Origin of the sequence: Microbacterium sp. CGR2 (genome assembly GCF_003626735.1) — a bacterium.
Classification (GTDB): Bacteria; Actinomycetota; Actinomycetes; order Actinomycetales; family Microbacteriaceae; genus Microbacterium.
In genome coordinates, this window is the sequence record NZ_RBHX01000001.1 from 3,624,276 (window position 1) to 3,676,265 (window position 51,990).

Annotated in this window: 56 protein-coding genes and 1 tRNA gene (1 of these 57 cut by a window edge); 31 read left to right on the forward strand and 26 right to left on the reverse strand. The window is 66.2% G+C overall.

Going from position 1 to position 51,990, the window contains the following annotated elements:
• The 19 genes from D7252_RS18125 to D7252_RS18220 all read left to right on the forward strand — a co-directional run.
• A protein-coding gene (locus tag D7252_RS18125; protein ID WP_120776657.1) for a bifunctional DNA primase/polymerase crosses the window boundary here: on the forward strand, positions 1–20 show its 3' portion. It extends 868 nt beyond the left edge of the window; 20 of the gene's 888 nt are visible here — the last part of the coding sequence; its start codon lies off the left edge, out of view; its stop codon occupies positions 18–20.
• Positions 21–22: 2 nt separating this feature from the next.
• A complete protein-coding gene (locus D7252_RS18130; protein ID WP_120776658.1) occupies positions 23–847 on the forward strand; it encodes a DUF2637 domain-containing protein in 825 nt (274 codons plus the stop codon).
• A 703-nt stretch (positions 848–1,550) separates the two neighbouring features.
• Positions 1,551–2,396: a hypothetical protein gene (locus tag D7252_RS18140; protein ID WP_120776660.1), complete on the forward strand. Its 846-nt coding sequence runs from the start codon at positions 1,551–1,553 to the stop codon at positions 2,394–2,396.
• Positions 2,397–2,410: 14 nt separating this feature from the next.
• Positions 2,411–3,526, forward strand: coding sequence for a ParB N-terminal domain-containing protein (locus D7252_RS18145; protein WP_183055355.1), 1,116 nt, complete (start codon positions 2,411–2,413; stop codon positions 3,524–3,526).
• Positions 3,513–3,989: a hypothetical protein gene (locus D7252_RS18150; RefSeq protein ID WP_120776662.1), complete on the forward strand. Its 477-nt coding sequence runs from the start codon at positions 3,513–3,515 to the stop codon at positions 3,987–3,989. The genes D7252_RS18145 and D7252_RS18150 overlap by 14 nt, the downstream gene beginning before the upstream one ends.
• Before the next feature lie 77 nt (positions 3,990–4,066).
• On the forward strand, positions 4,067–4,768 hold the full coding sequence (locus D7252_RS18155; RefSeq protein ID WP_120776663.1) for a hypothetical protein: 702 nt from the start codon (positions 4,067–4,069) through the stop codon (positions 4,766–4,768).
• Positions 4,769–4,781: 13 nt separating this feature from the next.
• Entirely contained in the window at positions 4,782–5,951 is a 1,170-nt protein-coding gene (locus D7252_RS18160) for a M23 family metallopeptidase (RefSeq protein WP_120776664.1), read from the forward strand.
• A gap of 70 nt (positions 5,952–6,021) precedes the next feature.
• Positions 6,022–6,321, forward strand: a complete 300-nt coding sequence (locus tag D7252_RS18165; RefSeq protein ID WP_120776665.1) for a DUF6112 family protein — start codon at positions 6,022–6,024, stop codon at positions 6,319–6,321.
• Positions 6,322–6,407: 86 nt separating this feature from the next.
• Positions 6,408–6,731, forward strand: a complete 324-nt coding sequence (locus D7252_RS18170; protein WP_120776666.1) for a DUF6112 family protein — start codon at positions 6,408–6,410, stop codon at positions 6,729–6,731.
• 37 nt (positions 6,732–6,768) lie between these two features.
• A complete protein-coding gene (locus D7252_RS18175; RefSeq protein WP_120776667.1) occupies positions 6,769–8,193 on the forward strand; it encodes a conjugal transfer protein TrbL in 1,425 nt (474 codons plus the stop codon).
• A 181-nt stretch (positions 8,194–8,374) separates the two neighbouring features.
• Positions 8,375–9,838, forward strand: a complete 1,464-nt coding sequence (locus tag D7252_RS18180) for an SCO6880 family protein (RefSeq protein WP_120776668.1) — start codon at positions 8,375–8,377, stop codon at positions 9,836–9,838.
• A 56-nt stretch (positions 9,839–9,894) separates the two neighbouring features.
• Positions 9,895–11,424 (forward strand): ATP-binding protein, encoded by a 1,530-nt coding sequence (locus tag D7252_RS18185; RefSeq protein ID WP_120776669.1) that lies wholly within the window; start codon positions 9,895–9,897, stop codon positions 11,422–11,424.
• Between the two features lie 62 nt (positions 11,425–11,486).
• Positions 11,487–11,927, forward strand: a complete 441-nt coding sequence (locus D7252_RS18190; protein ID WP_183055356.1) for a hypothetical protein — start codon at positions 11,487–11,489, stop codon at positions 11,925–11,927.
• Positions 11,924–12,469, forward strand: coding sequence for a hypothetical protein (locus D7252_RS18195; RefSeq protein ID WP_147406771.1), 546 nt, complete (start codon positions 11,924–11,926; stop codon positions 12,467–12,469). Before D7252_RS18190 ends, D7252_RS18195 begins: the two co-directional genes overlap by 4 nt.
• 81 nt (positions 12,470–12,550) lie before the next feature.
• Positions 12,551–14,317 carry a TraM recognition domain-containing protein gene (locus D7252_RS18200; protein ID WP_120776672.1) on the forward strand — a complete coding sequence of 589 codons (1,767 nt, stop codon included), beginning with the start codon at positions 12,551–12,553 and terminating at the stop codon, positions 14,315–14,317.
• 89 nt (positions 14,318–14,406) lie between these two features.
• Positions 14,407–14,898 (forward strand): single-stranded DNA-binding protein, encoded by a 492-nt coding sequence (locus D7252_RS18205; RefSeq protein WP_120777059.1) that lies wholly within the window; start codon positions 14,407–14,409, stop codon positions 14,896–14,898.
• Between the two features lie 124 nt (positions 14,899–15,022).
• Entirely contained in the window at positions 15,023–15,694 is a 672-nt protein-coding gene (locus D7252_RS18210; protein ID WP_120776673.1) for a hypothetical protein, read from the forward strand.
• On the forward strand, positions 15,691–15,900 hold the full coding sequence (locus D7252_RS18215; protein WP_120776674.1) for an AlpA family transcriptional regulator: 210 nt from the start codon (positions 15,691–15,693) through the stop codon (positions 15,898–15,900). The genes D7252_RS18210 and D7252_RS18215 overlap by 4 nt, the downstream gene beginning before the upstream one ends.
• Entirely contained in the window at positions 15,887–17,131 is a 1,245-nt protein-coding gene (locus D7252_RS18220) for a site-specific integrase (protein WP_120776675.1), read from the forward strand. Before D7252_RS18215 ends, D7252_RS18220 begins: the two co-directional genes overlap by 14 nt.
• Before the next feature lie 651 nt (positions 17,132–17,782).
• Here the strand turns inward: D7252_RS18220 and D7252_RS18230 are convergent.
• The 6 genes from D7252_RS18230 to D7252_RS18250 all read right to left on the reverse strand — a co-directional run bounded on the left by D7252_RS18230 (position 17,783) and on the right by D7252_RS18250 (position 24,206).
• A complete protein-coding gene (locus D7252_RS18230) occupies positions 17,783–20,482 on the reverse strand; it encodes a thiopeptide-type bacteriocin biosynthesis protein (RefSeq protein ID WP_308162541.1) in 2,700 nt (899 codons plus the stop codon).
• Positions 20,483–20,499: 17 nt separating this feature from the next.
• On the reverse strand, positions 20,500–21,111 hold the full coding sequence (locus D7252_RS18235) for a lanthionine synthetase LanC family protein (protein ID WP_147406772.1): 612 nt from the start codon (positions 21,109–21,111) through the stop codon (positions 20,500–20,502).
• A gap of 592 nt (positions 21,112–21,703) precedes the next feature.
• Positions 21,704–21,871, reverse strand: a complete 168-nt coding sequence (locus D7252_RS20160; RefSeq protein ID WP_183055357.1) for a hypothetical protein — start codon at positions 21,869–21,871, stop codon at positions 21,704–21,706.
• Between the two features lie 126 nt (positions 21,872–21,997).
• Complete coding sequence (locus tag D7252_RS18240) at positions 21,998–22,798, reverse strand: SDR family NAD(P)-dependent oxidoreductase (protein ID WP_183055358.1); 801 nt, start codon at positions 22,796–22,798, stop codon at positions 21,998–22,000.
• Complete coding sequence (locus D7252_RS18245) at positions 22,798–23,334, reverse strand: hypothetical protein (RefSeq protein ID WP_120776680.1); 537 nt, start codon at positions 23,332–23,334, stop codon at positions 22,798–22,800. The genes D7252_RS18240 and D7252_RS18245 overlap by 1 nt, the downstream gene beginning before the upstream one ends.
• Positions 23,331–24,206 carry an AvrD family protein gene (locus tag D7252_RS18250; protein WP_120776681.1) on the reverse strand — a complete coding sequence of 292 codons (876 nt, stop codon included), beginning with the start codon at positions 24,204–24,206 and terminating at the stop codon, positions 23,331–23,333. The genes D7252_RS18245 and D7252_RS18250 overlap by 4 nt, the downstream gene beginning before the upstream one ends.
• Before the next feature lie 87 nt (positions 24,207–24,293).
• Here D7252_RS18250 and D7252_RS18255 point away from each other — a divergent pair, with 87 nt between their 5' ends.
• On the forward strand, positions 24,294–24,896 hold the full coding sequence (locus tag D7252_RS18255; RefSeq protein ID WP_120776682.1) for a TetR/AcrR family transcriptional regulator: 603 nt from the start codon (positions 24,294–24,296) through the stop codon (positions 24,894–24,896).
• 42 nt (positions 24,897–24,938) lie between these two features.
• On the opposite strand, the gene D7252_RS18260 is transcribed toward D7252_RS18255, so the two are convergent.
• Together D7252_RS18260 and D7252_RS18265 are read right to left on the reverse strand one after the other, a co-directional pair.
• Positions 24,939–25,343: a Cpe/LpqF family protein gene (locus D7252_RS18260; RefSeq protein WP_120776683.1), complete on the reverse strand. Its 405-nt coding sequence runs from the start codon at positions 25,341–25,343 to the stop codon at positions 24,939–24,941.
• A complete protein-coding gene (locus D7252_RS18265) occupies positions 25,333–26,244 on the reverse strand; it encodes a CPBP family intramembrane glutamic endopeptidase (protein WP_215111011.1) in 912 nt (303 codons plus the stop codon). Before D7252_RS18265 ends, D7252_RS18260 begins: the two co-directional genes overlap by 11 nt.
• 118 nt (positions 26,245–26,362) lie before the next feature.
• On the opposite strand from D7252_RS18265, the gene D7252_RS18270 reads away from it, so the two are divergent.
• The 5 genes from D7252_RS18270 to D7252_RS18290 all read left to right on the forward strand — a co-directional run bounded on the left by D7252_RS18270 (position 26,363) and on the right by D7252_RS18290 (position 30,212).
• Positions 26,363–27,076 carry a hypothetical protein gene (locus D7252_RS18270; protein WP_120776685.1) on the forward strand — a complete coding sequence of 238 codons (714 nt, stop codon included), beginning with the start codon at positions 26,363–26,365 and terminating at the stop codon, positions 27,074–27,076.
• Positions 27,077–27,088: 12 nt separating this feature from the next.
• On the forward strand, positions 27,089–27,637 hold the full coding sequence (locus tag D7252_RS18275; RefSeq protein WP_120776686.1) for an SdpA family antimicrobial peptide system protein: 549 nt from the start codon (positions 27,089–27,091) through the stop codon (positions 27,635–27,637).
• Positions 27,631–28,575, forward strand: coding sequence for a hypothetical protein (locus D7252_RS18280; RefSeq protein WP_120776687.1), 945 nt, complete (start codon positions 27,631–27,633; stop codon positions 28,573–28,575). The genes D7252_RS18275 and D7252_RS18280 overlap by 7 nt, the downstream gene beginning before the upstream one ends.
• Positions 28,576–28,578: 3 nt before the next feature.
• Entirely contained in the window at positions 28,579–29,493 is a 915-nt protein-coding gene (locus D7252_RS18285) for a hypothetical protein (protein WP_120776688.1), read from the forward strand.
• A 353-nt stretch (positions 29,494–29,846) separates the two neighbouring features.
• Positions 29,847–30,212: a tyrosine-type recombinase/integrase gene (locus D7252_RS18290; protein ID WP_120776689.1), complete on the forward strand. Its 366-nt coding sequence runs from the start codon at positions 29,847–29,849 to the stop codon at positions 30,210–30,212.
• Positions 30,213–30,254: 42 nt separating this feature from the next.
• Here D7252_RS18290 and D7252_RS18295 read toward each other — a convergent pair.
• A tRNA-Pro gene (locus D7252_RS18295) sits at positions 30,255–30,328 on the reverse strand.
• A gap of 187 nt (positions 30,329–30,515) precedes the next feature.
• On the opposite strand from D7252_RS18295, the gene D7252_RS18300 reads away from it, so the two are divergent.
• From D7252_RS18300 to D7252_RS18325, 6 genes are read left to right on the forward strand one after another with little or no spacing between them, the layout of a single operon-like run.
• Positions 30,516–31,100, forward strand: coding sequence for a GNAT family N-acetyltransferase (locus D7252_RS18300; protein WP_120776690.1), 585 nt, complete (start codon positions 30,516–30,518; stop codon positions 31,098–31,100).
• On the forward strand, positions 31,097–31,294 hold the full coding sequence (locus D7252_RS18305) for a hypothetical protein (RefSeq protein ID WP_120776691.1): 198 nt from the start codon (positions 31,097–31,099) through the stop codon (positions 31,292–31,294). The genes D7252_RS18300 and D7252_RS18305 overlap by 4 nt, the downstream gene beginning before the upstream one ends.
• A 20-nt stretch (positions 31,295–31,314) precedes the next feature.
• Positions 31,315–31,770: a hypothetical protein gene (locus tag D7252_RS18310; protein WP_120776692.1), complete on the forward strand. Its 456-nt coding sequence runs from the start codon at positions 31,315–31,317 to the stop codon at positions 31,768–31,770.
• Positions 31,771–31,807: 37 nt separating this feature from the next.
• Entirely contained in the window at positions 31,808–32,476 is a 669-nt protein-coding gene (locus tag D7252_RS18315) for a lysoplasmalogenase family protein (protein ID WP_120776693.1), read from the forward strand.
• Positions 32,476–32,850 carry an RNA-binding S4 domain-containing protein gene (locus D7252_RS18320; protein ID WP_120776694.1) on the forward strand — a complete coding sequence of 125 codons (375 nt, stop codon included), beginning with the start codon at positions 32,476–32,478 and terminating at the stop codon, positions 32,848–32,850. Before D7252_RS18315 ends, D7252_RS18320 begins: the two co-directional genes overlap by 1 nt.
• 37 nt (positions 32,851–32,887) lie before the next feature.
• On the forward strand, positions 32,888–34,300 hold the full coding sequence (locus D7252_RS18325) for an HNH endonuclease signature motif containing protein (protein ID WP_120776695.1): 1,413 nt from the start codon (positions 32,888–32,890) through the stop codon (positions 34,298–34,300).
• A gap of 148 nt (positions 34,301–34,448) precedes the next feature.
• Here the strand turns inward: D7252_RS18325 and D7252_RS18330 are convergent, their stop codons facing one another.
• The 17 genes from D7252_RS18330 to D7252_RS20535 all read right to left on the reverse strand — a co-directional run bounded on the left by D7252_RS18330 (position 34,449) and on the right by D7252_RS20535 (position 51,951).
• Complete coding sequence (locus tag D7252_RS18330; RefSeq protein ID WP_120776696.1) at positions 34,449–35,360, reverse strand: NUDIX domain-containing protein; 912 nt, start codon at positions 35,358–35,360, stop codon at positions 34,449–34,451.
• Between the two features lie 62 nt (positions 35,361–35,422).
• Positions 35,423–36,895 carry a ribosome biogenesis GTPase Der gene (der, locus tag D7252_RS18335; protein WP_251051623.1) on the reverse strand — a complete coding sequence of 491 codons (1,473 nt, stop codon included), beginning with the start codon at positions 36,893–36,895 and terminating at the stop codon, positions 35,423–35,425.
• 40 nt (positions 36,896–36,935) lie between these two features.
• On the reverse strand, positions 36,936–37,628 hold the full coding sequence (cmk, locus tag D7252_RS18340; RefSeq protein ID WP_120776698.1) for a (d)CMP kinase: 693 nt from the start codon (positions 37,626–37,628) through the stop codon (positions 36,936–36,938).
• Positions 37,621–38,757, reverse strand: coding sequence for a prephenate dehydrogenase (locus D7252_RS18345; RefSeq protein ID WP_183055361.1), 1,137 nt, complete (start codon positions 38,755–38,757; stop codon positions 37,621–37,623). Before D7252_RS18345 ends, cmk begins: the two co-directional genes overlap by 8 nt.
• Entirely contained in the window at positions 38,754–39,551 is a 798-nt protein-coding gene (locus D7252_RS18350) for a pseudouridine synthase (RefSeq protein WP_120776699.1), read from the reverse strand. Before D7252_RS18350 ends, D7252_RS18345 begins: the two co-directional genes overlap by 4 nt.
• Positions 39,548–40,180 (reverse strand): SMC-Scp complex subunit ScpB, encoded by a 633-nt coding sequence (gene scpB / locus D7252_RS18355; protein WP_251050767.1) that lies wholly within the window; start codon positions 40,178–40,180, stop codon positions 39,548–39,550. Before scpB ends, D7252_RS18350 begins: the two co-directional genes overlap by 4 nt.
• A complete protein-coding gene (locus D7252_RS18360; protein ID WP_374225781.1) occupies positions 40,170–41,018 on the reverse strand; it encodes a ScpA family protein in 849 nt (282 codons plus the stop codon). Before D7252_RS18360 ends, scpB begins: the two co-directional genes overlap by 11 nt.
• On the reverse strand, positions 41,002–41,835 hold the full coding sequence (locus tag D7252_RS18365) for a ParA family protein (protein ID WP_183055407.1): 834 nt from the start codon (positions 41,833–41,835) through the stop codon (positions 41,002–41,004). The genes D7252_RS18360 and D7252_RS18365 overlap by 17 nt, the downstream gene beginning before the upstream one ends.
• 164 nt (positions 41,836–41,999) lie before the next feature.
• Positions 42,000–42,902 (reverse strand): site-specific tyrosine recombinase XerD, encoded by a 903-nt coding sequence (xerD, locus tag D7252_RS18370; protein ID WP_120776700.1) that lies wholly within the window; start codon positions 42,900–42,902, stop codon positions 42,000–42,002.
• 2 nt (positions 42,903–42,904) lie between these two features.
• The gene (locus tag D7252_RS18375) at positions 42,905–43,486 is read right to left on the reverse strand and encodes an NUDIX hydrolase (RefSeq protein WP_120776701.1); all 582 of its coding nucleotides are present in this window, start codon (positions 43,484–43,486) and stop codon (positions 42,905–42,907) included.
• Positions 43,479–45,182, reverse strand: a complete 1,704-nt coding sequence (locus D7252_RS18380) for a CTP synthase (RefSeq protein ID WP_120776702.1) — start codon at positions 45,180–45,182, stop codon at positions 43,479–43,481. Before D7252_RS18380 ends, D7252_RS18375 begins: the two co-directional genes overlap by 8 nt.
• A 17-nt stretch (positions 45,183–45,199) precedes the next feature.
• Positions 45,200–46,891 carry a DNA repair protein RecN gene (gene recN / locus D7252_RS18385; protein WP_120776703.1) on the reverse strand — a complete coding sequence of 564 codons (1,692 nt, stop codon included), beginning with the start codon at positions 46,889–46,891 and terminating at the stop codon, positions 45,200–45,202.
• The gene (locus tag D7252_RS18390; RefSeq protein ID WP_120776704.1) at positions 46,888–47,799 is read right to left on the reverse strand and encodes an NAD kinase; all 912 of its coding nucleotides are present in this window, start codon (positions 47,797–47,799) and stop codon (positions 46,888–46,890) included. The genes recN and D7252_RS18390 overlap by 4 nt, the downstream gene beginning before the upstream one ends.
• A complete protein-coding gene (locus tag D7252_RS18395; RefSeq protein WP_120776705.1) occupies positions 47,796–48,593 on the reverse strand; it encodes a TlyA family RNA methyltransferase in 798 nt (265 codons plus the stop codon). The genes D7252_RS18390 and D7252_RS18395 overlap by 4 nt, the downstream gene beginning before the upstream one ends.
• Positions 48,590–48,766 carry a hypothetical protein gene (locus D7252_RS20165; RefSeq protein ID WP_183055362.1) on the reverse strand — a complete coding sequence of 59 codons (177 nt, stop codon included), beginning with the start codon at positions 48,764–48,766 and terminating at the stop codon, positions 48,590–48,592. The genes D7252_RS18395 and D7252_RS20165 overlap by 4 nt, the downstream gene beginning before the upstream one ends.
• 54 nt (positions 48,767–48,820) lie before the next feature.
• Entirely contained in the window at positions 48,821–49,861 is a 1,041-nt protein-coding gene (locus D7252_RS18405; RefSeq protein WP_120776707.1) for an HAD-IIA family hydrolase, read from the reverse strand.
• On the reverse strand, positions 49,861–51,951 hold the full coding sequence (locus D7252_RS20535; protein WP_308162532.1) for a primosomal protein: 2,091 nt from the start codon (positions 51,949–51,951) through the stop codon (positions 49,861–49,863). Before D7252_RS20535 ends, D7252_RS18405 begins: the two co-directional genes overlap by 1 nt.
• Positions 51,952–51,990 lie beyond the last annotated feature (39 nt).

Genomic DNA, 51,990 nt, shown 5'->3' on the forward strand with positions numbered 1-51,990 from the left:
TCTCGGGGATCGGGAGGTAGCCATGACCCGCCCGGCAGTGACAGCTCGCACCCGATGTGATCCTGATCTGAGCCTGGGCGAACAGATACCCGACGTCCCGTCATCGGGAGGGGTGTCGCCGTTCGTCGTCGGACTCGCAGTCACCGGGACGATCCTGCTCGCGTTAGGAGCGTTCTGGCTGTCTTTCACCACTCTCCGTGACCTCGCCGTCCTCTCCGGGATCTCCGAGGGGCAGGCGTGGATGTGGCCGTTGATCGTGGACGGCGTGATCCTGGAAGCCACAATCAGTGTCGTCACGCTGCGGGATTCTGCCCGCAGCGCGCGGCAGTTCGCGTGGCTGCTGCTTGGTGCGGGCGCCGGAGTGAGCGTGGCGGCGAACAGCACCCACGCGGTAGTGGCCGCCGACACGCGAGTGCCCGCCGTGATCGCTGCGTTGGTCGCGTCGGTACCACCGCTGGTGCTCCTCGCGATGACGCATCTCACTGTCGAGCTCACCCGGAACAGCACAGCCGCCCCCACTGTCCGAGAATCGGCAACTCCCCCACCAACGGTCGACGAAAACACTACCTCCGTGGCAGCCAAGGAATCAGATCGTATCGAGCAAGTCATGATGTCTGAACCGTTCGAAGCGACGGTCCCGGCGCGACCAAATGAGCACCCCACTGTCCGGCCGATCACGATGCGTGCAGAGAAAGAGCGACGAGATGCCCGCGCTCAAGCGCTCGCGCTCAACACGGAGGGCGTGTCGAAGAGGGAGATCGCCGCGCAGCTTGGCGTGCATCCCACCACGGTCGGGCGGTGGGTGAACGCACCTGACCGGCAACAGGACGGAGACCCCAATGGCTGACCCCACCGACGACCCCAACCCTCGACACATCGATGTGCTGCCTCTCCAAGAGAGTCACGACCAGCAGGCGAATCAGGATCGACGCAGCGACACCGCAGCGACGCCAACGCCCGGTGAGGTCGAGGGTGCGCGGGCGTCGGAGTTCGCGACTCGCGGCGATTTCACTCTCATTCGAGGAGGCGGCGCCAGCCCGGTCTCGACTAGCCCGGGCGTGCAGTGGGTGGGACCCACAGATCTCGCCGCACGTGGAGGGGCCGTTGTCCTGGACCGTGGTGCCGAACTGAGCACGCACCTACGTGATGCGGTCCTCGACGGGGTCCGTGAAGGCCGAGCCCACTTGCAGGAGCATCTGGCCCGCAGGCAGGAATCTCTGAATCCGGATGTGAGCAGTCCGACCAGTGCGCGGGAGCGTGTGGTCGGGAGGACGGGGGTGAGCCGGTGACCGCTGCCTGTCCCGGCACCACCCGAGTGCCGCACGACACCCACACTTCCTAAACGACCGGCGTACTCGCCGCCCGGCTGCTCACTGGCGCACCGGACGGCACACACACAGACCCGCACCCGCCGGGCGGATCTGCCGGTCTCCTCATGCCTCCGCACGGCCCTTGTGCGCGTGGTGGACGGTCGGCGACCCCGGGCGGGGTTCGTCGGGATGGGTGTCGCACCTATCTGTTGACGGATCTCATCACAATCAGGAGTCGCTATGAACCATCACCCATCCACCCGCACGGCGGCGGCATCACCGCTGCCGGACTTCACTACCAGCGAGGGGCTGCGCGAGCTGCTCACGGAGTTGAACGAGCACAACGCCTGGGCGACCAGCCCCGTTGCCGCCGAGCTCATGGTCTACGCGACGCAGAAGTATGCGCCGATCGCGAAGGCCTGGCACCGCGACCCGGACGACGCCGCGTATGAGGCGTTCCTCGCCATGCGGCAACCCACGACCCTGCGGTCGGATGATCCGTGGGCGGTGATCACTCGTGCGGTCGCGCTCGGCATTGCCGCCGAAGTCCACGCCGACCGCAACATGACTTCGCAGGACAAGGCCCGCCGTCCGTCGAAGAGGCCGGCGGAGGAGCCAATGCGAGCCGGGCACTACGAGGAGTTCTTCTACGATGTCCACCCCCACGCCCACTCCCTCCACACCAGCGGAAACGGGGAGGACACGTCGGTGGATCGAGTGATCCGCGCAACCTGCGTGTTCCTCGTCCTCACCAACTGGCCCGCCCGCCCCGTCGAGCAAGCGGTGGACTACATCGCCCACCGCATCACCGGCCTGTCCTCCGGCAGCTCCGCACTTGAGATCGTTGCGAAGGAGCTGCACATCGCGATCCGCCTCGGTTACACCCCCGACGAATGGGCAAGCCTGGTGCGCCTGGTCGTCGGCACCAAGACAGGGAAACGGAAAGCCGGGGACTACGGGCTGTTCGCCCGGGTGCTGCTCGGTGACGATGTCGGCGACCTCCTCCGCGACGAGACCCTCGTGGAAACCTCCCGCCGGATGGCCTCCGTACCTGACAGGCAGGAAGGCAACGGGGGCGCGCTGTGAGTCGGGGTCATTTGGTGTTGGAGCATGCGACGGATCAGATCATCGATGGCCAGTCCTACCGGCGTGACCTCGGCGATCTGGAGGAGCTGACGGAGTCGATCCGCCGGTTCGGGTTGCTGTCGCCGATCGTGATCACCACCGGCAACGTCCTCATCTCCGGCAACCGCCGCCTCGCCGTCATGCGCGCCCTCGGACACCGCACCGTGCCCGTGTGGGTTGTGCAGGGCGTCTCCGACAAGCTCTCCACCGTCCTCGCAATCCAGGACGAGAACACCCTTCACAAGATGCTCACCCCCATGGAACAAGCACAGCTCTACGAGGAACTCAAACAGCTCTACGCCGATGAGAACGCCCGCAAGCAGGAGAGCACCCAGTTCGGCTCCCTCGCTCGCACCTCCGACGCCGATGGTGCTGAGGGTGGGGAGGAGGCGAGTGTTCGCGGGAGTGAACACGGTGGTGTAGATTCAACACCACCGCAACCGGCGGGTGCCGGGGCCGGTGGGAAGACGCGCATCCAAGCAGCGAAAGCGGTGACCGGGCGGGACTCGCATTCGATGCTCGACCAGGTCGTTGAACTCAAACAGATCGCCGCGTCCGACGCCGAGCACCCGGAGGTGCGGCAGGCTGCCGCCGAAGCCCTGCTCGAGTTGAACACGGACGGGAAGGTCAACGGCCGCTACCTACGGGTGATGCTCCTCCAAGCGCTCAACACCCTGCAGCGATGGGCACTCGACCCCGACGGGCCCGACGCAGTCCGAGAGGCGGCCGCAGCGGAGCTCGAGCTGGTGAAGGCGCAAGAGCATCCCAAGGAGGCGATGAAGGAAGCAACGCGCGCGCTGGGGCGGGTGGATCAGTTGCGGAAGGATGCCGCAGCTCTCGCGCCGCGGGAGGGGTGGAAGGACGCGGACCCGTTGCTGCGGCAGAAACACGCCATCCGCAAGCTCGTCGATCTGCTGCGCCGGGAACACGGCTGGTGGGACCGCTACAACCCCGAAGACTTCGGAAGGTACGCCGACGCCGAGCAGTGGGAACTCGTCGAGACCTACATCGCCGAAGCCAGCCGGTTCCTCGACCAGGCCCGCACCGCACGAATGACCACCAGTGAGGACAGCGCTGATGCCCACGTATGAGGACCCGTCCCGGGACGCGGACGAACTCGCTGAGGCTGCGCGCGGGCTCGCGTATGCAACCCGGCAGATCAAGACCCCAGAGGACACGTATGAGGTGCTCGGGTCGCTGCATCTGACATTGTCGCGGCTCCAACAAGGCCTGCAACAGCTTGCGGCCTGGCACCAACGTCACGGACAGTTCGCCTCCACCGACGATGGAGACCGAGCCGCGGGGCACGCTCACGCGGTCAGAGCATCCGCGTTATTGACGGCAGCGGCGTTGAGCGTGGAGAACGCGACCGGGCAGGTGATGGCCGCGCACTCCGAGAACGGGCGCATCGCCTGGCAACCCGACCGGCACATCGCTGCCGCCCCGAACCAGCTCACCGCCCTCGCCGACATCCCCGCCGAACGGGAAGAGACCCTCGACCCCGAACCCCCAGCAAACGGACACAGCAACCAGAGCAGGGGCCTCTCCCGCTGAGCGCGGAGCAGACGGCGGGCGGGCGGCGCACCTATCGGGTGACCCCGCCCGCCCCTCCTGTTGGAAGGCCCCACCCCATGTCCTCTCCTCACACCGACGACCAGCAACGCCATCGTCGCCGCCGTCTGATCATCACCCTCACCGCGACCGGTCTCGTCATCGCGGTGCTCGCCGGGATCGGCATCTACGGCCTCATCACCGGACCCCGCGGCAGCGACGATCCCGGGGAGCGCACACCCAGCTTGTCCACGACACCTCTCGACCCCACCGACCCGACTGGGCAGCCGGGCGAAGCCGAACTGCCGGAACTACCGCGCACGAATAACCCCGAGGCCTACGTGCGTGCGGTCGCGGAGGCGTTGTTCAACTGGGACACTTTCACCCTCCTGACCCCTTCGGATCACCGGGCAGTGTTGATCGAGGACGCCGACCCGTCCGGCACCGAGACCCCGGGGCTGATCGCGGACCTCGACGGGTACTTCCCATCGACATCCACGTGGCGGAACCTTGCCGAGTACCGCACCCGCCAACACATTGAGATCGACCGGGTATTCGTCCCCGCGCAGTGGGAGGAAGCCGTCGTCGCCTCCGGCGGACACATCACCGACGGCACCGTCGCGTACACGGTCGAAGGCATCAGGCACCGGGACGGCGTCTGGTACGACGACCCCGTCACTTCTGAGCATGCGGTTGCGTTCACGGTGTTCGTGTCCTGTCAGCCGGTGTTCGACCGGTGCCATCTGCTGCGCCTGTCCGAACTCGACAACCCCCTCCGATAGGCCGGAGGCGGTGATGAAGAAACTCCTTGCTGCCGCAGCCACCCTCGTTCTGCTCGCCCCGATGCTCGGGCTACTCAGCATCGGCGTGCTCGTAAACCCGGCCGTCCTCAACCAAGGGAACTGCATCGCCAGCGGTGTGATCCTCGGGCCAATACCGGACTCGCTGGAAGTGACGATGAAAGACGGATACACCTTCACGCTCAACAAGCAGCAGCTCACCCACGCCGGGACCATCATCACCGTCGGCAGCAGCATCCCCGGCGTAGGGCGGGACGGGATTTTGATCGCGTTGATGGCGGCGCTGACGGAGTCGACACTGCGGCAGCTCGCCAACACCGGCACCTACCCCGAGAGCGGCACCTACCCGAACGATGGGAACGGCTCCGACCACGACAGCTTGGGTCTGTTCCAGATGCGCCCGCAGTCCGGGTGGGGCACCGTCGCCGACCTCATGGACACGACCTATCAGGCGCGGGCGTTCTACGGCGGGCCCGACGGACCGAACTATCCCTCACCGCGTGGGCTGCTTGATATTCCGGGGTGGCAGCAGATGGACAAGGGCGAAGCCGCCCAAGCCGTCGAAGTGTCCGCCTACCCGGACCGGTACCAGAACTACGAACCCGTCGCCCGCACCATCCTCGACACCCTCACCCGCAACAACAGCGGCGGCGGGAGCGGGGTGCCCGGGGACACGAACATTCCCGAGACGAGCCGGCTGGTGTTCCCGCTGCCGACAGGCAGCTATGTGCACACGTCGTCGTTCGGTCCGCGGATCGACCCCATCACCGGTGAGGCACGCCTCCACGCGGGGACGGACTGGGCAGCCCCCGACGGCACCCCGATCTTTGCCCTCGCCGACGGCCTGGTCACCTATGCGGGGATGGTCGATGGGTATTCGGGGCAGATCACTATCGAGCACACCATCGGCGGCGAGAAGATCGCAACGAAGTACATCCACATGTGGGCACACGGCATCCACGTCACCACTGGCGACCGGGTCACCGCCGGTCAACACATCGGTGATGTCGGCAGCAGCGGCCACTCGACCGGCCCGCACCTGCACTTCCAGGTCCACCCCGGCGGCGCGAACGCCCTCGCCGTCGACGCGCAGCCGTGGCTCGCAGAGCGCGGCGTCGAGGGCATCGACGCACCCGTCGGTGGCGGGCCAGGCTGCACCGGCTGAGGGAGGCCTGGCGGGGTGGGCGGCGCACCTGACCGGTGCCCGCCCACCCCGTTGTCGTGAGGAGAACCGTATGCCTGCCATCACCTTGGCCCTGCTACAGGCTGAGAACGTCTACCCCGATCTCTCCGGTGTCGGAGGTCGCTCCACCCTCATCGAGATCGTCGGCGCGCTGCTCACGATCGTGTTGATCGTTTCGGTGCTCATGCTCGTCGTCTCTGGGATCGTGTGGGCAGTGTCGTCCACGACCGGGAACCCGCAGACCGCTGCGAAAGGAAAAGTCGGGGTGTTCGTCGCCCTCGGAACCGCTGTCCTCGCAGGTGCCGGTGTGGCATGGATGAACTTCCTCCTGAACCTCGGCGACACCCTCTGAGCCCGGTCGCACGTTCCGGCGTCGCACCTGTCCCAGTGACCCCGCACGACCGGATACGGGGCGATCGCTTGTGAAGGAGCCCACCCATGCTTGCCATTCTCGACACTCTCACCACCATCGTCGCGGTGCTGCCCGCGAATGTGAACATCACCCCGAACGACTCCGGACTCCCCGGCATCGCCGCGCTGCGCACGGTGGTGGGTGCGGTGATGACGATCGGGCTGATCCTGTCCGTCCTCGCCCTCACCATCTCCGCGATCGTGTGGGGCTTCGGCTCCAACAGCAGCAACCCGCATCTGGCGTCGCGGGGAAAGGTCGGGGTGCTGATCTCCTGCGGGGCGGCGATCATCACCGGCGCATCGGTGACGCTGATCAACTTCTTCTGGAACGTCGGCCAGACCGTCTCCTAACCCACCACCATCTCGACCCGTAGAAGGGAGGGGTGTTGTGGCTGGTATCTGTGACGTCCCCATCATCAGCAACGTCTGCGACGCCGTCGGCGAAGGCGCAGCCACCCTCGTCGCTGCACCATTCGACTGGCTCGCCCAAGCAATCGGAGCAGCTGCGTCCTGGATCTTCCAAGGCGTCTGGGCGCTATTCGACTCCACCACCCTGGTCGACATCACCGGGGCCGGGTATGTCGGCGTGTACAACGTGATCTTTGGGATCGCGATTTTCGTCATGTTGATCTTCTTCTGCCTGCAACTCATCACCGGCCTCATCCGCCGCGACCCCACCGCCCTCTCCCGCGCCGCCCTCGGCTTAGCGAAGTCGGTGCTCGGGTCGTTCCTGGTCATCACGTTGACGGCAACACTGCTCGAGATCGTCGATCAACTGTCGATTGGGATCATCCAGGCCACCGGAACGACGTTGGAGGAGATGGGCGGGAAGATCGGGGTCCTCGTCGCCGGGCTCACCGCGATCAACCTCACCGCCCCCGGAGCCGGCGCGATCATCACCATCTTCCTGTCCTTCCTCGCGATCTGCGCGGCAGCGATCGTCTGGTTCTCGCTACTCATCCGCAAGGCCCTAATCCTGGTCGCCGTCGTGATGGCACCCATCGCCCTATCGGGAGCGAGTTGGGATGCGACGAAGGGCTGGTTCGGGAAATGGGCGTCGTTCGTGCTCGCGCTGATCTTCTCCAAACTCGTCATCGTCGTGGTGTTCCTCGTAGCGATCAATCAGGTCAACGCGCCGATCGATATGGACCTCAGTTCGATTGCGGATCCGATCGCGGGGATCGTGCTGATGTTCATCGCCGCGTTCGCTCCCTACATGGTCTACAAGTTCATCTCCTTCGTCGGCTTCGACATGTACCACGTCATGAGTGCGGAGCAGGAGTCGAAGCAGGCCATGAACCGGCCCATGCCGCTCCCCGGGAAGCCCGACGGTGGCGGGCCGCAGAAGATCCTCGACGGCGGGGACGGCGGCAAGAACGATGGTGGTGGAGGGAATCCTCCGCCCCCTCCAGGGGGTGGGCCCAAAGCCCCACCGGGCGGTGGAGGTGGTGCCGGAGCGGCAGGGAGCAGCGCAGGCGGTAGTGCTGCCGGAGGTGGTGCAGGCGCGGGAGCCGGGGCGGGCGCTGCAGCGGCAGGTCCGGTCGGGATCGCCGCAGTCGCCGGAGCGAAGATCGCCAAGGGCGCAGCGGAGGCCGGCCCGAAGCTCGGCGACGCGATCGGACGCGCCGCCGACGGCCACGCCGGAGCCGCCAGTGAGGGGCATTCCGTGCCACCACCACCTGACCAGTCAGTCCCGCCCACCCAGCCCACCACACCGGCGCCGAGCGCGCCTGCGCCGAAGCCGCAAACCCCGCCCGCGAAGAACGGTGGCGGGCAGGTGCCACCGCCGCCGAAGCCCACACCAAAGACCTGACCGGAGAGATCCACCACTGAAAGGAGGCGACATTCCGTCGTCTGGGCGGCGGCCCGCGAACAACACACCCCGAGTGGTCAGAAGCGACCCGACCCCCGGGAGTGGTTCACGGGCCACCGCCCACTGTGGTGTCCGTACCTGACCGGCGACCCCGATCCGTTCGCCTGTTCAGGAGCACACTATGGCCAGCACTGCGTCCACCCGCACCGAGTTCGAGCTGTCAGTGGTGAAGTTCTCCCGCCTCACCCGGCGAGGCATCATCCTCGGACTCTCCCTCCCACAAGTCATCGCCCTCTCCGTCGCGGTCGCCGTGTTCATCGTCTCCCTCTACACCGGAGGCCCGGCCGCGTTGTACACGTCCCCGATATGGGGTACCGGCACTGCCCTCGCCTGGGTACCGGTCGGTGGGCGGAAGCTCGTCGATTGGATTCCCATCGCCCTCCACTGGGTGCTCCGGCAGGCGCTCCGCCAGACGAGGTATCGACGTCGGATTGTGAAGCCACGCCCTGCGGGGACTCTCGCGCTGCCTGGAGATGCGGCGCCGTTGCGTCAGTACGAGGACCCCGAGAGCGGGGCGGTGATGGTGCATGACCCGCACGGGCAGACCCTGACGGCGTTGGTGGAGGTGACCCATCCCTCGTTCATTCTGTTGGATCCGGGTGAGCAGGAGCGGCGCGTTCGCGCCTGGGGCCGTGTACTGTCTACCGCGTGCCGGTCCACCAGGATCGCCCGCCTCCAAGTCCTCGAGCGCACCGTCCCCGACTCCGGGTCGGGGCTCGCGCAGTGGTGGGCTGAGCACGGCAACGACGACGACTCCTGGGTCGCGAAGACGTACCGGGAGCTCATCGACCGGGCAGGCCCTGCCGGGGAACGCCACATCTCGACCATCTCCCTGAGCCTGGACATGCGGGCCGCGTCCCGCGCCATCCGCACTGCCGGCGGTGGCCCCAAAGGTGCCGCGGTGGTGCTCAAGCAGGAGATGGAGACCCTCACCACCGCGCTCCGCACCGCAGACCTGAAACCCTCCGATTGGTACACGCCAGGACAGCTCGCCATCATGCTCCGCTCCGCCTACGACCCCGCCATCGCCGCGACCCTGGAACGGTCCGGGGAGATCGGGCAGGACCTCGCCACCGCGGGCCCGGTCGCGGTCGAAGAGACCTGGGACCAGCTGCGGTCGGACTCCGCGCATCATGCGGTGTTGTGGATCAGTGAGTGGCCGCGCTCACTCGTCTACCCAGGCTTCCTCGCCCCCGTGCTCCTGAGCTCAGGGATCCGGCGGGCGTTCACGCTGTTGTGCGATCCGATCCGTTCTGATCAGGCGGCGCGGGATATCCGGAAGAAGAAGACCGAGTACATCAGTGATGCGGCGCAACGGCAAAAGGTCGGGCAGATCGAAGACGCCCAACAATCCGCCGAATACCAAGACGTGCTGCAACAGGAAGCCGACCTCACCAGCGGCCACGGAGTCCTGCGCTACACCGGACTCCTCGCCGTCTCCGCACCCACCACCGATGAGCTCGAAGCTGCGGTATCGGCGATCGAACAGGCGGCGATCCAGGCGTCGTGCGAAACCAGGCGGCTGGTCGGGCAGCAGGCACAGGCGTTCGTCGCGGCAGCGCTGCCGCTGTGCCGAGGCATCTGAGACATGAGGCGTACCTGACGGGTGTCACTGCACACTCCGTCGGAAGGCCACCCCTCATGGAACAGCACACCAGCCCGAAGAAGCTCTACTCCACCGTCCTCGTCGAAGACGGCACCGGCCGGAAAAACCGCAAGACCCGGGAACGTGCCGCCCGGCAAGTCATCGCCCGCGAGCACGCCGAGCAACGCGCCGCCGAGAAGGCGAAACTCGCCGCGGAACGGGCAGAAGCACGCTCGACGAACTACCTCCCCCGGAGCGGCGAGCCAGGTCCCGCGGGATTGCGGTCGTATCGGGGGTTTCGGGTACCCGCGCATCAGGACACCTCAGCCGCGCTGCAGGGCGCGTACCCGTTCCTCGCCGAAGGAGGCCTCGGCTCCCAAGGAGTGTTCGTCGGGCAGGACATGTACTCCGGCGGATCCTTCGTCTACGACCCGTGGGTGCTGTACCAACGAGGCATCATCACCGCCCCCAACCTCGTCCTCGCCGGCATCGTCGGCAGCGGGAAGTCGTCGCTGGCCAAGTCGCTCTACACCCGCAGCATCCCGTTCGGGCGTCGCGTGTACGTCCCCGGCGATCCAAAGGGTGAGCACACGGCGGTTGCGGAGGCAGTGGGTGGGAAAGCGATCGTCCTCGGGCATGGCCTCTCGAACCGTCTCAATCCGCTCGACGAGGGCTACCGGCCCGGCGGGCTCTCCGACGCCGAATGGGCGTCCACAGTTGCGTCGCGTCGCCGTGACCTGATCGGTGCCCTTGCCGAGACGGTGTTGGAGCGGTCGTTGTCGCCGCTGGAGCACACGGTCATCGATATCGCCCTCCAGGCCGTGGTCGCCAGTAACGATGTGCCGATCCTGCCGATGGTCGTTGACCGCATCCTCACTCCCGACCCCACAGATGACGACCGCCTTGCCGAGGACGGCCGCATGGTCGGGCACGCCCTGCGCCGTCTCGTCTCCGGCGACCTCCAAGGCCTGTTCGACGGACCATCGACCGTGACGTTCGACCCGACGTTGCCGATGATCACCCTCGACCTGTCCCGCGTCGTCGAAAACTCCACATTGATCTCGGTGCTGATGACGTGCTCGTCCGCGTGGATGGAATCCGCACTGCTGGACCCGAACGGTGGGCAACGCTGGGTTGTCTATGACGAGGCGTGGCGGCTCATGTCCCACCCGGCGTTGTTGAAGCGGATGGACGCGCACTGGCGGCTCGCCCGCCACTACGGGATCGCGAACCTGCTCATCTTCCACAAGCTCACCGACCTCGACAACGTCGGCGACCACGGCTCCGCCATGCGATCCCTCGCCAACAGCCTGCTGGCCAATGCGGAGTCGCGGATCATCTACCGACAAGAGTCCGATCAGATCGGCACCACAGGGAAGACCCTCGGCCTCACCGGCACCGAGCAGAAACTCCTCCCATCCTTGGGGACCGGACAGGGGCTGTGGCGGATCAAAGAATCGTCATACGTCGTCCAGCATCAGTTGCACCCTGATGAGCTGCGGGCCTTCGATACCACCCAAAGAATGACCCAGAATCCCCGCGAGTTCACGAATCCTGAGCGCTCCGGAAACCTGTCTGGAGCGTAGACGGACCCGTCCCAGAGCACCAGGGGTCGGGTGGTTCGAGCGGGGTGTCGGAGGAGGAGCTGGTGCGGAACATGATGACCCTCGATGACGGGTTGCATCGGATCGAGCAGCAATCCCAGGATCAGTTGATCCTGTTGTATGAGGATCCGGAGACGTTCGGAGCTGGGCATTTCGTGCTGTATCCCTTGCACGGGCCTTCGCCGCGGTTCGCGATCGAGGAGCAGTACCCGGCCGGAGTCGGCTGGGCCGATGAAGACCGTGTTCCGGTGTCTTGGACGTGGGCATCCGAAGCTCGGCTTCCACAGCCGGATGGGAGCTGGCCGTGGGTGACGCTTTCCGAGGGTGAAGTCGTCTCCGCCGACTACGAGACGCTGCTGCACATCACCGGTGGGTGGGCGGATGCGCTGTGCGAGCTCATTGCCCGGGAGGAAGCCCTCACCACCGACCCCGTCGCAGACGACGGGGTGGGGCGTTCGGGGCCGGGTCGCACCTTCCTGGCATGACCCTTCGACGCCGTCGCCAGAACAGCACCCAGACACACCCCGTGGCCCCGAAATCGAGGTTGGTGGTGCCTGCGGTGCTGCCGCAGATTCTCCTCGAAGCCGTGAACGCGGACACTCTCGTCGTGACCGTGAACGGTAACCGCCTTTCCGCTACCCCGATCCGCCGAGACGAGATCACAGCCACGGTGACGGAGCTCGTCGGGCGCTTCGGCTCACCAACCCGGGTGGAGGTGCGAGAGATGGACGGCAGCGTCCACGCAGACATCCTCACGCCACCTGCGTCTGAGCCGCGGTCGCTGTTCGCTCCACCAGAAGACGCCGCACTCGCACTGGTAGCACTGCCGAGCCTTCTGGAGTTCACCGCGGACGGGTTCGTCCCCGGTGAAGACGTCGCCCTCGCCCTGATCCTCCGCCACAGCTCGGCTGGCCCGACCGGTGCCGCCCGCGCGCTCGTCGACTGCGGCGAGATCCCTCGCGTGAGGGGTGAGGTGATCTTGCTGGGGCGAATCTCTGGCACCGCCTCGGTGCAGCGCATCGACTGACCGTCCGCTTGTCCGCTCGTCGTCGTACCTGTTGTCCTGACCCCGCGCATGTGCCTTGTGCGGGATCAGAAAGGTGCCGACATGTCTGGTCCTGTGCAGGCGAAACCCGCCAACGACCTCTTCATCAACCTCGCCCTCGGAGCCCTCATCACCGCCGCCGTGTTCACCGGGATACTAAGGGTCGCGGGCTCCGTGACCGCATTCCTCACCGGCCTGCCCGAACCGTCCGGCAGTTTCACCTCTGGGATGAGTGTCCTTGCCACTCCAACGGACCCCGGGGCGGCGCTTGGCGCGGAAGGCTTGAACCCGTTCGTCTACTGGGCAGTCGTCGCCGTGGTTCTTGGCGTGCTCGGAACATCGGGCCTCTTCGTGGTTCGGGCGGTTCACCGTTCCCGGTCGAAATCAGACCCGCACCGGCTCGCCGGGACCGCCACTGCCGCCGAGGTCGCCCGGGTCGTCTCACCGAAGACCCTGGTGAAGAAGGCTGCGACGTTGCGGCCCTCGCTCACCGGAACGCCCGCCCCGGAAGACGTGGGGTATCTGCTCGGTACCGGGAAAGGCGGGCAGATCTGGGCGACCGTCGAAGACTCGATCCTACTGATCGGCCCGCCCCGCTCGGGGAAAGGGCTGCATGTGGTGATCAACGCGATCCTCGACGCCCCCGGAGCCGTCATCACCACCAGCACCCGTCCGGACAACCTCACCGCGACCTTGAAAGCGCGCGCGAAGAAGGGGAAGGTCGCGGTGTTCGACCCGCAGCAGCTCGCCCCGGGGCTCCCGGCGGGGATGCGGTGGTCACCGGTGCGTGGCTGCCAGGACCCGCTCACGGCGATGATCCGCGCGAAAGGCCTCGCCACCGCCACAGGGTTCGGTGGCGTCCAGGACGCAGGGTTTTGGGAAGGGAAGACGACCGCCGCGATCCAAGCCCTTCTCCATGCCGCCGCTCTCGACGGTAGGGATGCGAAGACCCTGTACCAGTGGGCGCTGAACCCGACTCTGGCTGCCGACGCCGTCCGTATCCTCTCCTCGCATTCGGGAGCTGCAGAAGGGTGGGCGGACAGTTTGGATGCGATGGTGCAAGCCGACCCCCGCACGCGCGACTCGATCTGGCAGGGCGTGTCCCTCGCGTTCTCTGCCCTCGCCGACCCTCGCGTTCTGGACGCCGTCTCCCCAGGGCCGGGTGAGGAGTTCGATCCGGAGGAGTTTCTCCTCGGCAACGGCACCCTCTACTTCCTGGCGACCGGTGCCGGCGCCGGGGCGTCGTCGGCGTTGGTGGCGGCGTTCATTGAAGATCTCGTTGAAACTGCCCGGAAGATAGCTGCACGCTCGCCTGGCGCACGCATGGATCCGCCTTTGTTGCTGGCGTTGGATGAGATTGGGAACCTTGCCCCGCTGCCGTCGCTGCCGACGTTGATGGCGGAAGGTGGCGGCACCGGCATCACCCCACTCCCGGTGTTGCAGTCCCTTGCCCAGGCGCGGGAGAAGTGGGGTGAGAATCAGGCGAACGCGATCTGGGACGCCTCCATCGTGAAAATCATCCTCGGCGGAGCCTCCAACAGTCGAGACCTGCAAGACCTCTCCACGCTAATCGGCGACCGCGACGAAACCACCGACAGCATGACGACGGACGCGTATGGGGCGCACTCATCGCAACGGTCGATCCGACGGGTCCCGATCCTCCCACCCGACATGTTGCGCACGCTCCCCTTCGGGACGGGTGTGGTGATGCTCCGCACCGCCCGCCCCATCATCACGAACCTGCGCCCGTGGCCATCCCGGGCGGATGCGAAACAGCTCCGGACGGACCGGGGCGAGGTCGAGGAGCTGCTCCAGGGCGGTGCCCGGTAGCACCCGGCGTGTAGGTCGGGGGCGTGGTCGTACCTGTCTGGTGAGCCCGCGGCTGCGGGATTGACATGGACATGTTGGGAGATATCACGATGACTATTCGCACGAAGGAATCCCTGTCGGGGTTTGTCGCGTCCGACCCGGAGCTGACGTTCACCAGCAAGGGCGATGCCCGCCTCTATGCCCGGATCGGGCAGCCCCAGGCACGGGTCGAAGACGACGGGACGTTCACCCCGTTGGAGCCGACGTTCACGGACTTGGTGATGTTCCGGCGCTCCGCGGAGCTCGCGCATGAGCAGTTCCAGAAGGGTGACAACTTCCTCGCCGAGGGCGAGACCCGCACCTACACGGGCAGCGACGGCACCGAACGTGAGCAGTTCGTCGCGTCCCGGATCGGACACGACAACAACATCACCCGCTACGCCGTCGACCGCACCCCGCCTGAACGAGAAACCCCGCAGCAGGAGACCCCGGTGCGCGAACAGGTGCAGCAGGCCCTCGCCGACCGCGAAGCACAGCTCGACCCGGAACCACCCGCCGCGACCCGCGCTGCGTCCGTGCAGCGCGACGTGGTCGCCCGATAAGCCGCGGGTGCGGCGACCAGCCACCCCACCACCACCTCCGTCTGGTCGCCGCACCCGCCTCCTTCCTTCGCCGCATCCTTCGCGGCTCTCCTTCTTCGCCTCGCCAGGTTCCGGGAGTTTTCTGATGACCACCAACAGCCCCACCCCACCCGATCTGCCCGACGCGGGTTCGACCGTGTCGGAGCCTGACTTCGATGGGATTGATCTGTCCGGGCTCCCCGCAGACGTCGCTGAGAAAGCGAAGAAGTTCGCGAAGCAAACGTTCCAGGCGGACCTGGCGAAGTCGCTCACCGCGGTGGCACGCCCTATCAACTGGCGCACCCTCCCACCCACCGACCTCGAGCACGAGCTTCTCGAGCTGAACGGATGGGTCGACTGGCTCCGCCACACCTACGGCCTCCCCGCCCAAGTTGTCCCGCCGATGTGGCATCGCCACCCCGAGCTCCTCTGGGAGCTGTCCGCCCTGCGCCAGCACTGGCTGTTCTGCTTCGACCCGCAAGCCAAAGGCAACCAGGCACTCGCCTGGCACCACGATTTCAGCGTCGCCCGCGAACGATTGCGGGACTGGGTCACGATCTCCGGCACCCGCCTGGACCGCGACCGCCCCACCCGCATCACAGTGTGGCCAGGAGGCGAAGCCGAAGACTGGACAGAACCCGACACCACCGAACGCGCCGTCGCGAAGCGCACGGACGATTTCCTCGCGTTCGTCGAGGAGCAGGTCAAGGCCCGGATTGCGGAGCAGGACGCGACGATCCGGGAAATCGTGAAGATCGATTGGAGCGAGCAGTCATGACCGAACAGACCGGTGACGTCCTCGTTTCACCGTTGCGGGACAGCCGGGAGATCGCGGCGTTCCTGCGGGTGTCGGAATCGACGCTGTCGAGGTGGCGGGCCGAGAAGAAAGGGCCCCCGTTCATCCGGATCGGTGGGGTGACGAGGTACCGCATCGAACAGGTCGAGCACTGGCTCGCCTCCCTCGGCACCGATGAGCACGCCTGAACCGACCGCGCCTCTGCCGGTGCCGCCGATCGGGGTGAAGGTCACCACCGACCTTGAACACCGTGCCTCGGGGATCCGTGCTCGTGCCCGCTGGATCGACCCCCACACCCGCAAACGGGTCACCCGCGCCCTCGTCGTCCCCGACGAGGACGCCGCGGACGAGTTCTTTCAATACCTGCAGGCCTCCGCCGAACTGGGGATCGACAAACGCATCCTGTTCTCCGACTATGTCGAGATGATCGGCGACCGGTGGCAGCGGGGCCTGGACCCGACGTCCACCGTCGACGGCTACAAGCTCGGACTCCGCCTCCGCGTCCTCCCCGCCCTCGGGCACCTGCCACTGTCGCAGATCACGGCCGGGATGATCGATCGCACCATCGACCAGTGGGAAACCCAGCACTCGGCGTCGACCATCAAGAACACCATCGCGCCTCTCGTCCGCGTCCTCGACGAAGCCGTCCGCGACGACCTCCTGCTCAGCAACCCCGCCCGCAACCGGTCCCGACGCTCGCTCGGGAAATCGGCCCTCAACCTGAACGAGGATGACCAGTCACCGCGCCTGCACGCGCTCAAGGATCTCGCGGCCCTCACGACGTTGGCGGATCGGTGTGGGGCGGTGCATCAGAGCTATTCCGACTTCGTGATGCTCTGCGCGCTCCTCGCGGCCCGCGGCTCCGAGATCTCCGGCCTCCAAGTCGGCGACATCGACTGGGACCAACGGATCGTCACGATCCGCCGCCAAACCTACCCAGGCGCAGGCGGGCTCGTCACCAAACGAACCAAGGGACGAGACATCCGGCACGTCCCCATCCTGCAAGCGCTCGCCCCCGTGCTTGAGCGCCTCACCGCAGACCGTGAGCCTGACGAACGGCTACTGACCGGACCCCGCGGTGGCGTGCTCACTACCGCCTCCGTGCGGGACGCGACGAAATGGGATCAGCTCGTCACCGATCTTGAACTGACGAGCCTCACCCGGCACGGCCTCCGTCACACCGGAGCAACCTGGCTCGCCGACGCCGGCATCCCCCTCCACGTCCTCCAAGGCATCCTCGGCCACAAATCCATCGAGACCACCCGCGGCTACTTGCACCCGGACACCAGGCACCTCACCGACGCCGCCGCCCGCGCGAACGCGTTCCTCAACGAACAAGAAAATCCCCACTCCGCGACACCGCGCCTCTCTCCCCGAGCGGGATCAATGGCCCGCGCCGAGCACCGTAGATGGACGTAGCAACGCCATGAATGCAAACGCCCTGTCACCCGACGCGCCCTTCGTACAGCTGATGCGCGCCGTCTCTTCCGATGCGGACATGAACTCAACGTCGAACTCGTTCGGCTGGTAGGCAGTGTCGAAACGACCCATGTCGACGACAATGCATCATCCTCGTTGGTGCCCATGCGGCCCGCGTCGACCAGCCGGCGCGGAGGCCAACCGCGCGTTCCTGGGTGGACCCGGGCCCTATAGCGCGCGGGGTGAGCCGTCTCACAGGACGATTCCCCGGAGCAGCGTCACGCTCAATGCAATCACTCGCCCGGAGCGAGGCGCGGTTTCAGGATCGGTCCGTTAGACAAGTGGACTCGCCTGCTGACCCGTGCCGTCCGTCTCGCGATGGACGGGAGCGTCTCAGAGTTCGGAAATGTCCACCCCGCGGGGGATCTCATCGGAGCGGCTATGCGATCGGATGGAGTCATGCCCAGTCACGCAGAGAATGCTTGGTCCGAGAACGATGAGACGGTGCTCAGGATCGTCCAGACGCTCATTGAGGTCAAGGTCGCGGTTCATGCCCTCGGCGAGAACCTCCCGGCGTCCGAGCGTGCGTTACAGCGCTGCCTCACGATTGACTCCCTCGATCAGACGATCGAGTACGCGCGTCAGCACTATCTAATCCCCAGAGGCATCGACGTCAGCATGTAGGGCAGAGCAGTCGTCGCGTGAGAGGAAAGCGCGCCGACTCCGCCGCGCTGCGTCGATCGGATGGATGGCCCGATGCGCCGTCGTCTCGTGTTCCCCAATGCAACCTGCTCGGTTAAGCGAGAGGTGGCCCAGCGACTCGAGGACTTGGTCGGAGAGCGGTCCACGAGCGGCGGCAAACCTGGTGATCGCGCTCCGGAGGTCCGCGACGGGCTCCTGGAGTCTAGTGTCAAGCAGCTCGAGCAGCGAGCATTCGCCATCCCAGCGCTTAGCGAGGGTGCTGAGTCGAGAGCGGAACGTCTTGAGCCTGGCGCGCTCGCCGTCGCTCGGTTCACCGAGGTCCCGTCTTCGTTCACTCAACCGCTGGTATTCCCAGAGGAGAGCGGCATGGCAGAGCATGTCGCCTTCTGAGTCGTGGTGGAGGCCCGGCAGCGTGGCGGTTGCGAGGGCGAGACGAGCGTCCGCCCCGAAAACGCTGAAGAGTTCTTCCGCACCCCGGTCGGCCACCTCGTATCGCTGTAGTTCGGGGTAGTACGGCTCGATCACGAACCGGCGGACGATCGGAACTTCGTCTGCGATTTCCGCGCCCAGCTCGTAGAGTTCCTGTGCTGCGTCTGCTGACCGCTGCCTACGACACCTCACTCGCAGGTGGCTGTCCGGGTCTTTGTAGCGCAGGAAGAATGCCGGGCTGTCGGCAGCCCATTTCTCGCTGAACCACGTGCCCAGACGACCGCGGAGTAGGGAGTTGTGAGCAGTCGACGGTGCATAAAGCTTCAACGTGGCCCATCCAGGCGCTGCCTGCGTCTTCGCCGATGCAGGTGAACCTGGAGTGGATCGGACTGCGGGTTGGGCAGTGCTCTCCGCTCGGATGGCAGGTATGTGAGTGAGAACGATCTCGCTCACATACCGTCGCGAACCCGCGTCGCGCGCCAGCGGGTGAACGCCGTCAACGAAGGCCTCCGAAAGGGCCAGGCTCGAGCGCCGGGCAAGGCTCGCGAGATAGCTGCGCCCTGCAGATGATCTGGAGTCGACGACCACCTTGCGATCGCCATCTTGGACTGTGAGATAGCGCGGCAGTCCGTTCAGCCGTCCCCATTCAGTGAAGTCATCGGAGGTGCGAACTGACTTCGGAACTCGCCACTGCGCCGCGGCGACGATGTCCTCTCCGAAGCGAACACGCGGCATCGATGACTGGTTGGTGGCCGCTACGCCCCAATCGAAGGCGGAAACCTGTCGGACGTGTTGCTGATGCAGGGCGGCGAGAAATTCGTATGCCGGGTGGAGAAGCGCAGGATTGTAAGCAGAGAAGTGAAGAGGAAGCACGCGCTCTCCGCTTCGTCCATCGACCGCCCTCAAATGCACACCATCGAATTCGACGAGAAGGTCCGCGAGTTCGATCTGACGTGCGCCGCCCCCTGCCCCGACGACGATCTCGCGAGAGAGTTCTCGGGGGCGTGCGACGAGATCCAGGTGCTCGCCGAGCTGTGGAACCACCGAAAGGTCTGCGACCCTGTGACCCAGTCGCTTCCACCAACGTTCGATGGCCTGGCCAGCTGTGACTGTGCTTGAATCCTGCCCGAGCATGAGTCGAGCACTTGTGGTCCTCGCTTGGCGGAACGCGGTAGCCGGTAGGTACCAAAGGGGGCGCCCGTCGGAGTCCTCAAGCGGTTCGAGTACAACATCGAGCGGCATTGTCGCCTCGGTGCCATCCCATTCCGAAGCTGCACGAAACCGGTCGATCCATTCCCTGGTGAGGTGCGCTTCGCCATTGACCGCGGTCGCGGAGAACCTCGCTAGCTCCGCGACGAGTTCGCGTTCTGAGGTCTGGAGGTGGCGAGCACGGAAGGCCGCATCGTAGGCACCGATGCCGCGTGGGGCGACCACCTCACGTAGGGGTATCAGTTCGTCAGGGCCGAAACGCTCGACGAACCGGTCGGTGTAGGCGCCCAGTGCCTTCTGGTCGCCTGTCGCAGACCTGTAGTCGAGCGCCTCGATGAGCCCCGAAGCCCGGTCGGCCATCTGCCAGGAAAGCCGCAGCGGGACCGTATGAACCAAGGAAGGCACCGGGCTGGTGGGAACGATCTGCGTGGCGTTCCGTGCATCCACCAGGAACCCCTGGTCGCAGAGGTCGTCTACAGCGGCACGCACCCGCTCAGAGCTCGACGATGGAAACAAGCCGACAAGATGGGAGACCAGGTCTGCGACACTCCTCGGCGAAGAGGCGTGCCGTGCGACTTCTTCGATCACGCGTGTCCTCGGCACGCTCACGCTCTCCCTTGCCGATCGTCCCGCGGTAGACACCGTCTTCTCGACCCAGATCCGTTCCGCGCTTTCCAGAGCGAAAGGGGACCAGCGGAGCATAGGAACCAACTGCTCACCCACCACCGGTGCGCGTCGCAGCGGAGGCGCAGTGACAAGCTGAGTTGGCTCATCGGTGACCCTCCCTGCGTCGACGCCGGAGGCTTCCCCCAAAGGGGTCGCTCGCGAGATCGAACGTGCGAGCCACATTCGCACGGCGCGTATCTGAGCGGGATCTGGCTTCTCCGGCACTTCGACACCAACGCTGTCAGCCACGCGACTGAACCACGGCTCCTGGGCCAACGAAAGCATGGTCTCTTCGGAAGTCCAGACAGAAGGAAGATCAGCCACACTGCCGGCAGCCCTACGCATCAGGAAGACGTCATGGATCACGCGACACTCCTACCCGGGACACCAAGCAGCAGCTCCACGAGACGTTGCGCCTGAGCGCTGTTTGAAAGACACAGAGCTACCAGCGCGCCGGTGACACCTGAGGCCAGCTCGATGTTCGTGTCGGGCTTGACCTCGAATTGTTCGACCTCAACCATGAGCCTGGTCGTCAGCGACCGGAACATGGCGTCGGCATCGGCGTTATCCATGTGGTTGGCGAACGCACCTGCCATTGCCACGGAGCCACCGAGCCCGTGACAGAGCGAGAGTGGGTCCTTCTCAGGCGTACCCGCATCCATCCCGTACCGAAACAGATCCCAGGCCAATTTGAGCAGTTCGGTGTCATCCGTCTCGATCGCGGTGCGGAGAACTGCAATCGAAACACCTGCATGTCCGGCGCACCAACTCGAGGGCACCCATTTCAACGGACCACCGCTGGTCTGATAGCTCAACTCAACGATCCGTCGAGCCGCCTGCGGAAGCGCTGGGTCGGCTGGGGCCAGGGACGCCAGAGCGGAAAGGGTGCCGGCCAGACCGTGCGCGTAGCTAAGCGGCCGCATGTCCTGAGGCGGCTCAATCGTCAACCGCTCGAGACCGTTCGTCAAAGTCAATCGCAGTGTTTCAGCGACGGAAACAGAAGGTGGAAGCTCCTCAGTGATGCATGAGATGAGCGATACCCGGCAGGCCTGCAACCCAGTCGGCCGGGAGGCTCCTATCCCATCCTTCTAGCGACGTAGTGCGAGCACGAGCGACTGATTCAAGTCCGGCCGCACTTGGTGCGACAGCGCTCACGATTCGAGCGGCGATGAGGAGCCCCGAGGACCCAATGAAAAGACCCGGACCTCGCACGGGGATCTCCCTGCCCTTCTCGAGGCCAGCCCGCAACAGAGTTGAAGCGACATCCGCATCCGCCGTGACCACGGCATGCATGCACGCAAGGCCGGGGAGACCACGACCAAGCGTGACTGGTTCGTAAGACCCGCCTTCGCGAGAAGAAGTAGCCACCAGCATTTGCAAGGCGTCACCGGCATCGCTCAGATCCACCGTCTTCGCTCGCGCAACATCGGCTGCGCTCGAGTCAACGAGCCTCATGCGATCAACTTCCTCGTCGCTCCTTACGATCTGCGCTGGCCCATTCAGCGTGAAGAAGCGCCCAGCCGGTCGTGCCCCAGATGCGAGCGGCGACCGGCTGGGCGCTTGTGGTTACGCGCACGAAGGGCGCGTAACGCCGCAGAAGATCGTCGGCAACGTGATACCTGTGCTCGCCTGTGGGCGAAGGTCATCCTCGGTCATCGAGGCGACGTCGAAATCGAACGAGAATTCGTCGACGGCCACCTCTTCGTGCTCAAGAACAGCAGAACCGGTGTTCATTTTTCACCTCCTCTCCGAACAGGTTTGGCAGGGTATGCCCATAACATAACCGTTACGACCAGGCGTGTAAAGTAATGGACGGCGTCGTCTTAAACGGTGGGGCGCCTTCCGTTCGGGCGGTCGGCGTCAGTGTCCTCTCGCGATGTCGCGCAGGCTCAGCCCGCCCGCTGCGCGCGCGCCCAGCGCCCCTCCCCCACTCACGTCGAGTGTTGTGCCAGTCGTTCGTGCTGACGCCTCTGAGAGCAGGAAGGCCACGGCATCAGCAACTGCACGGGACTCTGCAACGCCACCGAGGACGGAGAACGAGGAAAGGTGTTGCTGCACCTCCGTCAACTGGAACGCGGGGTGGCCGTTGTCAGTAAAACCGGGAACGACGGTGTTGATGCGAATGCCACGCTCGGCGAGAGCGGGGGCAGCATGCCGCGCGAACGCCTCGATCGCGGTCTTGCTCATCGCATAGACGATGTCGCTGGGGCTGGCGAAGTGCGCGGCCACTGACGAGACATTCACGATGCTCGAACCCTCCCCCATCCTCTCTGACAGTCGCTGGCCGAGGAAGAACGGGGCACGCACGTTGACGGCGAAGTACTCGTCGAAGTCTTCCGGTCGGGCTTTTCGCAGGCTCGGGCCCAACATGAGCGCGGCATTGTTGACGAGTCCAGCCAGACGCACAGAGCGGTGCTCGGAAAGCGCCGTCGACACGGACGCGATGATCTCTTCGATACCTTCGACGCTCCGGAGATCGCTCCGCACCACATCGAGCACCGAAGGCCCGAGCTCACGCTGGACGCGAATCGCCCGAGAGACGTCGGCCACATGATGAAGGACAAGCTTGTAACCGTCGGTTGCAAGCCTGCGCGCGATCGCCGTCCCGATGCCTCCCGTGCCCCCGGTGACCACCGCTAGCCTGCCCATGGGGTCCGCCATCATGCAGCCTCGAGCAGTCCGAGAATGGACGCCGCGGTTCGATTGAGGGTCTCGGATGTCTCGGCCCAACGCTGCTCATGGACGATGATGGTCAGCTGCCCGAGGGCCGCCGACACGAGAACGTCTGACGCTTCGTCGACCCGTGTCCCCTCCCGCAAAAGGCCCTGCTCCGACGCCCGCGAGAGCTGCATCCGGACGAACCCGAGCCAGGTTCGGTATGGGCTGAGTCGGCGTTCGGGGAAGAACGTCCTCGACTCGAAGGTCATGCGCACCCCTGCTCGAACGCGGAGGTCCTGCTCGATGAGCCCTCCGACGGCAGAGAACGCTGCAACGATGGATTCTAGGGGTGGGACATCATCGATCAACAGCGCTTTCTGCATGTCGTGCATCTTCGAGCGCTCATATTCGAACAGGGCGGTGGCAACCGGGTGCATCTCTTTGAACTCAGGGCTGTTGCGGGCGGCGGGCACGAGATCGACCACGGCTAACATGGCCAGCTGCTCCTGCAGAGAATCATTCGCGGTCGGCACGCTCACCGTGCTTCCCTTTCGATGTATGCCGCTCTGGCATTGGCACTCGCGCCGGCCGTCGCATGCGCGGCGACGTGGACATCGTGGACGACGCCACGTGCAGTCCGATGCACGCGATCACGCGTCAGCTGGGCGAAGGCTCTCAGATGTGTCGGGCCGTGATCAGGAGCCGGTATGCCCGTCATTTGGATGCGTCGCATCCACAGCACCTCGGCGTCCTCCCGCCGAAGCCCAGCGTGGTGATAGGCGATCGCCTGAGTGAGCTGACCGAAGGTCGCTATGTAGTCGATCGCCGTCAACCCCGAATCGAAGTGCCACTCAGCGTCGACGCGCTGGTCGGAGAACTCGATCGCGCTCGGCACAGCGGTCGGGGACTCACGAAGAGAACGCTGAGGCACTGGTTCGGCCGCCTCTCCCCCGCGCGCGGGAACCGGCTCGTCAGCGGCGACGCCAAGGCGGACGTGCATCGTCCCGACGTCGGCCTCGATCGTGACCTGATGGGACGACGCCTGCAATCGTGCGGCGACACTCACGCGTTCGAGATCCGTGGTTGGCTGCCGGCCCGCGCGAAGGTCGAGGCTTCGAACCCATGAACGGCGCAACCAGCGAGTGAGATCGGGTGGCGACGTGTCCATGATCGCGAAACGAGCGAGGGCGACAGCGTCGATAGAGGTCAGGTGCCAATCCGTCGGCTGTTGGGGCAGATGAACGGAATAGGTGACATCGCCGGACGATGAGTCGGACAGAAAAGCGTACTCCGTCTCCCGGTATCTGCCGGCGAAGTATCGATCCCGGGCCGGGCCGAGCAGTTCCTCCCATCGACGCTCTCCGCCTCTGCGTGGCTCGTGTACGGACACTGAACTCGCTACCCCCGCCATGCTAGTTACGTTACATGCCGTTGTGTATTGCTGGGGTGGCGGTGTGCCCCACTAGGACGTGATGGGGTCCGCTGATATCGTCAGCGCATGAGTCAGAACCGTGTCGGACGGCCGCCCCAAGCGGGCATCAGCGTTGCGCTGATCAGCGCTGCGGAAAGCGTCATGACATCACTGGGTTACTCGGCACTCACCGTCGACGCACTGGTGACCGTGGTGGGCACCACGCGTCCGACGTTCTACCGCCGTTATCCCAGCGTTGCACACCTCGCCCTCGAAGTGATCATCAATCGTTTCGGCACCGGGCTGGAAGTCGATAACGGCAACCTGGTGGACGACTTGATCGAGTTGCAAAGGGCGGAATTGGAGATGTTCCGCAGCCACCTCATGCGGCGGAATCTTCCAGGGCTTCTGGAGAGCATCCGGCTCCACCCCGACGTCGCCGAGAGTTATTTCGCGCGCTTCATCGCACCGCGACGGGAGAACGTCCTTCGCGTTCTAGAACTGGCGCGTGCCCGTGGTGAGATCAGCGAGAGCCGCGACGACGATGAGCTCGCCTGCGATCTGCTCCTCGGGCCAATGCTTGCACGTGCGATCGTGCCGACCGGGGTGGGGCTCGATGATGCCCTCGCTGTCAACACCGCGCGAGCTGTCGTCCACCATTTGGCTGCTCAGCACTCACGCGTCGGATGAGCACGCGCACACATCACTCCCCGCGGAGCAGTTGAGAGTTCCTCAACTGGCGGGGCTGAAGAAGATGCCCTCGATATCGCCGTTGTCAGTAGTCGAGATGCTCAACGAAATCTCCTCCTCAGCGCCCTGGAGAGTGGTCACCGCGTCAGGGCCCGCCGCTTCGAAGCGGACAATCTCGAACGGCCCCTCGGGTCGCAGATCCTCGTTGATGAGCGCCGCCATTTCGTCCGCGGACATCTGCTCAAGGAAGCTCTCATCGAGCACCGATTCCCATTGACTGCCGGTGGTATCCGACTCGTCGTTCAGGATCTCCACGACCCAGCTCGTCCGTTCGCCAACGGCTGTGGACTCATCGATCTCGCCTTCGACGACAACCCCCGGTGCACAACCCACAAGGAGTGCGATCGGTGCCAGGAAGGCAAGGAAACGAATACGGCTAAACGACATGGTGTGTCCTTTCGTTGGTATCAATGTCGAATCGCGTCGCGGTTGCCGGAGACTGGAATGAGCCGCTGGCGATGAGCGCCACCACGAGGACGGCCGGCACGATCCAGCCTGACCAGCCGAGAATGGTCGCCTGCGTGGTGTCAACGGTCACCCCGTCAGCGGCGAACAAGTACAATGTTCCGCTCGCCGCGGCGTTCAATCCGCCGTGCGCGAGAGCCGGCGGCCACACCGACCCGGACCGTACCCTCAACCAGCCAAGGAGTGAACCCACGATCGTGCACATGCCGATCATCAGGAGGACGGCCATCCACCCGGGCGCCGCGGGGTAGTTGTAGCCGAGCAGGAGCAGCGGCGCGTGCCATGTGCCCCACAGCACACCAGACACCAGAACCGCGGGGACTATCCCCGACGGCAGGAGCTTCGGTAGCAGCCATCCTCGCCATCCGATCTCTTCCCCGAGAGCGGGCAGTAAGTTCACGAACGAGGCGAGGATGATTGCGCCGAATTGCGTCAGCACAAGCGGCCAGACGGACTCGGTGTCTCCTATGGCAGTGTTTGCTCGAAGTTCAGAAAGGCCCGCGAAGTCGCCGGGGTACGCCCCGATCAACGTGCCGACCACGAGAGCGACGACACACAGCAGAAGCATCCCCATCAGCCCGAGGAACGCGTATCCGAGAGTCCGCCGCCAGGGACGAATCGGGCGCAGCCCCAACGCCACCAACCTCTGGCGGGGGCGCTCGATAAACACGACGATGACGAGCGCTACCGCTGCAGGCGTCATCATCATCGCGAGAGCAGTGAGGCCGAACCAAGGGCTGAGCAGTCCCGAGCCGTTCCATAGCGGAAGAGCGACAGCCCAAGCGATCACCAGGACCGCGACGGCGTACAGCGCGATCAACATCCAGCGACTCCTGCGCGTCTCCATGATCACCTCCGGCAGTGGCTAACAATTACTTTACACACCCTGCCGTAACGGTTATGTTGTGGGCACAGTCACACCCACCTGGAAAGGACCAGACATGAAGAACCACCTCGGCCGCGCCTTACCGAAAACACTCCTCGGCGTCGTCCTCACCGGTGCGCTCACCGCGAGCACCGGACACATGGCCTCGGCGACGGAGAACGCGTCGGAAAGTGCGACGGTCTCCGTGGAGTCCAACTCTTCCCGTGCGACAGCGATCAGCGCCGATCAGATCAGCAAGTACTCCGATCGTGAGGTGCTTGAGCTCCTTCTCGCGGGCAAGGGTGCCATCGCTGAGGCGAACCCGAAGATCGTGGACGTGCTCGGTTTCGCACCCGATCGCGCTGAAATCTCCGACGAGGACCTCGCGCTGGTCGTCGACGCGTATCTCGCGTTCAACCCCAACTTCCGGGATCAGGTCCTGCCTGGCCTCACCTCAGGGGCGCCCAACGTGGTGAGCGAGTCCCTCGGCAACTTCTACAAGTCGGTCGTGGAATTCTGGGAGACCGACCCCATCTTCGCTGAGGCCCGAGAGGTCGTCGGCGACGAACCGCTGGTCACCACGAACGCCACCGGACAGGCGGTCCAGAACGTGAACTTCGTCGTGAACATCAACGTTCTCGCGAACATCAATGTCGCGGCTGTCGCGATCGGAGGCGCCGTCGTCCTCGCGTTCGCGTACGTCTACACGCGCTACCTCGATGACCCGAACACGCTGTACGAAGTCGACCAGGCGAACATGGTCCGAGACGTCACAGCCGCCCTCGCCTAAGAACGATCAAAAGTGACGAAGCAGACGATCATTGCGCTCGTCTCGTCCGTCGTCACAGCCGCCGTGCTGGGTATCGCGATCTTCGTATCGATGCCCAGCACGGTGCTGCATCCGAGGGATGGGTCGCCGTTGCGCGATGTAATGACAACGGTACTCCCAGAGAGCTGGCCGTTCTTCACCAAGCCGCCGTCCGACACGGAGATCACCGCCTACGTCCTGGACGACGGTACGCTCCGCTCAGCGTCGGCCTTTCCGAACGCGCATCCCGACAACTGGTTCGGCGTCTTGCGCACCCAACGAGCGCAAGGACCCGAGATGGCCAATCTCACCAGTCCGCTTCCGGCAGAGAACTGGGTCGAGTGTGCAGAAGACCGCTCCCGCGACTGTCTCGTGATCGCGGCGGAGACCGAGCCGGTCTCCATCGTCAACGACTATCCGACTCAGACGCTGTGCGGGAACGTCATCATCGTGGAGACCGCACCAGTCGCCTTCTCGTATCGAGACATGTACGAAGGATGGCGCCTCGATGAAAACGCCGTGCACTTGGATATCGAATGCTGAGCCGGTTAGAACGCGCCTTTCTGGCGCAGATCGCAGCGTTCCCCGGGTGGCACCTGCCGCTCGCGGCGGGACGGACCATTATCGCGCTCGCGCAGATATCCATCTTGCTCTTCACGCCGGCGGCAGCTCTGTTTGTCCCCATCGCCAACGGCCAGGCGGAGTCCCCCTGCATACGCCCACTCCTCGCCATCTCCCCCTACTGCTGGTTCCCCGACGACCGCCAACTCGTGAGCACAGTGGTCATCGTCGTACTCCTGTGGGTGGCGAGCGGGTTCCTTCCTCAGGTCACAGGCTTCGTCCACGCATGGCTGTCGTTTTCGTTCGCTCAGACGATCTCACTCCCTGACGGCGGCGACTACGTCGCACAGGTCACCACCCTCTTCCTCGCGTTCGTCTCGATCGGTCACCGGCGCTGGTGGTACTGGCAACGCTCTCCCGCTGCCCCGCCCCGAGCCTTGAACGTCCCGATAGCGGTCGGTGCAATGTGGGCAGTTCGCGCGCAGGTCGCCTGGATCTACCTGAACAGCGGCCTCTCGAAGGTCTCCGTGTCCGAGTGGCAGGAAGGCTCCGCGATCTACTACGTAGCCCGGATGGAGTGGTTCGGCGCCAGTGGACCCATCGGCGATCTGTTCCTCTGGGCCACCTCTATCCCTGCCGTCGCTCTCGCCATATCTTGGGGAACCATTATCGGAGAATGCGCGATCGCGGTATTCATCTTGATGCCTGGGCGGTGGCCGACGGTCGCTTTCGCGATCAGCGCCGCACTCCATCTGGCGATCATCGTCGCCATCGGGCTGTTCTCCTTCGGTTGGATCATGATCGGTGCTGTCATGTCAGCTGCAGCCCCTGCGCTCTCGACATTCCTTCCTTCATCACCGCCGACAGAGGACACCCAGACAAGCGACGATGAGCTCGCCGAATCCAGAACTGGAGTATGAACGATGTCACTCGCACGCCGCACCCTTGCAGCCCTGGCCAGCCTCCTGCCCGCCATCGCCATCGCGGTGACATACCTCTTCTGGAAAGAGGGACTCGGCTCGCAGGTCGCGTTCCACTGGGACGCTCGAGGCAGAGTCGACGGTGTCATCGAGACAGGTGGAGCCTTCGGACTCGCCCTGGGCATCGCCGCGACCGCCGGCGCAGTTGCCGCCATCGTCGTCCTGCTGAAGTCTCCGAGCTTGCGCACGAAGCGGGATGTCCTCACCTGGACAGGGTTCTTCGCCGGAATCGGAATGGCACTGTGGCTCGTCCCCGCAGGACTCACGTACGCCGCGGGAAACGCCCAAGACGCCGAACTCAACGGATGGCTGGCCCTCCTCGCCGCACTGTTGCTCTATGGCGTGCTTCTGCGCACCTGCGTCCCGTGCACAGAACAGCGTGAGATCGACCAAGAGTCCTCCGCGCGGACGATCACTACGGGCTGGGCAGCGACGGTCTACTCCCCTCAGATCGGTATTGCGTTCGCTATCTTCCTCGGCGCCGGCGCCGGCGGGCTCGCTGCAGCCCAGGAGGCACCGGTCATCGTGCGCGTGCTCATCTGGGCTGTCCTCGCAGTCGCGGCTGTTGCGCTGGTCGCGTTCGTCGGCATCAACGTACGGGTCGATCAGCGAGGGCTCCGCATCCGCTCAGCCCTTCTCCGGTTCCCGTTCAAGCAGGTTCCCGCCGACAAGCTCGGCGACATCCGGACAACAACCGTGCACGCATCGGACTGGGGTGGCTGGGGCATACGCAAGCGCAGCGGTTCGACGGCATTCATCGTCAACGGCCACCACGCAGTGAGCGCATCCCTCCGGGACGGTGGCGAAGTGCTCGTGACGGTACCCGAGCAGAAACTCCCGCGCGAACTGTCGGCCTGACCTGATCGAGCACCGCCAGCGTGTATCGATCCATCGATCTCGGTCGGGCCGTGGTGGTGGCACGCGGACGGTTTTGCGGGCCACAGCAGGCCGTCGCCGACGCCGACGCATTCAGAGAATCGGTGATCGTAATCACACTCACCCAGACCCGAGAGCTGGACCACACATCCGTAGCGGAGCACAAACGACACGCATCGGCGACGCCAGGCGCAGACCTGCACGCAGGTGATGCCGCCCGCGCGCCTAGACGGGCCAAACGGGCACCTTCCTGTCGCGGAACCCACGTCGACAAGAACCCCTTACAGAACGTGCCCACGACTGCCTCTGCGCGAGACACCGCGAAGTGGAATCAGATGGTCACTGAATTCGGGCTGCCGACCCTCACCAGGCACGGTCTCCGTCAATCCGGAGCGACGCGACTCGCCAACCCCGGCATCCCACTCCACTTCCTCCAAGGCATTCTCGGTCACAGATCGATCGAGACCAACCGCGATACCTCTACCCTGAGCACCAGGCCCCTCGACGACGCACGCACCGCCGCGATCATCGACCTGCAAGAAACGATCGCAGATCGGAGCGAAAAGTGGGCTCCAGGTCCCGGCCAGGTCCCGGCCAGGTCCCGGCTCGCGACAGCAGCCACGGACGAGGCATCGAACGGGGCACCAGCAACGGCACGCAGCCGCTTCCACACACCACTTCGAAGAGGACCGCAAGAATAACGAAGCCCAGGCGAGGAACACTCACTCACCTGGGCTTTTCTGTCGGGATGACAGGATTTGAACCTGCGACCCCCTGACCCCCAGTCAGGTGCGCTACCAAGCTGCGCCACATCCCGTTGTTCACTTTTCAGGCTGAACCAGCCGCTACCGCACTTGACCCCCAGTCAAGTGCGCTACCAAGCTGCGCCACAGCCCGTTCTCCTGCACTCTCGCGCAGGCAACTCACCCATCTTAGCCTGAGCTGGCGGCGCTCCGCGAACCGGGGCGTTGCGGGTGTCGGATGCTCCGCGTAGCGTCACTTTCATGGCGACGATCACGACCGAGGTGGCGACGACCGCTCGATGGGACGACGTTCAGCACGCGCTCACGGGAGGAGGCGATGGGGCGAGCTGCCAGTGCATCTGGCCCGTCCTCGCCAACAAAGACTGGAACGAGACGACCACACCGCAGCGCACGGAGATGTTCCGGGCCGAGATCGATGCGGGCCCTCCCCCTGGGCTCATCGCGTACGTCGACGGCGAGGCGGCGGGATGGATCCGGATCGGCCCCCGCACCCGGCAGGCGCGCATTCCACGAACACGCATGATCGCCGCGGCGACGCCTGAGTCGTTCGAGGACGAGTCCGTGTGGGCCGTGACCTGCTTCGTGGTTCGCCGCGAGCATCGCGGCACGGGGCTCAACCTCGCGCTCCTGCGCGCCGGAATCGACTACGCCAAGAAGTCCGGCGCCCGCCTGATCGAGGGCTACCCCGTCGACACCGCCGGCGACAAGAAGCGCACCAACGACCTGTTCCACGGAACGCTCGGCACATTCCTCACCGCCGGCTTCACTCAGACGGCCGAGCTGAGGCCGGGGCGCACCCTCGTCACACTGGATCTTGCCCGATGACAGCCGACTCAGAGCTGCCCGCAGCGATGGGTAAAGTCGCCCTTCGCGAACTCGCCCTTCACGGACTCACACGCCTCGACCAATTCGACGGAGCATCCGCAAAGGAACTGCTCTCGATGCACGGGGTGGGACCGAAAGCGATCCGCATCGTCCGCGAACATGTCGAGGCAGAAGGCCTGCACCTTTCGCCATGACAGCGCACTAGCGTGAAGACATGAGCGACGAGCATCCGACCATCGAAGATCCAGAACTCGGCAGCCTCACGCGGGCGGCATCAGAACTGACCGATGGCACGGCCCTCACTCACGACTGGTACGTCGGCACGACCACCACCGACGGCGGCGAGATCGAGCTCATGATCGAAGGCGCCGACCCCGCGGAAGTCTCCACGCTCCTCCCCTCAGTACGCAAGACCATCGCTGATCTCACGGAACGACGAAGGACCGCCTCGGATGCCGTCGTCACCACCTTCAGCAACGGCGAACCCGAACAGCACGAACTCGACGATGCAGCGTCCGACCTGGTACTCGACACGATCGAAGCCGCTGCCGACGGCACCATCATCCTGCACTTCACCGACAGCTGCGGTGAACACTTCCCGGAGGGGTACTGGCCCGCGGTGCACTTCCGGGCCGACGGTGCCGTGGAGCAGGTCACTGTCGAATCCTGAGCCAGGCGATGCGCGCTCGCGACCATACGATGGGGAGATGCAGCGCCGCACCCTTCCCCCGCCGATCTTGTGGGCGTTCGTCCCCTATATCGTTGCGGCGGCCGTCCACATTACGCTGCTGGCGCTGGACAGCCCCGGAGCCGGACCGACCAAACTCCTGTTGATGCCGCTGCTGGCGTTGCCGGTACTGCTGTCCGCTCCTCGCCTTGTTTCGCGTACGACGCTCATCCTGCTACTGGGCGCTCTGCTGTTCTCCTGGCTGGGCGACGGTGCAGGAGCCTTCTTTCCCACCGCGCCGGAGCTGCCCCTGATGCTCCTCTTCTTCGGCATCGCGCATCTGGCATATATCCTGCTGTTCGCTCGGCACCTGGCACGACGACGGATGCCGTGGTGGGCGCTCGTGTATGCCGTCTGGTGGGTGGCGATGCTCGCTGTTCTCGGCCCACACACTGGCGGCCTGCTCATCGCTGTCGCTCTGTACGGCCTACTTCTCGGCGGGACTGCCGCGTTCGCGGCCCGTTGCAACCGGCTCGTCGCGGTCGGAGGCGCGTTCTTCCTTCTCAGCGACACGGTCCTTGCCGTGCGGCTGTTTCTTCCGGACGTCCTCCCGTCGTGGAGCAGCCCCGCGGTGATGCTCACCTACACGATCGGGCAGGGGCTGATCATCGCGGGCGCTCTCGCGACTCTACGAAAGAAGGACGGATGATGGCGGATGCTGCGCGAGTCGACAGCTGGCTCTGGGCGATTCGCGTCTACAAGACTCGCTCGGCCGCGACGACCGCATGCCGCGCGGGGCATGTCCGCGTCAACGGCGACAAGGTGAAGGCGGCGCAGTCGATCCGCATCGGCGACGAACTCCGCGTCCGGATCGCAGGATTCGACCGGATCCTCGTGGTCCGGCAGATCCTGGTCAAACGCGTGGGTGCGCCGGTCGCCGCCCTCGCATACGAGGACCGCACGCCGGAACGGGAGCCGCAAGCCGCTCTGGGTCTTCGCGATCGCGGGGCCGGTCGGCCGACGAAGCGGGAACGTCGCGACATCGACAAGCTGCGCGGACGGGATGAATTCTTCGCGGATTGACCTTCCCAGATTCGAACATATGTTCCATACTGGAGGCATGACCCAGCGAACCGATCTCGACTTCGAAATCGAGGAGCGGCGCCGCGTCCTCGACTCCTGGGTCGCGAAGCGTCGGCAGATCGCTGCGCTGGAATCCGAGGCGTCCGAGCTTCTTGTGGAGCAGATCGCCCTCCACGACGCCGACGTGGCCGAGAACTCGCACCACCGCGACGCGATCTACCGATCGATGGTCGCGGAGTTCTCCGCGGCGGGCCACATCCCGAAGGGCTCGATCGAGTTCGCATTCAGCGACGCCCGCTCGCTGAGCACGGAGTTGCCCGCTGTACGCGCGGCTTTCGCGGCCGGGAGGATCAGCGCGGGCCATGTTCGTGAGATTGTTCGCGCGAGTGCCATCGTGTCCGAGGCGATCCGCAACAAGAAGGTCGACGCCGGCGTGATGGATCTCTACGAGACCGCCGTTCTCGTCGTCGCCGAAGACGACACCGCCGCTCGCACAGGAGCCCATGCCAAGCAGGTCGCCGCGGCACTCGTCGGCGAAACCGTCGTAGAGCGGCACCGACGCGCGGCCGGCGAACGTTCCGTGAAGGTGCGCTCCGTCGGTGATGGCCTCGCCCTTCTCACCGCTGTGCTGCCGGAATGGGTCGCCACGGCGATCTTCGACCGCCTGACGCAGATGACTCGCCAGGTCGTCTCCGCTCGCGACGAGCGCGAACCGGTTCTCGACCCGTGGACGGCGGACGAAAGCGGAGACTCCCTCTTCCTTGAAGACTTCGCCCTCGACGACCCCTCCTTCGATCCCTACGAAGGTGTGATCTTCGGCGACGACACCTTCGCGACCGACCCAGAGCTCGAGCACGTCTCCACAGACACGCGCACGTGGGACCAGATCCACGCAGACCTGTTCGCCGATCTCCTGCTCACCGCCGACCCCAGCGCCGCACAGGGCGATGGGCTCGACAACATCAACGCTCGTATCCAGGTGACCGTGTCCGCGAGCACACTCAGCGGTGCGGACGACCGTCCCGCGGAGCTCGACGGACACGGACCACTGCACCCCGACGTCGCCCGCAAGCTGGCGGGGCGCAACACCGGATGGAGCCGCCTCTTCCTATCCCCGACCGGAATGGTGACGGAAACCGACACCTACACCCCGACAGAAGGCATGCGCCGGTTCCTCCGCTCCCGCGATCAGCACTGCCGGTTCCCAGGGTGCCGGATGCCAGTGCACCGCTGCGACGTCGACCACAACAGGGACTATGCCAAAGGCGGAAAGACCCGGCTCGACAACCTCGCCCACTTCTGTCGCTCACATCACGTGCTCAAGCATCCCGACAACCCGGCTCCGCATCGCTGGACGGCGCAGCAGCGCCAAGACGGGACGATCACGTGGTTCAGCCCGCTCGGACGCGCATACCCCGACCGTCCGTCACAGCGAGTGATGTTCGTCTGACGGATGCCGGGTCTGAGCGGGATGCTCGTCCGAGACGGATGCTGGTCTGAGCGGGATGCTCGTCTGAGCGGGAGGACCGCCTAAGCGGGGCGAGGACCGTCTGAGGGTGATATTCGCCTGTGACAGACACCGGCAGCGAGCAGAGAGGTCAGGCGTCGTTGCGCTCGAGCAGCGCCAAGAGCCAGCCCGCCGAGCGAACCTGCGTACGGTCCACGGCCTCAACGCGGTCTCGAAGCCCGCGGTCGCTGGTGACGGCGAGGACACTCTGGCCGGCATCGACGCGCCGCTGCACCTCGGCGACGATCGCGTCATCTCCCTCAGCGTCCGCTTTGACGACCCTCACCGAACCTGTCGTCCCCGCATCGGGCGCTTTCGCCTGGCCCTCGACGACCATCGACACTTCGGGAAACCAGAGATCCCCGTCGAGCCCGAACTCGTCCGCCGCGACCGCCAGTCCATCCAGCCGCGCCCGCAGCCGAGCGGCAGCGCCCGCGCGATCCTTCCACCAGCTATCCGGCACCGAACCGACGACATTCGCGGCATCCACCACCACCGCCGGGAACAGGTCCAGCTGCGCACGAAGCGCCGGCCATGCCGCCCCGAATCCCGGATGCAGCGGCCGAGACTCGACCTCGGCCACCGGGACCCATTCGAGTGCCACGCTCTCGGGGTCGCTGATCACCGGGTCGAACGGCACCTGCACATCGGCGACGACCGTCGTGTACGACCAGACGTCCAGATCGAGCACACTGATGAACCTCGGGCGAACAGCTCCATCCGGAACGCCCGCCTCTTCCTGCGACTCGCGGACCGCTCCGACGATCGCACTCTCACCCTGATGCAGAGCCCCACCGGGAAGGCCCCACGTACCCCCGAAGTGGCTCCAGGAGACGCGGTGCTGCAGCAGGATCCCCCGGTGCGGATCGACGGCGAGGAGACCGGCGGCGCCGAAGCGCCCCCAGTACTTCTCCCCCGATGCCGCGACAACCCAGGCATCACCCGGATCCCGCGGCCCCTCAGGGCGACGCGGCTCACCGGCGGGAGGAGGTACGACAGTCACCCCTTCAGCTTTTCACAGCATCCGGGCATCGGCACCATCGAGCCGTCACGAGCCGGAATGGATCAGCGCTGGCGCTTCTCGCGCACGCGCATGTTGATGACGATCGGCGTGCCCTCGAACGAATAGATCTCGCGCAGCCGGCGCTGAATGAACCGACGGTAACCCGGGTCGAGGAAGCCGGTCGTGAACAGCACGAACGTCGGCGGACGCGTCGACGCCTGAGTTCCGAACAGGATCCTCGGCTGCTTGCCACCACGCAACGGGTGCGGGTGCTCGGCGACGAGTTCCGCCAGGAAGGCGTTGAACTTGCCGGTCGGGATGCGGCGATCCCAGTTCTCCAGCGCCGTCTCCAGCGCGGGAACGAGCTTGTCCAGGTGCCGACCCGTCTTGGCCGAGATGTTCACGCGCGGTGCCCAGGCGACGTGCGCGAGGTCCTGCTCGATCTCCCGCTCGAGGTAGCGACGACGATCCTGATTCTCCAGATCGTCATCGTTGAGGCGATCCCACTTGTTGAAAGCGAGCACGAGCGCGCGGCCGGATTCGAGCACGAGGTCGATGATGCGCACGTCCTGCTCGCTGATCGTCTCCGACACATCGAGCACGACGACAGCGACCTCGGCCTTCTCCAACGCCGCCGATGTACGCAGCGAGGCATAGAAGTCGGCGCCCTGCGCCATGTGCACGCGGCGACGGATGCCGGCAGTGTCGACCAGGCGCCACATCTTCCCGCCGAGTTCCACCACCTCATCGACCGGGTCGCGAGTGGTCCCGGCGAGTTCGTTCACCACGACGCGCTCTTCGCCGGCGGCCTTGTTGAGCAGCGACGACTTGCCGACGTTCGGGCGACCGAGGATCGCGACTCGACGCGGCCCACCGATCTCCTGCTTCGCGACGGCCGAGATCTCCGGCAGCTTCTTCAGAACAGCATCCAGCAGGTCAGCGACACCGCGTCCGTGGATGGCGGAGACCGGGTGCGGCTCACCGAGACCCAGGTTCCACAACGCGGCGGCCTCCGGCTCCTGCCGGGCATCGTCGATCTTGTTCGCGACGAGGAACACGGGCTTGCCGCTCTTGCGAAGCAGCTTCACCACGTGCTCGTCGGTGGATGTCGCACCGACCATCGCGTCGACCACGAACAGCACCATGTCGGCGAGGTCGATCGCGACCTCCGCCTGGGCTGCCACCGAACGGTCGATCCCGCGGGCGTCGGGCTCCCAGCCGCCGGTGTCGACGAGGGAGAACCGTCGGTCCGCCCACTCCGCCTTGTACGTGACACGGTCACGGGTGACGCCGGGGGTGTCTTCGACGACGGCCTCACGGCGGCCGAGGATACGGTTCACCAGCGCGGACTTGCCCACATTCGGGCGACCGACGATCGCCACGACGGGCAGCGCCGGGGAGAAGAGGATACCGTCTTCGCCCACGGTGATACCGGCGAGCAGCGCGGCATCCTCGTCATCCAGGTCATAGTCGGCGAGCCCTGCCCGCAGGGTTTCGGCGCGCTGCTCGGCGAGCTGCTCGTCGATCTGTTCCATCTTCTCGGCGAGCTGGTCGGGGCCGCCTTCGTATTCTTCGTCAGCCACGGTGTGCTCCTCGGAGTCGTTCGATCACCGTGAGTACGGCGTCGATGGTCTGGGGGAAATCGAGTTCCGTCGAATCGACGACCTCGACGCCGTCAGCGGCGTTGAGAAAGTCGACGACGGCACTGTCGGAGGCATCGCGCTTGTGCAACGCCGCGGCGACAGCATCCGCGTTCTCGCCGGCGAGTTCGCCGGCACGTCGGGCCGCCCGCACCTCGGGGGCGGCGGTGAGCAGGATTCGTACAGGGGCGTCGGGCGCGACCACGGTCGTGATGTCGCGACCTTCCACGACCACGGCAGGGTACGACGCTTCGGACACGAGTGTGCGGAAGAGTTCGTTCACCTGAGCGCGCACCTCCGGCACACGAGCGACGCCGCTCACCGCCCCGGAGACCCGAGGGTCGCGGATCGCCTCGGTGACCTCGACGTCTCCGACGCGCACCGCGCGGTCATCCGGGTCGAGTCCCAGGCGCACCGGGAAGTCGGATGCCGCCGCGCGGACGGCAGCGGGATCGGAAGTGTCCGCGCCCTGGTCGAGCACGTACCATGCGAGCGCTCGATAGGCGGCGCCGGTGTCGAGGTAGCCGTAGCCGAGCGTGCGGGCCACGGCTTTCGACACGCTGGACTTGCCGGACCCGGCCGGCCCGTCGATGGCGATGAACTTGGTTGCGGTGGTGGTGTCAGTCATTCGTGTTCCCCGCGATCCGCCATCCACGTTCCTGAAGGCCGGAGATCGCGCCGTGGAGCGCGGCCGGATCGACACTGATCTCTGCGAGACCGAACTGGGCGCCCGGCGAGTGCTCGAGACGCAGATCTTCGACGTTGACGCCGAGTTCGCCCAGCTCGCCGAAGAGGCGGCCGAGCTGACCGGCGGTGTCGTCGATCATGACGACGAGAGACTCGAAACGCCGGTTCTGTCCGTGCTTGCCCGGCAGGCGGTCGACGCCCTCGTTGCCCTGGCGGATCGTCTCCGCGACCACGCGGCGGGCGCCGGGGGCGCTCGGGTCGCGCAGGGCGTCGGAGATCGCGTGAAGATCGGAGGCGAGGTCGTCGAGGATCGCCACGACCGGAGCAGCGTTCGCACCGAGGATCTGCACCCACAGCTCAGGAGCGGATGCCGCGATGCGCGTGGTGTCGCGGACGCCCTGCCCAGCCAGACGCAGAGCGCCCTCTTCCGCCTCGGACAGGCGGGCGGCGAGCAGACTCGCGACGACCTGGGGAACGTGCGAGGTCAGCGCGACCGAGCGATCGTGCTCCTCGGGGGTCATCTCCAGCGGCATCGCACCCACTTCGAGCGCGAGCCCCTCGACCATGGCGAGGTCGGCGGCTTTGGTGTCCTCGTCACGGCACACGACCCAGGGACGTCCGACGAAGAGGTCGGCGCGCGCCGAGATCGCGCCCCCACGCTCACGTCCGGCCAGAGGGTGCGAGCCGATGTAGCGCGCGAGATCGACCCCGCGAGCCTGCAGTGTCCGGAGAGGTTCGAGCTTCACGCTCGCGACGTCCGTCACCACGGCGTCGGGGAATCGCTCGAGTTCCATCTGGATGATGTCGGCGGTCACGTCGGGCGGCACGGCCACCACCACGAGCGAAGGCGCGTCATCGTCTGCCGAGAGGCGGCCGGCGCCGTAGTCGACGGCGAGGCGCAGCTGTGCAGGCGAGGCATCCGTCAGCACGACATCGATGCCCTTGGCGCGCAGAGCATGTCCGACGCTCGCACCGAGCAGACCGGCGCCGACGATGCGGACGGTCCCGGAGAGCCGGGGCGCGACGGCGCCGGCCTTCCGCACCGTGAGCGCACTCGTCGTATCGGTCACTCGTTCTCCTGCTGCTCGCCTGGCGCCTCGGCGACACCGGAATCACGGCGCGACAGAGTCAAGAGCGCGCCAAGTTCGATTTTAGTCAGTTCCCGGGTCTTCCCCGCCGGGAGGGTTCCCAGGTGCAGCGGTCCGAACTGCCGGCGCACGAGTTCCGTGACCGGGTGACCGACGGCGGCGAGCATCCGACGCACGATGCGGTTGCGCCCCGAATGCAGCGTCAGCTCCACGAGGCTCGACCCGCGCGAAGTGTCGAGCAGTCGCGCCTTGTCGGCGGCGATCACACCGTCTTCGAGCTCGATGCCCTTGGTGAGCTTCGAGATGGTCTGCGCGGTCACGGACCCCTCGACCTTGGCGATGTACACCTTGGTGACGCCGAACGACGGATGCGCGAGGATATGCGCCAACTCGCCGTCGTTGGTGAGGATCAGCAGGCCGCTCGTCTCGGCATCCAATCGTCCGACGTTGTAGAGGCGCTCCTCGTAGTCGGACGTGAACCGGCGCAGGTCCGGGCGGTCGTTCTCGTCGCGCATACTGCTGACGACGCCGGTGGGCTTGTTGAGCATGACGTAGCGCTTGGAGACGTCCAACTGCACAGCGGTGCCGTCGACGTCCACGAGGTCGTGCTCCGGATCGATCCGTCGACCGAGCTCGGTGACGACCTCACCGTTGACGCGGATGCGTCCTTCGACGATGTACTGCTCGACGACGCGACGAGAGGCCACCCCGGCCGCAGCGAGCACCTTCTGCAGGCGAACGCCCTCGGGCGCCTCGTCGTTGGTGAAGTCGGTCATCGGATGGTCCCTTCGTCGAAACCGTCTGCGCCGTCATCGAGCAACGGCGAGATCGGGGGCAGCTCGTCGAGCGAGTTGATGCCCAGGTGCTGCAGCAGCGCGTCAGACGTGCCGTAGTTGATGGCTCCGGTCTCGGAGTCGGCGAACAGCTCCGTGATCAATCCGCGCGCCAGCAGCGTCCGTACCACGGAGTCCACGTTCACCGCACGGATCGAGGCAACCTGGCTTCGGGTGACGGGCTGCTTGTACGCGATGACGGCCAGAGTCTCCAGCGCTGCCTGCGACAGCCGTGCCGGCGCCTGCCCGCCCACGAACTCGGCGACGAGGTCATCGTGGTCCTCGCGGACGTAGAGGCGCCAGCCACCTCCGACCTCGCGGAGTTCGAACCCCCGGCGCGGACCATGCCCGCGACCGTCGTAGTCGTCCACCAGAGTCTCCAGCGCCTGCCGTACGGCGGGCACCGGAGAACCGACCGCGGCGGCGAGTGCGACCAGGCCGATCGGCTCGTCCACGATGAGCAGGACCGCCTCGATCCGCTCGGTGACCGGAGTCGTCAGAGTCTCCGGTGCCTCAGCATCCGGCGCCTCGGCCTCCGGAGTCTCGGGCGTGGCGGAGGTATCACTTGTCATAGTCGGCTCCCAGTGTCGCCAAGGTCTCATCCGACCAGGAGTCGGCCGCCCAGCGGAGCGTCAGCTCGCCGAGCGGTTCCAATTGTTCGAAGGACAGCGCCGCGTGCCGGTAAAGCTCCAGTACGGAGATGAACCGCGCGACCACGATGCCGGGCTCGCTCACACCCGCGACGAGTTCACGGAAGCTGACCGACTCCGTCGCCCGGAGCAGCGTCACGACGATCGCCGCCTGCTCGCGGATGCTGATCAGCGGGGCGTGCAGGTGGTCGAGCCCGACGTGCGGCATCTCCTTGGGCGCGAAGGCGAGCAGGGCCAGGGCTGCGAAGTCGTCGACACTGAGCGACCAGACGAGCTCCGGCGTCTTCCTGCGGTGTTTCTCGTCGAGGCGCACGGCGCGGACGTGGCGTCGGTCCTCACGCTGCAGGCAGCGCGCGAACCAGGTCGACACCTCCTTGAAAGCCCGATACTGCAGCAGCCGGGCGAACAGCAGATCTCGTGCTTCGAGCAGGGCCACCGCCTCGGCGTCCACGAGCTCGCCCTGCGGAAGCAGACCCGCGACTTTCATATCGAGCAGCGTCGCCGCGACCACGAGGAACTCGGACGCCTGATCCAGCTCCTCATCGTTCTCCAACTGTCCGAGATACGCGATGAACTCGTTCGTGACGGCGCTCAGGGACACTTCCGTGATGTCCATCTCGTGCTTCGAGATGAGGTTCAGCAGGAGATCGAACGGTCCGTCGAAGTTCGACAGCGAGACCCGGAACCGCGAACCGTCCTCAGGCCCTCGGGGGATCTCGGGGACCGGTGTCGTGCTGAGGTCGTCAGGCGACGGCGCCACGGGCGACCAGCTCCCGCGCCAGCCGCAGGTATGCCTGCGCGGCAGCGTGCTCCGGTGCGAACTCGGTGATGGGCAGGCCGACGACCGATGCATCCGGGAACTTCACGGTGCGCCCGATGACGGTCTCCAGCACATCGTCTCCGAAGGCCTCCACGACGCGCTCCAGCACCTCGCGGGAATGCAGCGTGCGGGGGTCGTACATCGTCGCCAGCAGACCGTCCATGGTGATCGACGGGTTGAGCCGGTCGCGCACCTTGTCGATGGTCTCGATGAGCAGGGCCACACCTCGGAGAGCGAAGAACTCGCACTCCAGCGGGATGATCACGCCGTGCGCGGCGGTCAACGCGTTCACGGTGAGCAGACCGAGCGACGGCTGGCAGTCGATGAGGATGACGTCGTACTCCCCCGCGACCTGGCGAAGCACACGGGCGAGGATCGTCTCGCGGGCCACCTCGTTGACCAGGTGGACCTCCGCGGCGGAGAGATCGATGTTCGCCGGCATCACGTCGAGACCTTCGACACCCGAGTGCACGATGGCATCGTGCGCATCGCGCTTCGTGTCGAGCAGCAGGTCGTACACGGTCGGCACGTCGTGCGTCTGGATGCCGAGACCGGCGGACAGCGCACCCTGAGGGTCGAAGTCGACGGCGAGCACCTTGCGACCGTACTCGGCGAGAGCAGCCGCCAGGTTGATCGACGTCGTCGTCTTTCCGACGCCGCCCTTCTGGTTGCACAGTGCGATGATCCGAGCAGGCCCGTGGGACTTCAACGGCTTGGGGGTCGCGAACCCCTGATAGGGGCGACCAGTGGGTCCCATGGGGGTCTCGTCGGCCTTCTGTGCCTTCGCCCTGGACTTCGCCACTTTCTCAGTCACCGTTCTCCTGCTCCTTCGTGCTTGCTCGATTCTAGCGGCCGGCTCCTCGCTCAGCGTCTCGGCGCGCGGCGTGCTCCCGCATGCGGGCGGCATGTGGCGTTCATGGCTCAGCGGGCGCGCGGATGTGAAGTCGCGTAGATGTCGCGCAGCGTCTCGACGGACACGTGCGTGTAGATCTGCGTCGTCGCGACCGACGCGTGCCCGAGGAGCTCCTGCACCACACGGACGTCGGCGCCGCCCTGCAGGAGGTGGGTCGCGAACGAATGCCGCAGCGTGTGCGGCGAGATCTCCGCCGTGATCTGCGCACGTTCGCCGGCTGCTCGGATGATGAGCCAGGCGCTCTGGCGGGAGAGCGGCGCGCCTCGCGCGCCCAGGAACAACCGTGCCGACGCGCGCCCCTGGGCCGCAAGACCGGGTCGCACCCTGGTCAGATACGCATCCACCGCCGCCCGCGCGTAAGAGCCGATGGGCACGATGCGCTCCTTCGATCCCTTGCCTCGAAGACGGAGCACGTCGCCGTGGGCCAGGTCGTCGACATCGAGCCCGATCGCCTCCGAGACACGGGCACCGGTGGCATACAACAGTTCGAGCAGCGCACGGTCCCGAACCCCGAGCGGGTCATCGGGCGACGGCGCTGCCAGCAGCCGCTCGACCTGGTCGATGGTCAGGTCCTTCGGGAGACGCCGTGGCGCCTTGGGCGGCCGAAGTCTCCCGCTCGGGTCATCGGCCTCGATGCCCTCCCGCACGAGGAACCGATGCCAGCCCCGCACAGACGACTGCAACCGGGCGATGCTCGTGGATGCCGGAGGCGGGTCGGCGGATGACCGCTCGGTGATGAATCTCCCGATCACCGACGGAGTGACCTCGACCGTGTCGGCGATGCCGTCGGCGATCAGCCACTCCAGGTAGCCGTGCAGATCTCTCCGATACGCCGCGACGGTGTGCTCACTCAGCCCGCGCTCGACGGTGACGTGACGCAGATACGCGTCGAGCGCGCGCTGGAGCTGCATCCTCAGCGCCGATCGCGCAGTTTCTGCATTGCGGCCAGCACTCCGATCGACAGTATGCCGTTGCGCATGCGCCCCGAGAGGACGGCCTCCACCGCCTCGGCCAGCGGCACCCACTCGACGCGGATATCCGCTTCCTCGTCTTCCCGGTCGTGCGCCGTCTCCGCCGCACTGATTCCGGTCGCGAGGAAGACATGGATCAGCTCGTCATTCCCGCCGGGCGTCGTCCACGACGACACCAGAGGCTCCCACCGGTCGGCGACCAGGTCGGCCTCCTCCGCGAGCTCACGGCGAGCGGCTTCGAGCGGTTCCTCCCCCGCGACGTCGAGAAGGCCCGCCGGCAGTTCCCAGTCCCGGTGGCGGATCGGATGCCGATACTGCTGGATCAGCAGGACGCGGTCGTCGTCGTCGAGGGCGAGGATCGCGACAGCGCCGGTGTGTGCGACGTACTGTCGTCGGATCTCGCCGCTGCCGTAGCGAACCCGGTCGTCGCGGACATCCCAGACCGCGCCTTCGAAGGCGACGTCGCTCTGCAGGATCTCCGGTTCGAACGGCTCATCCCGGAGATCCGTGCTCACGTCACTCATCGACGCTGGCGTCGACGTCGAACAGCTCACTCGCGTGGTTGCGCTCGATCGCCGCACCGACGAGTCCGCGGAACAGCGGGTGCGGGTCGGTGGGGCGCGAACGCAGCTCGGGGTGCGCCTGCGTGGCGATGTAGTACGGGTGCACCTCGCGCGGCAGCTCGACATACTCGACCAGGTCGAGTTCCGGGTTGAGCCCGGAGAACACGAGGCCCGCCTCGGAGAGGCGCTCACGGTAGGTGTTGTTGACTTCGTACCGGTGACGGTGACGCTCCGAGACCTCCGAGGCGCCGTACACCTCGCGGGCGAGCGAGCCTTCGGCGAGAGCGGCCTGGTAGAGGCCGAGACGCATGGTGCCGCCCAGGTCTCCGCCGTCGAGGATCTCGATCTGCTCCGCCATGGTGGCGATCACGGGCTCGGAGGTGTCCGGATCGAACTCAGTCGACGAGGCGTCGGCGATGCCGGCGACATCGCGCGCGTACTCGATGACCATGCACTGGAGTCCGAGGCACAGGCCGAGCGTCGGGATGCCCTGCTCACGCGCGAACTTCAGCGCTCCGAGCTTGCCTTCGATGCCGCGGATGCCGAAGCCGCCGGGCACGCAGATTCCGTCGACTTCGGCGAGATGCTGCTGGGCACCCTCGGGGGTCTCGCACAGATCCGAGGGGATCCACCGGATGTTGACCTTGGTCTCCTGGGCGAACCCACCGGCCTTGAGTGCTTCGGTCACCGAGAGGTAGGCGTCAGGGAGATCGATGTACTTGCCGACCAGGCCGATCGTGACCTCGTGCTTGGGATTGTGCACCGCATGCAGCACCTTGCTCCATCGCGACCAGTCGACCTCGTCCGCTGCCTTCTCGTCGAGGCCGAGGCGCCGCACGATGTAGGAGTCGAGACCCTGATCGTTGAGCGTCGAGGGGATGTCGTAGATGCTCGGCAGGTCGACGGTGTTGATGACGCCCTCGACGTCGACGTCGCACATCAGAGCGATCTTGTTGCGGTTGCTCTCGCTGACGGGGCGGTCGCTGCGGAGAACCAGCGCATCCGGCTGGATGCCGACCTGGCGGAGGGCGGCGACGGAGTGCTGCGTCGGCTTGGTCTTCTGCTCGCCGGACGCACCCATGAACGGCACGAGCGAGACATGGACGAAGAACACGCTGTCGCGTCCGAGCTCGTGCCGCAGCTGGCGCGCGGCTTCCAGGAAGGGCTGCGACTCGATGTCGCCGACGGTGCCGCCGACCTCGGTGATGATGACGTCGGGGCGCGGCTCCTCGGTGGCCTGGAGACGCATGCGGCGCTTGATCTCGTCGGTGATGTGCGGGATGACCTGCACCGTGTCGCCGAGATATTCGCCGCGCCGCTCGCGCGCGATGACCTGGGAGTAGATCTGGCCGGTCGTGACGTTGGCCGCCTCGGAGAGGTTGATGTCGAGGAAGCGCTCGTAGTGGCCGATGTCGAGGTCGGTCTCCGAACCGTCGTCCGTGACGAAGACCTCACCGTGCTGGAACGGGTTCATCGTGCCCGGATCGACGTTGAGGTACGGGTCGAGCTTCTGCATCACGACCCGCAGTCCGCGTGCGGTGAGCAGGTTGCCCAGGCTGGCCGCCGTGAGGCCCTTACCCAAAGACGAAACGACACCACCTGTCACAAAGATGTGCTTGGTCGTGTCGTTCTTGGGTCCCGCAGAAAAAGAGTTCATCACGGGCTTTTATCCTATCAGTCAGCGGGAGCGCCGAGGCTGAGAAGTTCTCGGGCGTGGGTGAGCGCAGCATCCGAATCGGTGAGTCCCGAGAGCAGGCGAGCCATCTCCGCTTCCCGTTCCCGCCCCTCGAGTCGGCGCACGCTGGACGCCGTGACCGCGCCGTCGTTGGATTTCACGACCGACAGATGGTTGCTCGCGAAAGCGGCCACCTGAGCGAGATGAGTGACGGCGATGACCTGCGACTTCTCGGCCAGTCGGGCGAGTCGCCTGCCCACCTCGATCGCCGCGGCGCCCCCGATACCCGCGTCGACCTCGTCGAACACGAACGTCGGCACCGGATCGGTACCGGCGATGACGACCTCGATCGCCAGCATCACGCGAGAAAGCTCACCGCCGGAAGCCCCCTTGGTCACGGAGCGCGGTTCGGCTCCCGGGTGAGGGGCGAGCAGGATGGCGACATCGTCGCGCCCGTGAGCGGCCTCGGAGCCCGCTGTCACTGCCACCTCGAGTCGGGCGTCGGGCATGGCGAGAGCGTGCAGCTCTTCGGTCACCGCTGCGCCGAGGCGCGCGGCGGCGGATGTGCGTTCCGCCGTGAGCGCTGCGGCATGGTCGTCGAGTTCCGCCCGCACGGCATCGCGTTCCGCGATCAACCGCTCGATCCGGTCTCCGTCGTCTTCGAGCTCTGCGAGGCGAGCTGATCCGGTCTGCCACAGCGAGAGCGCTTCGTCGAGCGAGCCATGAGCACGGATGAGCGTTCCCAGCGCGGCGCGACGTTCCTCCACGGCGGCGAGTTCATGCGGCCCGGACTCGTCGAGGTCGGCGAGATAGGCCGAGAGGAGCCCGCGGATGTCAGCGATGCGGTAGCCGATGTCGGCGAGGCTCTCGGCGACCTCCGCCAGCTTCGCGTCGGAGGTGCGCTCCAGTACGCGTCGCGCCTCGGCGATCAGCGACGCGGCATCCGCTTCGCCTTCCTCGTTCGACAGTGAGCTGTGGGCGAGGGAGGCTGCCAGGCGCAGCTCCTCGGAGTTGGCGAGACGCTCTGCGCGCTCGCTGAGTTCCTGGTCTTCCCCGGCCTCCGGGGCTGTGGCCTCGATGAGCGCAAGTGCCTCGCGGAGGCGCGCGGCCTCCGCGGCCCTCCGGTCACGGTTCTCAGAGATCTCGGAGATCTCGGCGTCGAGCGTCCGCCAGCGAGTGAAAGACGTCGCGTACGCAGCGAGGGCGCGCGCCACGGGAGCACCGCCGAAGCGGTCGAGCGCGTCACGCTGGGCGGCCGAAGACCGCAGCCGCAGCTGCTCCGACTGCCCGTGCACGACCACCAGTTCCTCCGCGAGCGCCGAGAGCACGCCCGCAGGAGCCGCGCGTCCGCCGACGCTGGCGCGGCTGCGCCCTTCCGCGCTCAGCGTTCGCGACACGTACAGCTCGGCGCGGTCTGCTCCGGCGGGTTCCAGTTCGCCTCCGGCATCCGCGACGATGTCAGCGACGTCACCGCTCTGCGGAACGTTCCAGACGCCCGCGACTGACGCCTGTGGGGCGCCCGCACGCACGGCACCTGAGTCGGCACGCTGCCCGAGCAGCAGGCCGAGTCCCGTGACCACCATGGTCTTGCCGGCGCCGGTCTCGCCCGTGATGGCGGTGAACCCCGGGCCGAGTGGCAGCACGGCATCGGCGATGACGCCGAGGCCCTGCATCTGCATCTCCTCGATCATTGCGGACTCCCCGACCCCTGACCGCGCCATCCTTCGACCGGCAGCCGGAACTTGCGCACCAGGCGATCGGTGAACGCGGTGGGATGCAGGCGTGCAAGTCGCACCGGCCGCGACGACCGACGGACGACGACCCTGGCTCCGGGCGGAAGATCGTGGGAACGGCGTCCGTCGCACCACAGGATGCCCGAGCCGTCGGTGCGGTCGAGCATCTCGATGGCGACGGCGGCATCGGGGCTGACCACGAGAGGTTTGGCGAAGAGTGCGTGGGCGGACAGCGGGATCACGGCGATGGCCTCGACCGTGGGCCAGATGACCGGCCCGCCCGCGGAGAAGTTGTACGCCGTCGATCCGGTGGGAGTGGAGATGACCATCCCGTCGCAGCCGAAACTCGACAGCGGACGGCCATCGATCTCGAGGACGATCTCGATCATCCGCTCGCGACTCGCCTTCTCTACGGTGGCTTCGTTGAGAGCGAAGGTCTCGTAGACGACGGTGCCGGCGACATCCTTCACTCGCACGGACAGAGCGAGTCGCTCCTCGACCTCGTAGTCGCGCGCGATCACTCGCCGCACGGCATCGTCCATGTCGTCACGATCGATCTCCGCAAGGAATCCGACGTGTCCCATGTTGATTCCCAGCACGGGCGCTGCGCTCTCGCGAACGAGTTCAGCGGCGCGCAGGATCGTTCCGTCTCCGCCGAGGACGATCGCGAGTTCCAGCTCATCGGCGGGAACGAGAACGTCGACATCAGCGAAACCCGGGTCGACGGCGGTGAGTGCCGCGTGGTCGTCGGCCGTGAGGAGGGGTCGCGCCCCCGCACCCCGCAGAGCCTCGATCACACGGCGGGCGGCGTCGACGGTCTCGTCGCGGCCGGCGTGAGCGACGATCAGGATCCTGCGCTCGTTCATCGTCCTCCTGCCAGTCGGTTGATGCTGTCCAACCATTCTGTCGGATTGCTGCCGCGCCCCGGCGCGAGGTGCACGAGATACTCCGCGTTCCCGTGCGTCCCGAGGATCGGGGAGGGAAGAATGCCGAGCATGCCGAATCCGAGGTCCCACGCGCTCCAGACGGTACGCGCCACGGCATCCGCTCGCGTCGCCGGGTCGGTGACGAGCCCACCACGCACGGCGGTGCGGCCGACCTCGAACTGCGGCTTCACCAACAGGACGGTGTCGGATGCAGGTGCAGCGACGCCGGCGACTGCGGGCAGGACGAGTTCGAGCGAGATGAACGAAAGATCGCCCACGATCAGGTCGGGTGGCGTCTGCTCCCCCGTCGCGTCGGCGAGACTCTGCTGCGTCATGTGCCGCACATTGAAACCTTCGACGGAGACGACACCGGGATCGGCGGCGATCGTCGGGGCCAGCTGACCGTGCCCGACATCGACGGCGAGCACCCGCCTCGCACCGCGCTCGCGCAGCACCTGTGTGAAACCGCCGGTCGAAGCGCCCATGTCAAGCGCGAGCCGACCCTCGACGGGGATGCCGAAACCGTCGAGACCGGCGATCAGCTTGTGTGCCGCGCGACCGACATAGTGGTCTGCACCGGCGATGCTGAGCTGGTTGTCGTCGCCGACCGGAGTGGAGGCCTTCACGACCGGTCGGCCGTCGACGCTCACGAGCCCTTCGGCGATGAGGGTGGCAGCATGACTGCGTGAACGGGCGAGTCCTCGGGCGGCGAGGGCAGCGTCGAGTCGCGTCATCGGGGCCCTGAGGTCTCCCGCTGTTCGAGCCTCGCACCGCTTTCGAGTCGGCGGGAAAGCTCGTCGTGCAGTGCGGAATAGGCTTCTGCCCGTGCCGGAAGCGGCTGCCCTTCGATCAGGCGCAGGCGACTCCACAGACCATCGGTCGGCGTGTTCGTCGTCTCGTCACTCACGGGTTCCACTGTACGCGGCGGCTCCGACGGCGGAGGCAACCACGACGGCTCGGCTCAGGGCCGGTGGAAAGGATCGTCGTACAGACGTTCCGGCACCCGGAGCACGAAGACCGGCGTGCCCGAAGCCCAGATCGCGGCCGCGCCTGCGCGAAGCAGATCGATCTGCTCACCCGACTCGGCGACGACCTCGACATCCGCGCCGGAAACGCGCACCGCCGCACCGTTGACTCGGAAGACACCGTCTTTCTCGACAACGGCGGGATATGGCTGATGCAGCCCCCGCAGGTCCCCCAGGATGTAGGTGGGACGTGATCCCTCCGGCGCTGCCAGAACATGCTTGGGTCGGTCGATTCCCGTGAGCACGAGAACGGACTCGATCCCCACCCGATTCGCACCCATGATGTCGGTGTCGAGACGGTCACCGATGAACAGAGCCTTCTGCGCGCGGAAGCGGGCGAGCGCCTCTTCGAAGATCGGCGCTTCGGGCTTCCCGGCGACGGTCGCCAGCCGACCGATCGCGGTGTGCACGGCGGACACCAGCGTGCCGTTCCCCGGTGCCACCCCCCGCTCACGAGGGATGGTCCAATCGGTGTTGGTCGCGATCCAGGGGATCCCGCCTTCGTCCTCCGGAACTTTGAGCGCGAATGCCGCCTCGGCGAGATCGGTCCACGCCACCTCGGGTGCGAACCCTTGGACAACGGCCCGAGGAGAGTCCTCGGCGCTGCGAGTCACTGTATAGCCGGCCTTCTCGACTTCGTCGACGAGCCCCTCGCCACCGATGACGAGGATCGTCGCAGGAGCGGGAACGATCTGCGCCATCAGGCGCATGGCCGCCTGCGGGCTCGTGACGACATCGGATGCCGAGACCTGGAGCCCGAGGCTCGTCAGGTGCGCGGCGACCGAAGCGTCGGTGCGCGACGCGTTGTTCGTGATGTATCCGAGCCGGATCGACTCGCCGACGTGGTTCAGGCTCTCCACCGCATGCGGCAGGGCCCCGGGACCCGCGTAGACGACCCCGTCGAGGTCGGCCAGCACCGTGTCGACGCCGTCGAGGGGCGTCCGCGCGTCAGGGCGCCGCCGCGAGAACAGTGCCACTAGGCGTCTCGCTCCGGGTCCTCATCTTCCCCGAGCAGTTCGCGCACCTCGTCTTCGACGGTGGGTTCCGCCTCTGCAGGCTGGTCCCCCTCGGTCGCCGCTTCTGCGTCGCCGTCCACGTCGGTGTCCGCGTCGGCGTCTCGTTCTGGATCCACTTCGGCGTCTCCGTCTTCAGACGAGGGCTCGGTCCGATCCGTGTCCACGCCAGAATCTGCGGACTCCGAGGGAGTCTGCGGTTCGTCGACATTCTCATCATCCAGGAACTCGTCTTCGATCAGACCGTCCTCGACGAAGATCTCCTCGTCGCCGGCGTCGTCGACGCCGAGCGCCTCAGCGGCGACCTCTGCTCGGTGCGACCAGAAGGATGCTTCATCGTCGCGGCCCAGGTCCTCGAGAACAGCGGCTCGTGCCGCGAACAGCGACGGGCTCCACTCGAAAGCCCGGTCGGGGTCGAGCTCAGGAATCTCGAGTTCGCCGAGTGCCAGTTCCAGATCACCCTGATCGAGTCGTGCACCGGACATGGCGATCGCGAGAGCCACGCGGACGGGAGTGGTCAGTGCCGTCCGATCCACGGCGCGGCCGGTTTCCAGCGCGCGGTCCGGGCGTCCGATTCCACGCTCGCTGTCGACCATGAGCGCGATCTGGTCATCCTTGCCGGAGATCCGACGATACGTGCGCAGTTCCCGCAGCGCCAAAGCGAAATCCTCGGTCGCGTACGCGGTGATACCGAGAGTCTCCCGCACGATCGCGATACGGCCGGCACGGCGCGACGCCGCGAGGGCATGCTCGTGAGCAAGGGCCGGGTCTTCATCGATGAGACGCGAAGCCATGGCGAGGTGACGCGCGACAAGGTCCGCGTTCTCCTTGCTCAGAGTCTTGAGTTCGTTGCGCGCTGACGTGTGCAGGTCGCGGGCGGTGACGTCCTCGGGGATGTGCGGATCGTTGAACCGCGGACGCTCGTCCGCCGCCTGAACCGGACGCTCGCGACCCGCTCCCCCACGCTGCGGGTAGGAGCGCGACCGGTCACCGTCAGCTCCACTGTCGCGACGAGGCGCGCGGTCCCGATCGCCGGAGCGAGGGCCCTCGCTCCGTCGCGGCGCGGAATCGCGGCTGTATCCTCCACCTTCGCGACGCGGAGCGGAGTCGCGGTTGTATCCGCCACCCTCACGACGCGGAGCAGAGCCACCGGAACGGTTGTCGCCGTCGCGACGCGGAGCAGAGTCGCGGTTGTATCCGCCGCCATCGCGACGCGGAGCAGAGCCGCCGGAACGGTTGTCGCCGTCGCGGCGCGGAGCAGAGTCGCGGTTGTATCCGCCGCCATCGCGACGCGGAGCAGAGCCGCCGGAACGGTTGTCGCCGTCGCGGCGCGGAGCGGAGTCGCGGTTGTATCCTCCACCTTCGCGGCGCGGAGCGGAGTCGCGGTTGTATCCGCCACCCTCGCGACGCGGAGCAGAATCACGGTTGTACCCGCCATCGCGACGCGGAGCAGAGCCGCCGGAACGGTTGTCGCCATCCCGGCGCGGAGCGGAATCACGGTTGTATCCTCCACCTTCGCGGCGCGGAGCGGAGTCGCGGTTGTATCCGCCACCCTCACGACGCGGAGCAGAGCCACCGGAACGGTTGTCGCCATCCCGGCGCGGAGCGGAGTCACGGTTGTATCCGCCGCCCTCGCGACGCGGACTCGAGTCACGGTTGTAGCCGCCACCCTCACGGCGCGGCGCGGAGCCACCGGAACGGTTGTCGCCGTCGCGACGCGGAGCAGAATCGCGGTTGTAACCTCCCTCATGACGCGGAGCGGAATCGCGGTTGTAGCCGCCGCCTTCGCGACGCGGAGCTGAGCCGCCGGAGCGGTTGTCGCCGTCGCGACGCGGAGCAGAGTCGCGGTTGTACCCGCCACCCTCACGACGCGGAGCAGAGTCACGGTTGTACCCGCCACCCTCGCGACGCGGCGCAGAGCCGCCGGAACGGTTGTCGCCGTCACGGCGCGGCGCGGAATCGCGGTTGGATGCGGGTCGTCCGCCGGAAGGTCGCTGGCCGCGCGATCCGCTTTCGTTATCGCGACGCGGACGACGCTCTTCCTCTTCCGGCATGATGATTCCTATCCTGTAAACGCAAAATGGCCACCCAGC

Coding starts and splice junctions, on each gene's coding strand:
- D7252_RS18130 (WP_120776658.1), top strand. CDS start 23: ATGACCCGCCCGGCAGTGACAGCTCGCACCCGATGTGATCCTGATCTG.
- D7252_RS18140 (WP_120776660.1), top strand. CDS start 1,551: ATGAACCATCACCCATCCACCCGCACGGCGGCGGCATCACCGCTGCCG.
- D7252_RS18150 (WP_120776662.1), top strand. CDS start 3,513: ATGCCCACGTATGAGGACCCGTCCCGGGACGCGGACGAACTCGCTGAG.
- D7252_RS18155 (WP_120776663.1), top strand. CDS start 4,067: ATGTCCTCTCCTCACACCGACGACCAGCAACGCCATCGTCGCCGCCGT.
- D7252_RS18160 (WP_120776664.1), top strand. CDS start 4,782: ATGAAGAAACTCCTTGCTGCCGCAGCCACCCTCGTTCTGCTCGCCCCG.
- D7252_RS18165 (WP_120776665.1), top strand. CDS start 6,022: ATGCCTGCCATCACCTTGGCCCTGCTACAGGCTGAGAACGTCTACCCC.
- D7252_RS18170 (WP_120776666.1), top strand. CDS start 6,408: ATGCTTGCCATTCTCGACACTCTCACCACCATCGTCGCGGTGCTGCCC.
- D7252_RS18180 (WP_120776668.1), top strand. CDS start 8,375: ATGGCCAGCACTGCGTCCACCCGCACCGAGTTCGAGCTGTCAGTGGTG.
- D7252_RS18185 (WP_120776669.1), top strand. CDS start 9,895: ATGGAACAGCACACCAGCCCGAAGAAGCTCTACTCCACCGTCCTCGTC.
- D7252_RS18195 (WP_147406771.1), top strand. CDS start 11,924: ATGACCCTTCGACGCCGTCGCCAGAACAGCACCCAGACACACCCCGTG.
- D7252_RS18200 (WP_120776672.1), top strand. CDS start 12,551: ATGTCTGGTCCTGTGCAGGCGAAACCCGCCAACGACCTCTTCATCAAC.
- D7252_RS18205 (WP_120777059.1), top strand. CDS start 14,407: ATGACTATTCGCACGAAGGAATCCCTGTCGGGGTTTGTCGCGTCCGAC.
- D7252_RS18210 (WP_120776673.1), top strand. CDS start 15,023: ATGACCACCAACAGCCCCACCCCACCCGATCTGCCCGACGCGGGTTCG.
- D7252_RS18215 (WP_120776674.1), top strand. CDS start 15,691: ATGACCGAACAGACCGGTGACGTCCTCGTTTCACCGTTGCGGGACAGC.
- D7252_RS18220 (WP_120776675.1), top strand. CDS start 15,887: ATGAGCACGCCTGAACCGACCGCGCCTCTGCCGGTGCCGCCGATCGGG.
- D7252_RS18230 (WP_308162541.1), bottom strand. CDS start 20,482: ATGCGTAGGGCTGCCGGCAGTGTGGCTGATCTTCCTTCTGTCTGGACT.
- D7252_RS20160 (WP_183055357.1), bottom strand. CDS start 21,871: ATGAACACCGGTTCTGCTGTTCTTGAGCACGAAGAGGTGGCCGTCGAC.
- D7252_RS18240 (WP_183055358.1), bottom strand. CDS start 22,798: ATGGCGGACCCCATGGGCAGGCTAGCGGTGGTCACCGGGGGCACGGGA.
- D7252_RS18250 (WP_120776681.1), bottom strand. CDS start 24,206: ATGGCGGGGGTAGCGAGTTCAGTGTCCGTACACGAGCCACGCAGAGGC.
- D7252_RS18255 (WP_120776682.1), top strand. CDS start 24,294: ATGAGTCAGAACCGTGTCGGACGGCCGCCCCAAGCGGGCATCAGCGTT.
- D7252_RS18260 (WP_120776683.1), bottom strand. CDS start 25,343: ATGTCGTTTAGCCGTATTCGTTTCCTTGCCTTCCTGGCACCGATCGCA.
- D7252_RS18265 (WP_215111011.1), bottom strand. CDS start 26,244: ATGTTGATCGCGCTGTACGCCGTCGCGGTCCTGGTGATCGCTTGGGCT.
- D7252_RS18270 (WP_120776685.1), top strand. CDS start 26,363: ATGAAGAACCACCTCGGCCGCGCCTTACCGAAAACACTCCTCGGCGTC.
- D7252_RS18280 (WP_120776687.1), top strand. CDS start 27,631: ATGCTGAGCCGGTTAGAACGCGCCTTTCTGGCGCAGATCGCAGCGTTC.
- D7252_RS18285 (WP_120776688.1), top strand. CDS start 28,579: ATGTCACTCGCACGCCGCACCCTTGCAGCCCTGGCCAGCCTCCTGCCC.
- D7252_RS18290 (WP_120776689.1), top strand. CDS start 29,847: ATGGTCACTGAATTCGGGCTGCCGACCCTCACCAGGCACGGTCTCCGT.
- D7252_RS18300 (WP_120776690.1), top strand. CDS start 30,516: ATGGCGACGATCACGACCGAGGTGGCGACGACCGCTCGATGGGACGAC.
- D7252_RS18305 (WP_120776691.1), top strand. CDS start 31,097: ATGACAGCCGACTCAGAGCTGCCCGCAGCGATGGGTAAAGTCGCCCTT.
- D7252_RS18310 (WP_120776692.1), top strand. CDS start 31,315: ATGAGCGACGAGCATCCGACCATCGAAGATCCAGAACTCGGCAGCCTC.
- D7252_RS18315 (WP_120776693.1), top strand. CDS start 31,808: ATGCAGCGCCGCACCCTTCCCCCGCCGATCTTGTGGGCGTTCGTCCCC.
- D7252_RS18320 (WP_120776694.1), top strand. CDS start 32,476: ATGGCGGATGCTGCGCGAGTCGACAGCTGGCTCTGGGCGATTCGCGTC.
- D7252_RS18325 (WP_120776695.1), top strand. CDS start 32,888: ATGACCCAGCGAACCGATCTCGACTTCGAAATCGAGGAGCGGCGCCGC.
- der (WP_251051623.1), bottom strand. CDS start 36,895: ATGGAACAGATCGACGAGCAGCTCGCCGAGCAGCGCGCCGAAACCCTG.
- cmk (WP_120776698.1), bottom strand. CDS start 37,628: ATGACTGACACCACCACCGCAACCAAGTTCATCGCCATCGACGGGCCG.
- D7252_RS18350 (WP_120776699.1), bottom strand. CDS start 39,551: ATGACCGACTTCACCAACGACGAGGCGCCCGAGGGCGTTCGCCTGCAG.
- scpB (WP_251050767.1), bottom strand. CDS start 40,180: ATGACAAGTGATACCTCCGCCACGCCCGAGACTCCGGAGGCCGAGGCG.
- D7252_RS18365 (WP_183055407.1), bottom strand. CDS start 41,835: ATGGGACCCACTGGTCGCCCCTATCAGGGGTTCGCGACCCCCAAGCCG.
- xerD (WP_120776700.1), bottom strand. CDS start 42,902: ATGCAGCTCCAGCGCGCGCTCGACGCGTATCTGCGTCACGTCACCGTC.
- D7252_RS18375 (WP_120776701.1), bottom strand. CDS start 43,486: ATGAGTGACGTGAGCACGGATCTCCGGGATGAGCCGTTCGAACCGGAG.
- D7252_RS18380 (WP_120776702.1), bottom strand. CDS start 45,182: ATGAACTCTTTTTCTGCGGGACCCAAGAACGACACGACCAAGCACATC.
- recN (WP_120776703.1), bottom strand. CDS start 46,891: ATGATCGAGGAGATGCAGATGCAGGGCCTCGGCGTCATCGCCGATGCC.
- D7252_RS18390 (WP_120776704.1), bottom strand. CDS start 47,799: ATGAACGAGCGCAGGATCCTGATCGTCGCTCACGCCGGCCGCGACGAG.
- D7252_RS18395 (WP_120776705.1), bottom strand. CDS start 48,593: ATGACGCGACTCGACGCTGCCCTCGCCGCCCGAGGACTCGCCCGTTCA.
- D7252_RS20535 (WP_308162532.1), bottom strand. CDS start 51,951: ATGCCGGAAGAGGAAGAGCGTCGTCCGCGTCGCGATAACGAAAGCGGA.